Raw genomic sequence first — 57,249 nt, forward strand, 5'->3', positions numbered from 1 at the left:
CCCGTGTACCAGTGGCCGATGCTGGCGATTCTGGTTCAACAGGCAATGCCTTGCTGAATGTGTAATCAACCGCCGCTTTAATCAGACCCGCGATCGAAAGCTGGGCAACTATTCGAATTTGGCGGCTGGCTACTTTAGAGTCGTCACTTTGTTTGCTTAAATCCCCGGACTGCTCAACCTGAGCAAAAATGCTTGTTGAGGGTGGGTAGTAGCCAAATACATCAAGCGGGTACTCACAAGCATGAAAGCCACTTTCACAGGCTTTAACGTCGCCCTTGTGTGTGTATTCATTACCCACGGCAAACTGAAAGCCCCTGCATTTCCAGTCTTTGTCAAAGCCCTTGTAGCTGACGAGTGGTGCTGTATCAGCCATTGATCGCCTCCAGTTCGATGTTCTTGCGAGCGATTTCCTCGATGCGCGCTTCGACTTTGGCCAAGCTGCGGGTGTCCTTGATGTACTTGATTGCCTGGCGGCGACCCATTTGCTTGACCAACTGGCGGCGCTTCTTGCGCTCAGGAGTCGCGTGGTGTTGTTTGAAACCGAACATCATGCGGCGCAGGGCGTCTGTCATTGGATTAACCATTTGCTTTCTCCTGAACTGTTGGGGTGTGGCGGCAATCTTTTGGCATGAACTGCAGCCAGATTTCACCGGTTGGATCAACGCGACGCTGCGCCTGGCGAAGCTCGCAAAGGCGGGTTTGAGTCCGCTTCACGTGGTTCCAGTCGTCGGAAAAGTCAAATGACCAATCGAAGCTGCGCAGCTCGCGCATGTAGCGCTGCAGCTCTGCCTGCTGTTCTGGTGTGCCCAGGTTGGGTGGAGTTGGCATTTCGTTCCTCACATCGGTTGGTGTGAGGCAAATTATTAGGCATACCCTACATTTATGTCAATAGGTATGCCTAACTTTTTGTTTTGAGGAAGTTCAGCCCCCTAATTTTGGTGGGTGCCTATTGATTGATTGATTGATTGAATTGTTAAGACGGTTAAGATTGACGTGTTGATTTAAGCGGAAGGGGATACTTGTGGACACCGTTGATTTCTTAAGATTGGGATTTGTGCTTTACGTGCTGCTTATCTTGATCTGGTTTGGTCTGGCTGTTGTCAAGTTTCCGAGTTGGCTGCGTGATCCTAGTGACAAGGAGCTGCCAATGTTTGCTTTGAAGTTTTGTTTGGTGGGTTCTGCTGCAGTTGGATTGATTTTTGGATTTGTATCCTCTGTGTTGCATGACTTTAGTGGTGAGCTAGTTGGTGTTATCTGCGTGATACCAATGATGGGTCTGTACCCGTTTTTGATGTTTGTCCGCGATGCTGCGTTATCAAAAAGCACAACTGGTGTGCGTGAAACGCAGTGAACTTGGTATTTTATTTTCCATTTTTTACACTGGAATTTTATAGAGAAGTGCTTGTTAAAAATCTATTTTAAGATTTATGAAAAGTGGGGAGTATACGATGGAAGATCGTTTTAAAAGGTTTGTATGGTTAATATCAGTGTCAGCGATTTTAATTTTTGGGGTTAGTTCTATTTGGTCGTACTACCAAAGTCAAACATGGCAGGAGTTGGTAAGTGATTACCATACAAATTTAACTAATTCTATTTCGAAGTGTGAGCTTGATCCTTCAAGCTTCCACTGTAATGCTGCAAACACATATCAGGTTGGATTTGATTCCAGTGTTCGGTCTCGCGATTATTACCGAGATAATTTGTCTATTTCACTTATAGCGCTTATTTCAGTACCAGCGATATCTATTATTTTATTTTTTTCCATACGATGGGTTATAACTGGTAAAAAGCCTTTTTTTAGAAAGAAATAATATCTGAAGTTGTTAAAAACAAAAAACCGCCGAACGGCGGTTTTTTTAAGATTAAATTCTTTGGCAACTTAATAGCCGTCGACTGAAGACCCATCGTTTTCCGCCTTCATCCCACGATTTTTTGGTGATCACAAAGAACTGTGCATTTAGACCTACGGAAAGCTTTTGAATTTCAGTAATTAGTGAAAGCGGATACCGAACGGATATCTTTTGATTTGCTTCGTCCCGAACTTCGATCAGACCGGTGTCTTTTAGGCTGGCGACTTTACCTGTAATTTGTTCTTCGTATTCTTGACTTTGGGTAAGCGAACCAAGCCAGTCGTAAGCTCTGATGATGTTGGCTGAGGTACCGTCCCAGGTGGTACTGCCCTCGGGTGAGTTCCAAACGATAGTCGCAGTAAAACCAGAGTTTTGAATGGCGGCAAGTGTCGAGCGTAGCGCTTTGGCAGCATCGCCGCCAATCGACTCAATTTTGTTTAGAAACTCTTCATTTTCGGTTTCATTGAGCAGATTGAATGTGTTTTTTAACACATCAATCATTGGCGCTTCTCCGGTTGAGTCTTCAATCGTAGGTACCGAAAAATGAACCTCTGTCGAGCCAAAAGAAAGTGATCGAAGTTTTATGTTGCTCATAATATCGAGCTTCATTTTGGCGTCACTTTTCATTCGCAAGGATGAGCTACCGTACATAGCTAAAGAAGTAGCTTTTTTCACAGCTTCGACAAAAGGTTCAAAAATGCGAATAAACTCATCCAGGCGAATAGATCCATCTGCTTTTGGACCTTGTAAACGGACTGCCAAATGTTGACCAGAAATCTCTTCTTCTAGTCTGGCCAACTCATTTATCGATTCATTTTTCGCATCAAGCTGATTCTTTGCAATTATTTGAAGCAAATGATTTTCTGGATTAGCAGCAGCGACCTTTGCGCTTGCTTCTGCACATTGAGCGAGAAAGCTTGTGTGTTCTCTGATAGCGTCAATTGTCATACCATTACCTCTGCAAAGCCTTTAGGTGTTCGCCGGTCTCTGCAAAAACCAAACCACCCCATCCATTTGGCCTCATGTTCAATATTTTGGCCCTTGTGTAATGCTAAAACTTCGATGTGATATTGCTGCTTCATTGCTTGCCTATCGAGCAAGAAGTTTGCTGCCGGTATGTTATTTGGAATTAATTTAGATTTCGTCGAATCGATCAAAAAAACGACATCAACATCGTCAGGTTCTGGGCGCTTTGTCAGAAAGGAACCGTCAACCCAAAGATCTCCATGCACCCCTATTGATCTTAGTTGATCAATCCACCTACGCAAGTTTGTCATCAAAAGTGGTCTTCGGACGCTTCCTTGAAAGGGTGCTACGCAGTGCGCTTCAACCTGATCTTCTGTAAGTGTTACAAAACCACCTGCAGGGAAAATGGGCTGAATATCAAATTCGTCACATCTTATTTTCATGTTAACTCAAACATTGTTTTGGTGTGATGTACACAGTAGGAAAATTTATAAAGCACGACCATTCCAGGCCCAAACAACGCGGCCATGCACCTGGATTTCGTGGTCACCATTCAAAATGTCGACAGTTTTTACGGTTGGATTGTCGCTGCTCACTTCGAAGCTGCCATCCATGCGCTGCCGTACTCGCTTAATGAATAGCCGCTCGTGGGCGCTGAGTACGTACACTCCATCGATGTCGATCTTGGCCTTTGAAACATCCACCAGGAGCATGTCGCCGTCGCTGAAAGTGGGGTGCATGCTGTCGCCAGCACCGGTAATCACCCTAAGGTTTTGAGGTTTTGCTTTGACGTTATGTTCTAACCACATTTTGCTGACTGACAAGACATTGATTATCTGATCTCCGTCATACGCAAGGGTTTCGCCTCTACCCATAGACGCAACTGCAGTCAGCATCGGAATTTCGACTGTAGGAGCATGCATAAACGGATCCATAGCGATGACATTGCTCGTCAAGTTTGAATCCGAATGACTTAAAGGAAAAATGTGATCAACATCAATCACACGCATAGCTCCTCTACCGGTGGCCAACCAGTCAGGTTCCACATTCAAAAACCTAGCAGCTTTGATTAAATTGCTGGCCTCAATAGTTTTTGTTTTTCCCGAAAACCAATCATTTACGGAAGCCGTGCTTATCCCAACTGCATCAGCAATTGCTTTTTTTGTTCGCTTTGGCGGCCCTACACGTGCGCGCTCTAGTCTTTCTGCGAGTGATTTCATTAGGTAATCCTAACCTGTTTGTGATTAGGTATGCCTTGACAAAAAAGCTAGGCATACCTAACATTCGAGAGTGTTTAAACACTTAAGACGGCGATGAACCCTGGAAAAATTATTGATGAACTAGGTGGCACCAGTGTGGTTGCCGGTTTTTTTAGCATCAGACCACCTTCGGTATCTGAGTGGCGATCTAACGGGATACCCAAAGATCGACTGATTTGCCTTGCTCCGATGTGTGAAAGAAAGGGCATTGCTTCGCGCAAAGAACTTTTTCCGAATGAGTGGCATTTGATCTGGCCCGAACTCGTTGGGGTTGATTCGGTTCATCAGCCCACAGAGCAGGAAGGGGAGGTGGGTCATGTGTGACGGTGAACCTGTACTGTCTACTGAGCACGTCACCCATCTTTGTGGTGGCTGGAAGCCAAGCGATGCGGAAATTAATGCACTGCCTGGCGCTCCGTTTACGGCAACTGAGAGCGTGATTATTTCTATTGCCTGGCAAGGCGTTCGACTATCTCCAGAATCTGTTCTACCTGCGCTTGAGTTTTTGATTGCTCGCGAGAAAGAGCGAGTAAACCCGCATTCAGGTTGTGCAGGACAGGGTCTTTTTGGGGAGAAATCAGCGTGACATTCTCTTCGAAAAATTTCTGGCTGTTGTTCATGAGCGGCTCCTCTAAGTGCACGGTTCAGGTTGGGGAATCTGAAGTATGCCATGGGGCTGCTCACCCTCATTTTTCTCATTTTCTTTTGCCTTGGCGGTGTTTGCGATGAACACAGTTTCCTCCGCACTAGTTGATAAGGCACGCAAGAACCAAACGATGGTTTTGCAGAAACTTGCCTCATCTGGTCAGCAGCTTGCGGCTGATTGCACAGGCACATCGGTGTCGACCATATCCCGCTGGCAATCCAGTGAGGGCACAAGCATGGGCTTGGAGCAAATCTGCCTGTTACTTGCCGCCATTGGTTTGAAGGTGGTGCCCCAAGAAATGAAGTGTTACCCAGCCCACGAAGTCCAAGCCTTGTTCACCTTGGCAAAAGCACATTTGCAGCGCAGCGACAGCGTTGAATCAAGCCTTCAATTTGAGGATTAAAAATGCCAGCCAGTAAGAAGTTGGACATTTCAAAGCCGGCAACCTGGTTCCGTTTTTACGCGGAATTCGCAAATGACCCTAAAGTTCAGATGCTTTCTGAGATCGATCAGAGGCGTTACATCATGTGCCTTTGCCTACGTTGCAGTAACGGCGTTGTAACGTTACATGATGAAGAAGTAGCGTTTCAACTGCGCATAAATCTGGATGAATGGGCCAAAACCAAGGCGGTTTTGCTTGCACGTGGATTGATAGGTGAAGACAACACACCCACTGCCTGGGAGAAAAGGCAGTTTGCCTCAGACTCAAGCGCAGAGCGGGTTACAAGGCATCGTGAAAACAAGAAACGGTCATGTAACGTTACAGAAACAAAATGTAACGCCCCAGAGACAGAGACAGAGAAGAGAAGAGAAGAGAAAAACAACGACGTAAGTGACTTAGCAAAGAGCGAGGAACAAAAAACTGAATCGTCGTCGTCTCCCCCTCGATCGCATGAACAGGTTCGATGTTCAGAAATCGCAGTGCTGCTTCGCCAACGTGGCGCATCACTGACCCACGCAGACCCCCGAGTGATCGACTGGGCAAAGTCCGGTGTCACCGACACGCAGCTGCTGCAAGCACTCGACATTGCCAAAGCCCAGCGCGAGGAAAAAAACGACCCAAGCGCAATCAACGCAGGTTACCTCGATTCGATTTTGAACAGCCAAAAGCGCAAAGCCCGAACCAACGCACGTGGTCATGACCGACCACTGACCCAAGCCGAGAAGCGCAGCCAGGTAGCCCAATTCCAATTCCGAAATTTGCCGGAGAATCGCAATGCAAGCGAATCGAACATTATCGACATCACACCAGCCATCGAGTCTTAGCGAGCTTTCGGGCATGGCCAAGCTGTTCGCGATCATGGCTGCCATGTACGGCAAGCTGTGGTTCGATCAGTGGGCTGACACCCCTGCAGCGGTCATGGAGGAAGTTTGGAGAACCGAGCTGCAGGGCTTTTCGAAATCCGAAATCGAGGCGGGTGTGGCAGCATGCCGCAATCTGCCTTGGCCTCCCACATTGCCCCAGTTCCTGAAACTTTGCCGTCCCGAGATTGATGCTGAGTTCGCTTGGAAAGTCGCAGGTGAGGGCATGCGGGCAAGGCAGAACGGCGAAATGGGCAACTGGCCGGACCCATGCATTTACTGGGCAGCAAGCCGCTTTGGGCCATTCGAGGTTTTGAACGAACCACTGGCCAAGCACCGGGTTTCATGGGTTGCGGAACTCGACCGCGCACGAAACCAAAAAGCCAAAGGCCTGCTGCCTGAAATTCCACAACCACGCAAAGCATTGGTTGCACCAGGCAAGGCTGTTACCCCGCGGGAAGAAGCACGAAAGCGCATTCGGGAAATTCTTGAACTTACCCAGGGCAAGCGCGACAAGGTGAGTTTTCCGTATCAGTCGGCATTGACTGACATTCGCGACTTGATCGGGTAACAGCCATGGCCAGCGGATTGAGATTCAGCGAAGAACAGTTCCAGGCACTGCGTACGAGGTTGGCTGCGCAGAATGTTCCCAAAGCATCAGTTTCAAAACCCAGGGCAGGGAAAAAGCTAGCCCAGCCAGAGCACGACATTCAAGTTGCTTTTTTCAACTGGGTGGCTCATCACGAAGCAAGAATACCAAACCTTAACCTGATTCATGCAATACCAAACGGAGGTCACAGGCATGGGGCTGTGGCGGCCAAGATGAAAGCGGAGGGCGTAAAAAAGGGTGTTCTTGATGTTCAGTGGCCTGTAGCACGTGGTGCGTTTGTTGGGCTTGATATTGAGTTCAAAGCACCTGGCGCCAGCCCAAGCGCAGAACAGCGGGACCGCATTGATCAACTTCAAAAAGAAGGTTGGTTGTGTGTGGTTTGCTGGAGCTGGGAAGCGGCTGCACGAGTTGTCCTTGGGTATGCGGGACTACCCCGAATTCAATTTGATACTCACGGCATGACGGAGGTTTGAGACATGATCAAGTGCATGGTGGCCGTTAACGAGCGCGGCTGGCGGATTGGTCAAACCCATCACAGGGCCAAGGCCACCGATGCTGAAATCGATTTGATCCGCGAGCTTCACGAGGAACATGGCTGGGGTTACCGAAAGCTGTCAATGAAATTCAAGCTGAGCAAGCGCACCATTCGCGACATTTGCAGCTACCGAAAGCGAGCTCAATTTATCGTTGGCTGGCGCCCAAGTTACAAAAAGGACAAAGTCGATGACAAAGGGTAAGAAGCTCACGGCCAAGCAACAGGCTTTTGTTGATGAATACCTGAAGGACTTGAACGCAACACAGGCGTGTATTCGTGCCGGATATTCGGCAAAAACTGCTGATCGCATAGGCCCGGAGTTGCTTGGGAAAACTTGGGTAGCGGCTGCAATCCAACTTGGCATGGAAAAAAGGCAGAAACGCACCGGAATAACTCAAGACATGGTTTTGAATCGCTGGTGGGACATTGCCAATGCTGACCCCAATGAATTGGTCCAATATCGGCGCGATTGTTGCCGCCATTGCTACGGCGTTGACCACCGGTACCAGTGGATTGACCAGGATGAATTCAACGCTGCGGTTGACACAGCAAAGGCGCGAAAGGCCAAGGTTCTTCCCAGCGATGCGGGTGGATTTGGCTTTGTGTCCACCATGGAACCAAACTCAACGTGCCCCAAATGCAACGGTGAAGGCCATGGGCACATGCATGTATCCGATACCCGCAAGCTTTCACCGGCTGCGCTGGCGTTGTTCGCTGGCGTGAAGTCGGGCAAAGAGGGCTTGCAAGTGCTGATGCAAAGCCAGGAGCAGGCCTTGATCAACGTTGCCAGGCATTTGGGCATGTTCAATGACAAGCTGGAAGTGACAGTCAATGAAAGCCTTGCTGCCCGCTTGGCCAAGGCAAAGCAGCGGATTTCAAAGCAATGACCGAAGCTGTTGACCTGGAACAAGAGCTGATTGACCTGGCCGCAATGTGTGCTCACGACCCGGAAAAATGGGTGGATTTGGCGTATGACTGGGGCGAGGGTGAGCTTGAAAAACATTCTGGCCCGCGTGAATGGCAGCGAGAAGGCCTGCGTGAAATCGCAACAGCACTGCAAAACCCAGACACTCGGCACCAGCCCATTCAGATTGCCCGGGCTTCTGGCCACGGTATTGGCAAATCCGCATTCATTGGCATGATTACGAACTGGGCCATGTCCACACACCACGATACTCGCGTGGTGATTACGGCCAACACGGAAACGCAGCTGCGCACCAAGACCGCACCCGAGGTGTCAAAGTGGTTTCGCCTGGCGCTCACCTCGCATTGGTTCAAAACCCCGGCCATGTCCATCTACAGCGTGGATACAGAGCATGAAAAGAACTGGCGGGTTGACTTTACGCCATGGTCAGAGAACAACACCGAAGCCTTTGCCGGTTTGCACAACGAGGGCAAACGCATTGTATTGATATTCGATGAGGCCTCAGCCATTGCAGACAAAGTGTGGGAAGTGGCAGAAGGTGCATTGACCGACGAATACACCGAAATCCTCTGGATTGCATTTGGTAACCCCACTCGAAACACCGGGCGTTTCAGGGAGTGTTTCAGAAAGTTTCGCCACCGCTGGATGACCAAGCACATCGACAGCCGTACTGTGGAGGGCACCAACAAGGCCAAGCTGCAAGAAATGGTTGATGACTACGGCGAAGACTCCGATATCGTGAAGGTGCGCATTCGGGGCATGTTCCCCAGTGCGTCGCTCAAGCAGTTTATTCCCACGCACTTGGTCGACGCGGGCAAGGGCAAGCACCTGAAAATCAACCAGTACGACTTTGCGCCGGTGATCATTACCTGCGACCCGGCATGGGAAGGCGACGACGAGCTGGTGATTGCTATGCGCCAGGGTCTGTATTTCCAGATTCTTGAGGTGATACCCAAGAACGACAACGATGTGTTGATAGCCAACAAGATCGCAGCCTATGAAGACAAGTACCAGGCTGATGCGGTCAACATCGACGGTGGCTATGGAACAGGCATTGTCAGCGCCGGCAAAACCATGGGCCGCAACTGGTTCATCGTGTGGTTCAGTGGTGAAAGCCCTGATCCAGGCTATTTGAATATGCGCGCCTACATGTGGGGGCAAATTAAGGAATGGCTGGCTGCGGGTGGTGCTATTCCTGATGACGATGGCTTGTACGAAGACCTTATTGGGCCTGAAACAGTATCGAGGTTGGACGGCAAAATTCAGCTTGAGAGCAAAAAGGACATGAAGACTCGTGGCCTGATTTCACCCAACAAAGGCGATTCGCTTGGGTTGTCATTTGCACGCAAGGTAACCAAGAAGAAGGCCGATTTCGGCGGTGCGCTTAACTCAAAACCCAAAGAGCACAATCCCTACGAAGATTTCTGAACCCTCGTAAGGAAGCACCATGTGTGATCCAGTCACAGCAGGCATTGCGGCAGTTGGATCAATTGCCGCAATTTCGCAGATGCCCAAACCTCCTCAGCTACCTGAGCCTGAAAAGATTCAACAAGCCCAGCAGGCAAAGCGACCAAACGATCAACGCACCGGCCCACGTGCTGGCACCACTCAACAAGGCGGCATGCCTTCACCTCAAAGCACGCTGCTGACTGGCCCTGGTGGCGTTGACCCCAGCATGTTGCAGCTCGGCCGTTCCACTTTGTTGGGCCAGTAACCCATGGAAATGAAGTGGACCCCAAGGCAGCAGAAGCAATCGCGGCTTACTCAGCTCGACACGGAGTTTTCAAGCTGGATGACGGAGTATCGCGACATTGCCCGGTACCTCACACCGCGCCGTGGCCGCTTTATCCATACGGACCGTAACAAGGGCGGCAATCGTCAGCATTCCATTCTCGATTCCACGGGCACTTATGCGCTGCACATTCTGCAGGCTGGAATGATGTCGGGTGCCACTTCCCCCGCGCGGCCATGGTTTCGCCTGGCTATTCCCGACAAAGACCTGATGGACTACGGGCCGGTAAAGATTTGGCTCAACGATGTAACGCTGATCATGCGAGACATATTCGCTCGGTCAAACACTTACCGCACGTTGCCTGGTATGTATCGCGAGCTGGGCGCATTCGGTACCGCTGCGGATTTTGTGGACAACAACTTCGACAACGTGATTCACCACCACGCCATGACGATTGGTGAGTACCGAATCTCGACCGATGATCTTGGGTACGTGGACACCTTGTACCGCAAATTTGACATGACCGTTGCCCAGGTGGTGCGCAAGTTTGGCTATGAAAAATGCAGCATGCGTACCCGTAACCTTTGGGACAACTTCAATTACGACGCCTGGGTGACCATTGTTCACGCCACTGAACCACGCCGTGAGCGCAACCCGAAAAAGCGTGATGCAGTGAACATGCCTTTCTCCAGTTGCTATTTTGAAGAGGGCACGGAAGAGCAGGGAAAACCATTTCTCAGTGAATCGGGCTTTGAGGAATTCCCGTTCCTGGTACCACGCTGGGATGTGATTGGCGGGGACATCATGGGTTCCGGCCCTGGTTCTGAGGCATTGGGCGACTTGCAGCAATTGCAGCACGAGCAAATGCGCAAAGGCCAAGGCATTGACTTCCAAACCAGACCACCGATGCAGGCCAGCGGCCAAATGAAAGGCAATGAAGCCAACATGTTGCCTGGTGGTGTGACTTACTTTGAACAGGCCGGGCAGGGCGTGGGGCTTAGCCCTGCTTTCCAATCAAGTCTGCGCCTGGATTATTTGCTGCAGGACATTGAAGACGTTCGCAAAAGGATCAAGCAGTGCTTTCACAGCGACTTGTTCCTGATGCTGGCCAACGACAACCGCAGCAACATCACAGCGCGAGAAATTGCAGAGCGCCACGAAGAAAAGCTGACGATGTTGGGCCCGGTGCTGGAGCGCTTGCACGATGAAATGCTTTCCCCGTTGATCGACATTACCTTCTCGAAGATGGTACGCGCCAATATTTTGCCGCCACCACCCGAAGAGCTGCAGGGCATGGACTTGAATGTTGAGTTTGTCAGCATGTTGGCCCAGGCTATGCGCGCTGCTGGCATTGGCTCGATTGATCGTCTGCTGGGTACCGTGGGTGCCGTAATGCAGATGAAGCAGGACGCGATCGACAAAGTGGATACCGACACCTTGATCGACAAGTACGGCGACATGTTGGGCGTAGACCCGGATTTGATTGTGGCCAACGACGAGGTGGCCATCATTCGCCAGAACCGCGCACAAGCAGCCGCCCAGGCACAGCAAATGGCAGCAGCCCAGCAAATGGCCAAAACCGCCAAAACAATGAGTGAAACCAACACAGATGGCAACAATGCGTTGACGCAAGTGGCCGGACAAATGCAAGGAGCGTGACCATGATCGACATGAAGCTGGAACCCAAAAAAAGCGAGTCCATGCTGGGTAGCGATTGCATGCCTTGCAGCGATGACATGCCCAAGTACCCCTATGGGCTTGAAATCCACATGAACAATGAGTCGCTCGAAAAGCTGGGCATTGGCCCGGAGAACATGCCGACCATTGGGGCAAGCATTCAGATGATGGCCATGGTCAAGGTCACCTCAGTGAACCTGAGTGAACGGGCTGAAGACGGCAAGGATAAGAAGAACCTGTCTGTTGGCCTGCAAATTACAGCCCTTGAGCTGATGCCAGAAAAGACCAAAAGTGCCGCCCAGGTGCTGTACGGCGATCAATCCTAGACGGTGCGCTTAACTTTTGATGCCGCATTTAATGTGTGCGCATGGACAAAGAAAGCGAATTCCTGATGACCGATGAAGAGCTGCGAGAGCGCGACTTAACTGACGCGCAAAAGCAGCGAATCAAAAAGATTGAGGAAGACGACTTTCGTTGGCTGATGGCAGACAAACGCGGTCGTCGAATTATGTGGCGCTTGCTTGAGAGAACCCGGGTTTACCAATCCAGTTTTACAGGCAATTCACAAACATTCTTCCTCGAAGGCACAAGAAACGTAGGCCTGATGCTGATTAGCGACATCCAAAAACACTGCGCAGAGCAGTTTGTTGTGATGCTTAAGGAGCACATGAGTAATGAGCGATAACGGCCAAGCCACCACCGACGCCGCAAGCGAACAGGCTGCATCAGCAGCCGACACCACGTTGTTAAGCACTGAAACCCAAGACCAGTCCGGAGCACCGGCACAGACACCAGCAGCAGATGAAAACGGTGGGCAGCAGCAAGCCGATTCGAAGCCAGCCGGTGAAGGTGAAAAGCCAGGTGAAGCCAAAAAAGGTGAAGAAGGCAAACCCGATGGGGACAAGAAAGAACCCATTGAGTACGACCTGAAAGCACCCGAAGGCATGCAGTTGGATGCCGAGGCACTGGACGAGTTTAAGGGCATTGCCAAAGAACTTGGTTTGGAAAACGAGTCTGCCCAGAAGCTGACCGACCTTGGCACCAAATTGGCTGCCAAGTGGGAAGCCAAACAGGTGGAAACCATTCAAGCAGCGCAGGCCGAGTGGGCCGAGCAAAGCAAAACCGACAAGCGATTCGGCGGCGATGCATTGCAGGAAAACTTGGGAATTGCAAAGAAAGCCCTGGATACGTTCGCGACACCAGAGCTGAAGCAACTACTGGACAAGAGCGGATTGGGCAATCACCCCGAGGTGATCAACGCTTTCTACAACGTGGGTAAAGCAATTAGCGAGGATCGATTTGTAAATGGCGGTAAAGCGCCAAGCAACGCAAATCAACCTCTTATGCAACGTGCAGCAAATGCGCTGTACGGCGGAAACGGAAATTAACGGAGCAATTAAATGGCTACTCTTCCATCACAATCAGGTGCAGTGACACTACTCGACATGGCCAAGGCCATGGGGCCCGACAACAAAATTGCAGCGACTATTGAGTTGCTGGCTCAGACCAACGAAATGCTGTTGGACATGCCTTGGCTTGAAGGCAACCTGGTAACAGGTCACCAGTCAACCGTCCGCGTAGGCCTGCCAGCTGTTACATGGCGCAGGCTTTACAAAGGTACGCCACCTTCCAAGTCACAGCGCGCCAAGGTAGTAGATACTTGCGGCATGTTGCAGGCACGTTCTGAGGTCGACGTCGATTCTTTCATTGGCGGTGATGTTCAGCAGTTCCGTTTGTCGGAAGCCATGTCGTTCCTGGAATCCATGAACCAGACATTGCAAACTGCGGTGATCTATGAAAGTGAAACGCTAAACCAGGAACGAATTACCGGTTTTGCGCCCCGTTATTCAACACTGAACCCAGCCGTACAGTCCTCACAGAACGTGATTGATGCAGGTGGCACCGGTGATGACAACACATCGATTTACTTGGTGTGCTGGGGCGAGAACACCGTTCACGGTATTTACCCAAAGGGCAGCACTGCTGGTCTGAATCACAAAGACCTGGGCGAAATCGACGCATTTGACGAGGATCGCAACCGGTTCCGCGCATTTGCGGATTTGTGGGACTGGAAGTGTGGTCTTACAGTTCGCGATTGGCGCTATGTGGTGCGTATTGCCAACATTGATGTCTCTGATTTGTTGGCGCAAACCGGAACTCAGGCACCTACAGCGGCAACTGCGATCATCAAGCTGATGGTTAAAGCCATGGCTCGCATTCCAATGCAGGGCATGGGTAAGTGTGCGTTCTATGCACACCGCACTGTCAAGGAAATGCTTGGTGTAGCGGCACTGGACAAATCTTCTGGCGGTGTCTTGGCCATTCAGCCTGCAATCAACCAGTTCGGTACCGTGGCACCTGGCAGCGTGAACAACGGCACTTTGTCGTTCCTCGGCACACCGATTCGAACAGTCGATGCGCTGCTTACAACCGAAGCACGCGTTGTGGCCTAAGCGGCTACACCAACCAAACGGAGCATGAACCATGATTATCGATTCACAAAATGAGTTTTCGGTTGAACAGGCGGTTACTGCAACCGCGATCAGCACGAACGTGTACGACAACAACAGCGAAAGCGTGGCCAACGTTGGGCAGGCACTTGGGGTGGATGGCGACATTTACCTGGTGGTGCAGTGTGACGAAACCGCGACTGCTGCTGGTGCTGCAACCCTGACAGTGACGCTGGAATCAGCTGAGAACGAAGCCCTGAGCACAAACCCGGTTGTGCACTATTCGACTGGTGCGCTGGCCTTGGCAGCACTCGAAGCTGGTCAACGCCTGGTTGCTGTAAAGCTGCCCCAAGCGTTTGATTACAAGCGCTACATGGGTATTCGTTACACCGTGGCAACAGGCCCACTGACAGCGGGTAAGTTCTCCGCTTTCTTGGCACACAACGTCAACGCCAACAAGCCATACAAGTCTGGCTTCTCGGTTCAGTAAAGGAGGTTGAGTCATGTTGGTAATTGCAAAAGTTCGTGGCTACTTCGACGGCATTCGTGAACCAGGCGAAAAGTTCAATGTACCCGATGGCCGCAAGGCCAGCTGGTACACGCCAGTGGAATCACCCAAGGAAGCAAAAGAGCCAGCACCCAAAAGCAAGAAGGCTGCTGGTGAAGGTGATGCTGGCGGCGAAGGCGCTGGCAAGAAAGAAGGTGAGGGCGCTAGCGACCCAAAATGATTTGTTGAACTTGTCTCCTCAACAATATTTCAGGGCGCTTCATGCGCCCTTTTTTCTAAGGTGTAGCCATGGCCAGTGAAGTTGATATTTGCAATTTGAGTGTTTCCCACATTGGTGAGGAGGCCACCATTTCAAGCATCAGGCCGCCCGAGGGTGGCCCAATTGCTGAAACCTGCGCCCGGTTTTACCCAGTGGCGCGTGACATTTGCCTTGAGCAACACATGTGGAACTTCGCCACGCGCCGGCAAAACCTTTCTGAGGTGACGAACGATCGCAGCAACTGGCAATACGCCTACGCAAAGCCAAGTGATTGCGTTCGTGTGATTTCCATCCTGCCTGAATGTGCCACTTCGGAGCAGGAGGGCGACACGATGGACTATGTGATTGAGACTTTGGAGAACGGCAGCGAGGCGATTTTCACCAACGAGCCCAATGCGCACATCAAGTACATTCGCCGCGTAACTGACACCACCAAATTCACCCCGCTTTTTGTCAGTGCCGTGTCTTGGCTATTGGCCAGCTACATTGCCGGGCCGATCACCAAGAAGTCCAACCTGAAAACCTCGTGCTACCAAATCCACATCACTGAGCTGAACAAAGCCATTGCCATGGATTCAAATGCACGCCACCTGAAAACGCTCGAGAACCACCGGCCAGAGTGGATTCAGGCGCGCGGCAATGACACCAATTACTACGATCCATTTGGACGGAACCGCAAAGTATGAAGACATTGATTCGTTCATTTGCCGGCGGTGAGGTCACTTCTGAACTGGTAGCCAGAACAGACCTGGTGAAAGTGGTTACCGGGCTGGAAAAATGCCTGAACATGATTGTTTTGCCGCAAGGCCCGGTGCAGAACCGGCCGGGCTTTCCATTTGTTCGCAAGGCCAAGTATTTCAGCGATGTGAGCAAAAATGTACGCATGTTGCCCTTTGTGTTCAGCGACAACCAGGCGTTTTCAATGGAGGTGGGCGACCAATACATTCGGTTTCACCGCAATGGCGCAACCCTGTTGGTGTCTGGTGTGGCCGCTTACAACGGTGCAACACCGTATGAACCGGGCGACCTGGTTGTTCAAGGTGGAGTTAATTACTACTGCAAGGCTGAAACCACCGGCAATGCACCGCCCAATGCCACATTCTGGTACCCGCTCGATGGCGATATTTTCGAGGTACCCACGCCGTACCTAAGCGCCGATGTAATGGACCTGCATTTTGTGCAAGAAGCCGATGTGTTCACCATTACCCACCCGAGCTACCCGCCCAGCGAATTGCGGCGAATGGGTGCGACCGATTGGGTGTTAACGCCCATTCAGTTTGAGCCCACGGTGGTGGCGCCCACCGACCTGACTGTGGAAGTGACTGACGGTACCGGCACGATTCTGTATGCCTACACGCTGACCACTGTGAACGAAGACGGTGTTGAAGAAAGCTACCAGGCGGACCAGGCATTGAACCCGGCAACAGCCAAGGCAGTGACTTCATTGACTGCTGCAAGCCCGGGCGTCTTCGGTGTGGTAGGCCATGGCTTTGTTGAGAATGATCCAGTTTACCTGGATGGGTTGGTGGGGCCAGTGTCGCTGAACGACGAGTACTACCTGGTCAACAGTGCACCCACGGTTGACACACTAACTCTGAAAACCCGCAATGGCGTTGCGATTGATACATCTGCTTTGCCGGCGTATGTGAGTGGCGGAACCATCACCTTGGCTGCTGTGAAAAACGACCTTGCAGCCGCCGATGCAAAGAACACCATTCGCTGGACTGCTGCACCTGGTGCATTTCGTTACAACGTGTACAAAGACTTCAACGGGGTATGGGGCTACATTGGCCAGGCGCAGGGAACTTCGTTCATCGACGACAACATCACGCCTGACACCACCAAAACACCACCGATACCCAACAACCCATTTGTGGGTACCGGAAACTACCCCGCAGCAGTGGGTTACTTCGAGCAGCGCCGCGTGTTTGGTGGAACCACAAACAGGCCCCAGAACATCTGGATGACCAAAAGCGCCACGGAAAACAACCTGAGCAATTCCATTCCTACCCAGGATGATGATGCGATTGCCTTTAGGGTGCGTGCGCGCGAGTTGAACACCGTTCGACATGTTGTGCCGATCGGAGACTTGCTGCTGCTGACCTCTGGCGCCGAATTCAGGGTGATCAGCCAAAACAGCGACGCACTGACCCCGAATACCATTTCAGCCCGGCCCCAGTCGTACGAAGGTGCAAACAACGTGCAACCCATTTTGACTGGCAGCAAGGTTTTGTTTGCCCAGGCTCGGGGTGGTCGTGTTCGGGAAATGGCCTATGAGTGGGAATCAAGCGGCTACAGCTCGGACGACATCAGCGTGTTGGCCCCGCATTTGTTTGACGACTACACCATCACCGACATGACCTATGCCAAGGCACCCAACAAGATTGGTTGGTTTGTGCGTAGTGATGGGCGATTGCTTGGGCTCACCTACTTGCCTGAGCAGCAGGTGGTGGCCTGGCATCAACACAGCACGCGCAAAGGCAAATTCCGTTCGGTATGCGCAATACCCGAAGGCAATGACGATATTTTGTATGCCGCTGTTGATCGTTACATCAATGGCCAGTGGGTGAAATACATTGAGTGTTCAGCTTCGCGCCGCTTTCAAGACCCAGAAGATTGCTTCTTCGTTGACTCTGGCCTTACCTATGATGGCAGCGTAAATGCTGTACTGACTCTGGATGCCGATGCACAAACTCAAGGTGCAACCGGCGTGCCGTTCTCTGCTTCCGCTGCGGTCTTTGTTGCTGGCGATGTGGGCAGGCGCATTTCCTACCGGTACCAGCTGGTCGACAGTGAAGGCGAAGGCGGTGATTTTCTTACAGCTCAGGCCACAATCACCGGCTTTGTAGATGCAAGCAATGTGACTTGCACAATCAATCGGCCTTTCCCAGCCGACTTGGCCACGATCGATGCCAATGAATGGGCACTGACCGTGACCACCATTTCCGGGCTTGATCATCTTGAAGGTGAAACGGTTTCTATCCTGGGCGACGGTGGTGTTCGCCCAGTGCGGGTGGTGACGGGTGGATCAATCACGCTGGATCAGCCAGCCGCCAAGGTACAGGTGGGGCTTGGGTACTTCTCCGACATTCAAACCTTGCCGTTGTCCATCGAGATTCAAGCCTTCGGACAGGGCTCAGTGAAAAACATCAGCAAATTGTATGTGCGCGTGCACCGTTCTCGCGGCATTTTTGTTGGCCCAGCGTTTGACCGATTGACTGAAGACAAGCCAAGGACCAATGAGCCGTATGGCGCTGCCCCGCGCCTTAAAACCACGCAAATACCGATTGTCATTCACGGCCAGTGGAAGCTGGACACTCCTATTTGTATTCGCCAGGCAGACCCATTGCCTTTGACTGTGCTTGGAATTGTTCCGGAGGTGGACATTGGCGGGTAAAAAGCTGCATTGCCTATTTGGCATTAAAGACGATCTTCATGAGTTTGCCGAAGCTGCGATCAACACCTTGCCGTTGTGTGCCATGAATGCGCCACTGACCTGGTGCCAAGACTTTGGCAGCGTTCAGGCCGGGATTCTGCACCGCGATGACAACTTTCAAATTGAACTGATTGTGGTGCAGCCCAATGTGTGGATTCCCGAGCACGTGCACCCAGGCACAGACACCATCGAATACCCCATCAGTGGCCATGTTCGATTCGTGATCAATGGACAGGCACTCTTCGATGGCTATGACGATGATAGGTTTCTGAGTTTTTCCAAAGGCAAGGGCGTTCGCATCAACCAGGGCGATGTGCATGCTGGCCAAACGCTGCCCATGGGTGCAATGTTCCTTTCTATCCAACGGTGGGACACCAAGCAGCCTGACCACATTGGGAATAACTGGGTGGGTGCGGGTGTATCTGATACACACCACAAAATTATTGAGGGGCTGCGATGAACCAAGGCCAGTTTGTGGCGCCAACGCCAGAGCACATCCAATATATTGCTGAGCACATGCGCGAGGCTGACCGGCAAGAGGTGTTTGCCATGCGAGGCGAGGATGCCGACCTGCACTATGTGTTGGCCAACGCAGTAAAACGATCAACCTGGTGCGTGTGTGGCCTTGCTGCCGATGGAACACCAGTTTCCCTGGTGGGTGTGGCGCCGGTTTCGTTAATCGGTGGTGTGGGGGCCCCGTGGTTATTGGGCACAGACCGGGTGCGGGAATTCAGCGGTGCGCTTATCCGTTATGGCCGCGATTACATTCAGTCCATGACTTCGCAGTATCCACAATTGATCAATTATGTGGATGCGCGAAACACGGCAAGTATTCGCTGGCTCAAGCGGCTGGGCTTCACCATTCATGATGCCGAACCCATTGGCCACCAAGGCTTGCCGTTTCACAAATTCACGATGGGGTAATTATGTGTGAACCAGCCTCCGCGGCAACTCTGGCCTCTGCCTCACAAGGTTTGATGATCGCCGGTACCGTAGCAGGTGCCTATGGCGCTTACAACCAAAGCAAGGCCAGCAAAGCCAGCCTGGAATACCAGGCTTCAGTTGCACGAAACAATGCCGAGTACAGCGAAAGCCAGGCGCGTGATGCCATTCGCCGTGGCCAAGTGGCCGAGAACGATGTTCGCCGCCGCACTGCACAGCTTCGAGGGTCGCAACGTGCGCGCCTGGCTGCCAACGGGATTGACCTTGGCGAAGGCAGCGCGCTGAATATTTTGTTGGACACCGACTATTTCGGTGAGCTGGATGCCTTGAATGTACGGGACAACAGCAACCGAGAAGCTGCTGCGTTGCGCACACAAGGCTCGAACCAGATTGGCAACGCCAACCTGCTGGATGCACGCGCGGGCATGGAAAGCCCTATTGGCGCAGCGCTGCCCACTTTGTTGACTGGTGCTGGTGCAGTGGCCAATTCTTGGTACCGCAATAAATCCCCAATCACCCCCAACTATTCTTTGCCGACCCAGCCAAGCCTTGGTTTCAAAGTGAGGTAAGACATGCCCACCGTACCCAAGTATCAGCAGCAAACCGAGCTGCGTGGTTTACCCAGCGTTCAACAACAAAGCATTGCTTCGCCCGAGTTGCTGGGCGCTGGTGCCCGCCAGACACAAGAGGCTGGCAACGCCTTGTTGCGTGCCGGCGCAGGGCTGAGCAACATTGCAGCCGACATGCAGCAGCGTGAAGACGCTGACATGGTGTTTCAGGCCGAGGCCGCTTTTCGTGAAAGCCTGATTGGCTTTGAGCAAGAGGCGCTGACACGCACTGGCAACAAAGCCTGGGGAATTACCAAGGATGTGGACAAGTGGTTTCAGGACAACGTGGCGAAGTATTCCGAAGGCCTTACCAACGATCGTCAAAGGGCAATATTTAATCAAACTGCAACCAAGATGAAGTTACCGAGCATTGAGCGGTTCTCATCATTTGAGAATCAGCAACGGGTAAAGTCGCTTGAGCAATCCACCAATGCCACTCTTGAAACCCTGATCAACAGCGCGGCCACCACTGCGCAGATGATGAACAGTGAAGAGTTTTCAACTGCTGGTACCACGCAAACTGGGCCAGATGGTAAACCGGTACCCGGGCCACTGAGCGCACTGCAAAGCATGAAGCAAGACGGTTTGCGCCGCCTGGAATTCTATGCTGCTGACACTGGCGAGGATTCAAGCGTAACCAACCTAAAAAAGCAGCTTTACACCAGCAAGTTTCACAAGCAGGTCATTCAGGCGCGCATTGATGCCGACCCCAGCAGCGCCAAGGCTTATTACGAGGCCAACAAGGAAGAGATTGCCGGTGCTGAACGACTGAACCTTGAGGAATTGGTGCGCACTGGCGAAATGAAGGTGAAGGCCCAGTCGTTTGCCGATGCAGCTTTGAACGATGGTTTGACTGAGGTGGACGCCATTCGACAGGCGCGAGAATCGTTTCAAGGCCAAGACGAAGAGTTTGTTGTGGCCGAGATCAAAACCCGCTTTGGTGAACTGAGCCAGGCACGGGAAAGCGATCAACGCCAGGCAGCTGACGAAGCCTACGATGTGTTTTCCAGAACTGGCAGATTGTCATCAATTCCAGCCAGTGTGTTGAACCGCATGGACGGTAAAACGCGACTGGCCTTGCGCAAAGAAGCTCAAAGTATGGCCGAGGGAAGGGCGATCAAGACCGACGACAACGTGTATTACAGTTTGCATCAGGAAGCGATCAATAATCCGGCCGTATTTGCAAAGCGTGATTTGCGCCAGGTGTTCGACAAGCTGAGCCCTTCGGATCGACAGGAAATGATCAAGCTGCAGGGCAAGGTTCAACAGCCAGATGAACTGAAGGACTTGCGCACATACGACCAGCAATTGACCTTGCGGTACCGCGATCTTGGTTGGGACAACAAAGACACCAAACAAAAAGCCCAGTTTGAACGTGCGGCAAACGATGCGATTGTTGCCGAGCAGGTGGCCAATGGCAAGAAGCTGACATTTGATGAGCGTGAAAAGGTGCTCGATCGATTGCTTATTCAGGGTGGCGGTACCTGGTATTCAGCCAGCAAGCGCTTGTTTGAAGTGCAGGGCACAGAGGATGAAGCAGCCTTTGTTCGTGGTTTGGAGCCAGAAAAAAAGACATCCGCCCTGATTCAATCTATTCCGGCAATAGAGCGTCAGCAAATTGAGCAGGCTCTCAGGGCTGACGGTCGACCAGTCACAGAGCAGGCCATTCTTAACCTGTACACAGAAGTGAACCGCTGATGGACAACAAATACCTGGATTACCTGCAATCAAACCCGCAGGCAGCTGAGCCAGCACCAACGGTGAACCAGCCAACAGCAAACCCGTACTCGGAGTATTTGCAAAGCGAAAAGCGTAAGGCCTTGCGATCGAGCATGGTGAGTGCCATGGACGTGGAACCTGATGCTGCTGGCAAAGCACGAAGGCTTGCCCAGCAGTCGGGCATTCCTGCAGCGGTCGTAGAACGGAACCTGCCCGATGTTGAGCGACAAGTTCAGCTGCAACAGTTTGACGGGCTGGTGACCGAAAGCCCACGCTTGGCCAACGAACTGCAGAACCCCGAATTTGCCAAGATTGCCCGCGACGATTTGGACGTGCTCAAACGCATGGAGTCCAAGCTGTATGGTGGGATGAAGCCGATTGAGCGCGGCTTTTTTGGTGCCATCACCGAGCCTGTACAACGAGGCTTCGCTCGAGCGCGTGGTTCAATTTCGATTATTGCCAGCGAGCTGGGCCTGTACGATGGGGCCCCGGAAGAACTTGCAGTGAACCTGGCGCAACGCAATCGAGAGGTTGAACGTTTCCCGATGCCGGCCAATGTGGCAGATGGCTTGACGGAAATTACTCAGTATTCTCGACTGGGAGAAACGGCAAAGGCCGCTGGGGCAATTATCCGCAACCCACAATCTGTGCTGGAAGTGACGCTCGAATCCTTGGGTGCTAGTTCGCCCGGAATTGCTGCTTTTGCACTAGGGTCAGCATTTGGACCTGTTGGCGGTGCTGTAGGCGCAGGAACGGGAAGCTTCGCCGTGGAATATGCAAACACCATTAACGAGGTGGTGACAGAAAGCGGTGGCAGCACAACCGATGCCTTTTCAATTGGCCGCGCGATGGCCAACCCAGAAGTGATGGAGGCAGCGCGCGAGAAGGCATTAAAGCGAGGCATTCCAATTGCATTGTTTGATGCACTTACCGCGGGTGTGGCGGGTCGATTGCTGGCTGGCGCCACTTCGTCAACCGGATCAGTTGCAGCACGCACGGCTGGTGAATTGGGTATTCAGGCGACTGGTGGCGCAGCTGGTGAAGCAACTGCACAGGGTTTGACTGGTGAATTCAATCCCGGCGAAATTCTGCTTGAGGCATTTGCCGAAATTCCAACGGCCATTATTGAGGTGCCAGCCAATTACCGGGATGCGCGCGGTGCAGCCAGAATGCGCGACACGATCGCAGCGGCTGAGAAGGTGCAACAACAGATTCAAGCGCAAGTTAACCAGGCACAGGGCGCAGAGCAAAATGCCCAAGTACTGCGTGACATGGCAGCGGACAGCAGCGCCAGTAAGGCCCGAGAGCGCGACCCAAAGGCGTTTGAGCAGTACATCGACCGTGTTGTTGAAGACGGCCCAGTTCAGGACCTGTACATCGATGCCCAAACACTGGTGAACAAGTTGAACCAGTCTGGTATCAGCGTGGCTGAATTGAGCCAGGCCTCCCCAAGTGTTGCCGCACAGTTGCCCGAGGCCTTGGCTGCCGGCGGCGATATTGTGATTCCCGTATCGGAATACATGGCGAGGGTGGCGGGTACCGGGCTGGATGAAGCGCTGATTCCTTCCTTGCGCACCGATGTAAGCGCCATGAGCGAGGAACAGGCTCAGGTGTTTTACCAGGAGCAAACGCAGGTTTTCCAGCAGGAAGCTGAGCGTGTAATTGGCCAACAAGCGCAGACCGACGCTTTTATGGAGAGTGCTGACCAGGTAGAGGGGCAGTTACTCGAGCAACTGAACAAGGCCGGTCGCTTTCAGCCTCGTTCAAACGAACTGAAAGCCAGCTTTGCCAAGTCGTTTTATTCCACCTTGGCCGATACCTTGGGTGTAACCCCGACCGAGGCTTTTGAGCGGTACCCATTGCAGATTCGGGCAGACTTTCTGCCTGATTTGGCAGGTGGCGGGCGGTTTGATCAGGCAAAAGCTGATGAACCAGTAATGGACTTTGAGCAGGCGCGTGAATATTTCAAAGCCAATTTGCAGGGTAAAGAAATTGATAGGCCAGGCCTGGGTAAGGTAAGAATTACCGGAAAGGGATGGAAAAAGTTTAAGGGTGGGGTGAAGGCCGATCCCTCAAAAACAGATTTATTGCAGTTTATTCCCGATGTTATTCAGTCCGGTGAATACATCGGACGCTTTCCTTTGGATAAGGTGCGTAGCGATGACATTGTGGCGTTTCATCACATTCAGAAGACCGTACAACTTCGCGGCAACGACGTTCGAGTAGGTGTGACGCTGGGTGAGGATCAGTTCGGCAATTTGTTTTACAACATCAACCGTGATCCAGATGCGCTGCTTCAAAAGAAAAAGGGCTCTGATGTTACCGGGGAAATAGCCCCGGGTTCAGAACCCTCGGAGGGTGCGAACACCCTGAGTCAAAGTGTATTGGATGATGGGTCTGAGGTCAATATTGAGATTTTGGAGCAAGGAGAACGCGGCTCAATCGCCTTTGGCAACGACATAACCCAAACGCCTTCAGTGCTTACACTGGCCGCTGGTTCAGACCTCAGCACCTTTTTCCATGAAAGTGGCCACTTCTTCCTTGAGGTGTATTCCGACTTGGCCAGCAGGCCAGATGCACCAGCTCGAGTGCAAAGCGACATGGCCGCGATTCTGGACTGGATGGGTGTAAAAGGTTCGCCCGAGCTTACGCCCTTGCAACAGTGGCGGGCAATGAGCATTGATGAACGCCGCCCCATGCATGAAAAGTTTGCCCGTGGGTTTGAGGCTTATTTAATCAAAGGCGAGGCACCCAGCCTTGAACTGCGCGACGCTTTCCGCACCTTCAGTGCCTGGATCAAGAATGTGTACAAGAACCTGTTGGCTCAGTTCCGTGGCAATACTGACCGCGCATTGGACACCAACCTGAGCCCGGAAATTCGCCAGGTGATGGACCGTATGCTGGCCACTGATGCGCAAATTCAACAGGCCGAGTTTGCCCGCTCGATGTTCCCCACCGTCCAAACCGCTGAAGAAGCAGGCATGAACCAGGAGCAGTGGGAGGCATACCAGGCGAAAGGCAAAGACGCGACCGCCACCGCTGTTGAGCAGTTGCAGCGCAAGAGCCTGGCCGACATGAAGTGGTTTGCTAATGCCAAGGGTAAGGCGATCAAGGAAATTCAAGCCAGAGCGCGAGATATTCGAAAACAAATGATGGCTGATGTTACGGCTGAAGTGATGGCTCGACCAATTTATCAAGCCTGGCAGTTTCTCAAATCAAAATCAGATGGACCAGATACCCCGGCTGGTAAGTTTTCGGTGGAAGCGCTTTCTGAAATGTATGGCGGCAAGGGCGATTCTGGGTTTGATAAATATGCCCTGCTGGATTGGCAGCGCTTAACCTCAGAAAGAATGACTTCAGCGAAAGAGGGCATTCATCCTGATTATGTTGCTGATATGTTTGGTTTTTCTTCTGGCGATGATTTGGTTCGGATGTTGATTAAAGCTGAAAAACCATCCGAGGTAATTGAACGTTTAACTGACGAACGCCTTTTGCAAGAGTATTCCGAGCTGGCCACCGCTGAGCAAATTGAGCGTGCAGCGGAAGAAGCAATTCACAATGACGCCCGCGCCCGCTTTGTGGCCACAGAGCTTGAGGCACTGAATCAAATCAATAACCAGCGCGAGAGAACCCCGCGCGGTGGTTCGGTAAACCTGATTTTGAAGGCCGCTAAACAGTTTGCCAGAGATATAGTGGGGCGCAAAAAGCTGAAGGATATTCGCCCAAGCCAGTTTGCCAATGCCGAGTCGAAGGCAGGGCGCGAAGCCATGGCAGCACAGAAGGCGGGAGATTATGCCGCGCTGGCACAGGCCAAGCGAAATCAGGTATTGAACGGCGCTGTAACCAAAGAAGCCGTGGCGGCACTGGATGAAATAGCGAAAATCAGGAAGTTTTTCACTTTTGTAACCAAAGGCAACAATAAAACTTTGGTTGAAAAAGGACGAAACCCAGACATCGTAAATGCAGCTAGGGCAATTCTTTCGGCTTACGGGTTGGCTCCTCGACTCAAGAATAGCGCACAGGAGTACATGGAGGTTCTGAAGCGTGAAGACCCGCGGATGTTTGAGTCATTAAATCCATCTGTGGAAAGAGCGATTGCAGATGCAAAGCCGCTCAATGAGCTGACCCTTGATGAGCTGCGCGTTTTAAACCAAGAAATCGATTCAATGTGGAACGCTGCCAAGCGCATGCGTGAAATAGAAATTGATGGAAAGAAAGTTAATCTTGATGACATTGCCGCAGCTGTAGGTGATCGAATCAACGAGATAGGCGTTCCAAGTGAAGTGCCCGGTGAAAAAAGTGCACTTACTGACCAAGACCGTGCGCGAAAGGGTTTGCAGTTTGCCGGAGCCCTGCTTAGGCGCGTTGAGCAATGGGCGGAAGCAAAAGACGGCAAGTTTGGTGGCCCGTTCTTGCGTTACATTTTCCAGCCAGTTAAAGAAGCGGCAGACCGGTACCGTACAGACAGGATGAAATACAGAAAGCAATATGCGGAACTGGTCAAGGAAGTGGCACCGAACATCCAGAAAGGTAAAATTGAAGCACCTGAGCTTGGGTATACCTTCGGAGCCGGGAAAAACGGTGTTGGCACGGCGGAATTACTGCATGCGATATTGCACACGGGCAATGAATCAAATAAACGAAAGTTGCTACTTGGCAGGAAGTGGGCAACACAAAACCCTGACGGCTCTCTTGATACATCGCGGTGGGATAACTTCATTAACAGAATGCATGCCGATGGGCTGCTAAAAAAAGAGCATTACGATTTTGCACAGGGCGTATGGGATTTACTTGAGGAAATGAAGCCACTTGCCCAAAAGGCCCATCGCGATGTCTATGGTCGGTATTTTGATGAAGTGACGGCTGATGGTTTTGACACTCCGTTTGGGGTTTATAAGGGTGGCTATGTGCCCGCGCAAGCAGACCCGGAGATTGTTCCTGATGCGGCTTTGCGCAAACTGGCCGAGGCAGAAAACGAGAACATGGCCTTTTCATTTCCATCGACATCCAAAGGTTTTACCAAGTCACGGACTGAGTACAACAGGCCGCTCGTTTTAGACCTTAGAACACTTGCCCAGCACATAGACAAAGTTTTGCTGTTTTCCCACATGGAAGCCCCGGTGCGAGATGTTCAGCGGCTTTTAATGAGGAAGGAGGTAAGCTACGGCTTAAACAGGATGGACCCAGCGGCCTACGAGGGTATGCTGATACCCTGGTTGAACCGGTCAGCACGGCAACAGGTTGAAACGCCTATTGTTGGTGACGGTCGGGTTTCTCGTGTTCTTTCTGTCGTGAGAAATCGGGCCGGTATGCAGCTGATGTTTGGAAATATATCGAACACGCTTCAACAAATTACAGGCTTTGTCAGTATTTTTGGAGCAGGCATAAAGCCTTCATACATCAAGCGCGCAACCGCTCAATACATTTCGAATCCACGAAAAACCAGCGAATTGGTGGCTGAAGCCTCAATTGCGATGCGTGATCGTATGCAAAACGAAATAGCAGCGATAAATGATTCAATGAGCCAAATTCTTTTGAATCCAACGCTGTATCAAAATGCTCAAGCTTGGTCGCAAAAGCACGCTTATTTTCTTCAAGCGGCGTTTGATAACGTGATAAGCCCAATCGTTTGGCTTGGGGCATACAACCAAGCTCTATCTGAAAAAATGAGCGATCAAGACGCTGTGCGTTTTGCAGATGGAGTTGTTCGAAAAACTCAAGGGTCAAACCAAGCTGAGGATGTGAGCAGAATTGAAACTGGCCCGGCATATGCCAGGATGTCCACTCAGTTTTTTGGCCATTTCAATATGGTGGCGAACACCACTGTTACTGGGCTGCAGCAGGTGGCGAGCGATGTCGGCTTGGTTAAGGGGGCTGGCCGAGCCTTGGGTATCGTTTTTTTTGGTGTTCTAGCTCCCGCCTGGATTGCAGAGGCAATTGCAATAGCGTTTCGTGGCGGCCCAGAAGATGAGGATGATGACGGTTACTTAGATGACTGGTTGTCTCAAGCTATTGGCATGGGCACTTTAAAAACTTTGCTGGCTGGTATTCCATTTGTTGGCCAATTAGCCAATGCCGGTATCAATCGTTTCAACGGTAACCCGATGGATGATCGGGTGGGCGCCTCACCAGCGGTGAGCCTGCTTGAGTCTTCAGTTGGAGCACCTTCTACAGTTTATAAAGCCATGGTTGAAGATGGAAGTAAGGCTCGTGCTGTGAAAGATGTTGCTACAGCCGTGGGTATTGTTACTGGTTTGCCAGCCATGGCCGCATCTAGACCAATAAGTTACCTTGTTGGAGTGGCAGATGGGCAAATAGAGCCTACCAGCCCGGTCGATGCTGTGCGCGGCCTTGTGACGGGGACACCAAGCAAAGAAAGCCGTCAATAAATTAAAGGCTGGGTTGCCTGGGAAGAAGGTGAAGCACCGGCCACTTCAATTCTGCTTGGCCCACCCTCACGAGATTGATGGGGTGCGCTTAACCCCGGCGATGCACGTGAAAATTCGTGCATCGCCAAGGGGTACCGCACATGACAGTTCAAAGCACAGATCGCAAAGCAGGGCCGTTTTTCGGCGGCACCATTCTCCCGTTCGAATTCAAAGTTTTCTCAAAAGAAGACATTCAGGTTATTTGGACCAGTGCCGCTGGTGTTGAAAGCATCTTGGTACTGGACAGCGAATACTCTGTAACCCTGAACCCAGATCAAGACAACACACCAGGCGGTTCGGTCACATTGAACACCGCAATTTCCGGTGGGGCAAATACTGTAATTATTGGTGACCTTATTTATGATCAAGGCACCGATATTCGAAACCAATCAGGTTTTGAACCCGAGACTATTGAAGACGCGCTGGATCGCGTGACGATTCTGGTACAACAGCTGCTTGAAATGGCAAAACGAACATTGCGCATTCCAGCATCTTCCAGTTCATCGATCAGCACTCAACTTCCCCAGCCTACCGCAGGAAACGTGCTGGGCTGGAACGGCGAAGCCAATCAACTGGTAAATCTATCCCCGCAAGACATTGCCACCACGGTGGCTTTTGGTACCGCTTTTGTGGACCAGTTCGAAGGCGACGATGTTGAAACCGAGTTTTCACTAAGCGCAAACCCAGCGCTGCTGGCCAACATGGATGTGCAGGTTGATGGCGTTTCACTGCGCAACGGGATTGATTTTGTGCTGCTGGCCGGCGCTGTAATCAAGTTTACAACCCCACCTGCTGCGCCCAGCGTGCCAGGAGAGCCCAATATTCAAGTTCGTGGAACCGTGGCAGTTCCACAAGGGTTTGATACCGCTGATGTGGTTGTTACGCAGTTGCCGGAGTCGGGTTTATGGACGACTGTGCAGGGGTTTATTAACCGGATTGTGTCGAGCATTGGGGCTTCGATTGTTGGATTTATTCAGAATGGCGTATACGCTATACAGCGGAGTGTTCAAGATAAACTTCGAGAATATGTGAGTGTTTCAGATTACGCCAGCTTTCAAGACGCAATTAACACCGGAAGGCATGTCACTATTCCAGATGGGGTTATGGTCACGGTTTCCGAGGCTTTGACCGGATTAGTTCCTGGACAAGTGATTAAGGTTCAAGGAGTCGTCTTAGCTCAAGTCGCAAAGTGGCTGGTTATTGATGGTGCAGATTATACAAAGGTAGTTGGCTTTGGTGGCGAGGTTCGTTTTGACTCAGCCGTTATCAACAACCGTGACGGAGTAAGTAGCATTGGCGCTGGTATTCACATCACCAATTCTTCTTACGTTGAAGTGTCCGGCCTAAAAGTCACGGCACTCAACAGCGACCGCACACTGACTTCGTTCGTTGTAGGCACCAAAAGTTCAGTGGGTTCTGTCGTCAGAGACAACGTGCTGACTAATATCGGTATTGGCGTGATTGCTGGATGGACTGACGATGTAACTCAGCAAGACTTGAACGACGTTCCAACAAGTAAATGGACGATTAAGAAAAACACATTCAACAATTGCGGTCGCGCGGCTTATGCAAACATCATGATCCGCTCAAAGAACAATTCGTTCTCTCGAACAGACCCTTACGCTTACACAGCGCACCGAATCATTGGCAATAAAACCAACGGGCTTGGCGGCGGCGGCGCATCGGACATTGCCATTGAATACTGGTCAAATGGTGGCGTGATTCGGGACAACGTGCTAATTGGCAATGATGTTGATACGTTTTCACATATTGCTATTTCATGCGCCAAGGCCTACGACAAAACAATTACAGGTAACGAAATTCGCGGCGCTTGGAATTACCAGGGCATTGAGCTTGCAACTTGCGACTCTTGCATTGTTTCAAACAACAAAATATATGGCTTGACCAACGCAGACGCGAACTGTGCGGCTGTAGGTGTTTCTGTGGCTGTTGTTGGTGATCCAGCATCTAATTCGAACATCATTCAAGGTAATGCTTTCGTAGATTGTAAGGTAGGTGTTTTAACTGGTGGCGCATCAACTGCCGTGCCTTATGCTGCAAAAACGGTGATTACTGGAAACAGTTTTGAAGGCACTACCCAAAGGTCGGTCTATAACTTCGGGCAAAACACGCTTATTTCTGGGAACTCATTTAAAGGAGCAACTCCTGTTGAGGTGCTCTATGGCTCTGTAGATGTTGTTGGAAACTACATCACGACAACTTCACCATTTGCTCTTTATGCACTTGCAACAGCAGGTGAGGTGAACGTAAAAAACAACAAATTTGAAGGCTGGGGAACATCTGGTCAAAATGGAGCGATTTACTTTACTCATGCCGCTAGCGGGCAAATTGTTGGCAACAAGTTTCTTTCTGATGGCCGCTCTCAAAGCGGATGGTCATTTGGGATGGTCGCGTTGGTTAAGCCCAGCGCAGCCGGGTCGGCAAACGATACGCCGCACTTTGTTGGGAATGATAATTTCTATAGTGGCGTTTTGGCTCAATTACCTTCTGCGGTTGGTGCATACGGCCCATTTAACACGGGAATTGGACGATCCTACTATTCAGACATGTTTGTTTCAGGGGTGCCGAATAAAGTTATATTTGGTGGTTCAGCCCCCACAGCCGGAACTTGGGCGGTCGGTGATCGGTGTATGAACACTGCGCCCGCTGCAAGCGGAAACATTGGGTGGGTTTGTGTAACAGCGGGAACTCCTGGAACATGGAAAACGTTTGGAGCTATTTCTGCGTAAAGTTTTAATGATTTGATTGATAAAGCAATAGTTTTTTTCCAACGGTGCACATACCAACCATCACATTTCCTACCATGAGCCTCACTGATTAATCGGTGGGGCCTTTTTCATGGTGCGCTTAAAACCGCTCCACCTTATTAGCATTGTTCCAGTTACACACAACCTGAGACCCTGCAATGAAAGTTGAAGATACCGCTGTTTTTTTCTCAAACAGAACAACCGAGGCCGGTGCAATCACCGGCGTAGTGGGGTGGATGGCCTCAGTCAATTGGATTGGTTGGGCTGGTGTGTTCATCGCGCTGCTTGGCCTGTTTGCAAATCTGTATTACCAACGTCGCCGTGATCGTCGTGAACAGGCTGAAAGCGAAGCCCGCTTGGAAGCACTTCGCAGGCAGCGTAACCCATGATTACCTTTCGGCAAAAAGTAGGCGGAGCTGTACTGGCTGCCTCTGCCACGCTGGTTGGTACCGTGGCCATGTGGGAGGGCACTGAGTATGTGCCTTACCGCGACATTGTTGGGGTGCTCACCGTGTGCCAGGGATACACCGGCCCCGGCATTGTGCCTGGCAAGGTGTACACCAAGGCTGAGTGCGACCAGCTGCTGGTGCAGGAATTGACCCACCATGGCCAAGGCGTGCTGAAGTGCACCAAAGTGCCGCTCAACCAAAACCAATACGATGCACTGGTTTCGTTTACTTACAACGTTGGGGTGGGTGCGTACTGTGGCAGCACACTGGTTCGAAAGCTGAACCAGGGCGATTACACCGGAGCTTGCAATGAGCTTCGCCGCTGGGTGTATGCCGGTGGCAAACGTGTTCAGGGGTTGGCCAACCGGCGAGAGTCGGAAAGGGCGCTTTGCTTGAAGCCCATGCCCACGCCCGATATCCCAGTTGAGGTGGCCACATCATGAAGCTGCCCAGTGCATTTACGGCTGTGGTGTTCATGGTCATACCCGTGGCGCTTTTGCTGCTGGGCTTTTACGCCGGCGTAAAGATGGAGGGTGGTACCGCAGCCAAGGAAAAGCTCAAGCTCCAGGAGCAGCACACCGAGCAGCTGGCCAAGGCCTTTGAAGACTACCAGGCCAAGATCGAGGCCCAACGCAAACGTGATAAGGAAGTGATTGATGGATACATTGCCGAATTGGCTCAAGTTGACAGCCGGTACCGTGAGCTTACTCGCACTGACCGCCTGCGCCTCCCTAGGTCAGTCTGTGATCCAGACCCCGTGCCCACCAACTCCCCAGGTGAATCCCGCCTTGCTGAAGGAGTTGCCCCCACCGTTGTACTTCCAGAACGAGTTGAAGCGGATCTTCGACAGCTCGCACGAACAGCCGATGAAGTGACGGCTCAGTGTCGGGCAATCTTGCAAGGTCAAGATGGGTAGTTTTGATGCGATAATAACGCAAGTGAAATTCAAGTGACTTTCAAGTGAATTAGGGTACAAAACAGGCCCTTTTTGGGTAGCGGGGCCAGTTTAAATGTTAATAAAAACAACGACTTATAAGTGCGGTAATGGCTACGAACCAAGGGGTCGTGGGTTCGAATCCTGCCAGCCGCACCAAATTAAAAAAACCCTCGCTCAAAAGGCGAGGGTTTTTTGTTATTCAGGCTCTAAAAAAAACAAATGTTCTCAATACCCGTCGTCGTTGTTGCCATTTTCTTTATCGGCGCAGGCATTCTGCATTTTGTGCTGCTGGATTTTTTCTCCAGCATCGTGCCTCCGTATTTCAGCAATCCGGAAGCACTTGTCAAAATCAGCGGTGTTTTCGAAATTCTGGGCGGCATTGGCATTTTGATTGAACGCACCCGCCAGTGGGCTGCGTATGGGTTGATTGCGCTTTGTGTGGCTGTGCTACCCGCCAATATTCACATGGCCATGCACCCGGATCAATTTGCCGATATTCCCGTGGTTCTTCTGTATTTGCGCTTGCCCTTGCAGGCTTTGGTGATCTGGGTCATCTGGAAGGCCGGTCAAAGCAGGCACTTCCAAAAATAGAATAACGATTACAGTTCTCTGCGGTACACTTTAAAAAAATACAACGCAGAGGAGACGAAAACAATGTTGAAGCCAGGTCTGATGATGAAGCAGGAGATGCTGCTTTCTTCAATTTTGGTGCATGCCGAACGTTTTTACGGCTGGCAAGAAGTAGTGAGCCGCAGGGTTGAAGGTGACTTGCACCGAATCACTTTCAAGGCCATGGCAGCACGTGCCAGGCAACTTGCCAATGCATTGCATGCCTTGAACATTCAGCAGGGCGAGAACATTGCCACGATTGCGTGGAACAGTCATCGCCACATCGAAGTTTATTATGCCGTGGCGGGCATGGGGGCGATTACTCACACTTTGAACCCCAGATACACGCCTCAGCAGTTGATTTACATTATCAACCACGCACAAGACTCCACCATCTTTTTCGACCTCACCTTTGCGCCCCTGATCAAGGCGATCGCTCCGCATTGCCCCAGCGTTAAAAACTGGATTTTGTTGATTGATGAAAACAAAATGCCCGCAGAACCGCCCGTGGCCGGTTTGTTGAATTACGAAACCTTGCTCAAGGCGCAAAACGATGACTATGTGTGGCCTGAATTTGATGAAAATTCAGCTTGCACCCTGTGTTACACCTCCGGCACCACGGGCAATCCAAAAGGCATTCTGTATTCGCACCGGTCCACCATGTTGCACGCCATGATGTCCAATTGCGCGGATGCAATTGCGTTGACCCGAAAGGACACTTTATTGCCCGTTGTGCCCATGTTTCATGTGAATGCTTGGGGCTTGCCCTATGCCGCGTTGATGACAGGCTGCAAACTGGTCATGCCTGGTCCGCAACTGGATGGCCCTTCTATTTACAGTTTGCTGGAAAGCGAGAAGGTAACCGTGGCCGCGGGCGTACCGACCATTTGGCTGGGTTTGATCAATCACATGAAGCAAAACGGACTGACGTTCAGTACCTTGAAACGCTCGCTGGTGGGTGGCTCGGCCGTGCCCGTCAGTTTGATCAAAGAATTTGACGAAATGGGTGTGGAGCTGATGCAGGGTTGGGGCAGCACAGAAATGTCGCCCTTGGGTACAGTTTCCAAACTGAGCGGTGATGAGCGCAGTTTGCCCAAACAGGAGCAATACGAGATTGTCGCCAAGCAAGGGCGCACCATTTTTGGCGTGGACATGAAATTGCTGGCTGAAGATGGCACTGAATTGCCCTGGGATTTTGAGCAAAGCGGCGAGTTGCATGTGCGTGGCCACTGGGTATTGCACGAGTACTACGGTGGTGATGGTGCAAAAGCCTTCAGCCACGATGCCACGGGGAAACGCTGGTTTGCCACTGGAGACGTGGCCCGCATGGCGCCGGACGGCTTGATGCAAATTACTGATCGCACCAAAGACGTGATCAAATCGGGCGGGGAGTGGATCAGTTCAATTGATCTTGAAAACATTGCCATGTCTCACCCGGCGGTGCTTCAGTCTGCGGTGATCGCCATTCCCCATGAAAAGTGGAACGAGCGCCCCCTGCTGATTGTTGTGAAAAGGCCTGGTGCAGAAGTCAGCAAACAAGACATTCTGAATTTCTATGAAGGCCGTATTACCAAAATGCACATTCCCGACGATGTTGAGTTTGTAGACGCCATGCCGATTGGCGCAACAGGCAAGGTGCAAAAGTCGGAGTTGCGAGAGAAATTCAAAGGCTTGCGATTTGTGTAAGTGCGACAGAATGTATAAGGAAAGTTAAATTGTGAAATTTTCATCATTTAATGGTTTAACTTTTCAATCATTGCTTTATCCTTGCCCTTTAACAATCAAGATGGGGCAGTCCAAGCATGTTGCGTTTGTTAATTTCCCTGTGTTTGCTGATGAGCAGCCTGCAGGCCCAAGCACAGCAACCGGTCTACAGGTTCTCGCCAGTTAATCAATGGGACATTCCCAAAACAGCGGCCTACTGGAACCCGATTATTCAATATGTCAGCCAGCAAAGTGGTGTTCAGCTTGAACTCAAAATCGGCAGAACTTCTGCCGATACCACTGCCTACGTATTGGCTCAAGAAGTCGAGTTTGTGTTTTCAAATCATCTGTTCAGCCCAGAGCGTGACAAGTTGGGCTGGAAGGTTTTTGGGCGACGCACCGGGCCTGCCTTGCAGGGTCAGATCGCGGTACTCGACAATTCTCCAATTCGAACGCTTGAAGAGCTGAGCAAGCAAGACATGGTTTTTGCTGGCCCGGAGGCTTTCGTTGGCTACCGGGTGCCACAGGCTGAATTGATGAATCGCGGAATCGAGGTGAATGCAGTATTTGCGGGCAACCAGAACGCGGCATTTGCTCAATTGTTGGCAGGCAAAGCAAAAGCAGTGGGCAGCAATTCGGCTTTGATCGATGGTTTCACAGAAAAGCAGGGCACCAAATTCCGGGTGCTTTGGACGTCGGAGTCTTACCTGGATTTGGCTTTGATGGCTTCTGGCAAGGTGAGCACAAAAGATGTACGTGCCGTCACCAACGCTTTTATCAATATGCACAAAAGCAAAGCAGGTGCATTGATTCTCGAGCAGGCCTCCGCGTCGGTGGGTATGGATCCGAACAGCCACTTCCTGCCTGCCTATGACAAGGATTATGAAAGTTATCGCCGTTTTTATGCCACTGCACCCATGGCGGTGCGTTAATGCCAGTGTGACCTTGCGATGAAGCGAATTCGTCTATTGCCATCATCGCTGATTGGTCGCGTGTTTTTGTTATACACCGTGGCTTTGCTTTTGTTCGTTACCATCAGTTTTGTAGCGTTCTCTCGTTTTCAATACCACAGTACGCTGGAAGAGGCTCAAGACTCGGCCAACATGATGATCGAAGTTGTTGCTCAAACCGTGTCAGACAGCGCGGTAATCGGCGATTACGACACCATTCAGCGCACATTGAACAAGGCAATTGCAGGCTCCCGGTTTGCATCTGCCAAGTTTATTGATTTGACGGGGGGCATTATTCGAAGTGAAAATTCTGCCATTCTAAAAAGCACTGCCCCCGCTTGGTTGCGGGACAAAGTGGCCGAGCAACTTTACGACGTGAACCGGGCCATTAACGCTGGTGGTTATGACTACGGCGTGCTGCGCTTTACCTTTGCCGTCGATGCGATTGCTGAAGGTTTTTGGGGCTTGATTCGTGTGGCCATGCTCAGTGCTGTTGGTGGTTTGATTGGTGGCATGTTGATTATTTGGTTTCCCTTGAAACGTTGGTTGGGTGCACTTGAACGCGTTGAAACCTTTGACGTCGTGCCGTCCAGTGACATTGGCGATGACTCAGAATTGTTGATTGAGAATTTGCCCACCGAGTTTCGACCTGCCTTCGAGAAGTTGAAGCGAACCACAGAACACTTGGACGGTGAGTCCAAAGCCAAAGAAGTTGCAGAAAGTGCCAACCGCGCCAAAAGCGAATTTCTCGCCAATATGAGTCATGAAATTCGAACTCCGCTCAATGGCATTATCGGCATGACCGAACTGGCGCTGGAAACCAAACTGACCAAGGTTCAACGAGAGTTTTTGCAGGTGGCCAACGACTCGGCCAACACCTTGTTGTTGATCGTGAATGAAATACTGGACTTCTCGAAAATTGAAGCAGGCATGATGACCATTGACACGGTGGTGTTCGATCCAAAGCGAATATTTGAACAGGCATTGGGCCCCATGATTCCACGGGCCAAATCAAAATGCCTGGAGTTGCAGTGCACTTTCTCAGAGGGTTTCCCAAAAGAATTTGCTGGCGACCCGGTACGCCTTTTGCAAATCATCAACAATATGGTGGGCAATGCGATCAAATTCACAGAGCGCGGTGGCGTATACATTCAAGTGCAGGCAGGCAAAGATATGCACGGGGCTCAATTGCTGAAATGCTCAATTCGCGACACCGGCATTGGCGTACCGTTTGAAAAGGTCAGTGCAATTTTCAAGCCTTTTGAGCAGGCCGACTCGTCGATAACTCGAAATTTTGGAGGCACGGGCCTTGGGCTGACCATTACCCGAAGATTGGTGGAGTTGATGCGTGGCGAAGTGTGGCTAGAGAGTCAGGTGGGTGTGGGCAGCACCTTCCATTTCTCTCTGCCAGAAATGCGTTAATGGGTGGCAATTAGCGACTGGCTTTGGGGCCCCACAATTCCTCAAGGCGTTTGTCCCGTCCACAGCCGTTGCGGTAATAGCCGTAGCGAATAGGGTTTTTAATGTAGTAGTCCTGGTGGTATTCCTCAGCGGGATAAAATTTCACCACCGGCGCAACTTCCGTGTAAATGGTTTTGAATTTGCCAGTGGCCTGCAGTTTGGCTTTGCTGGCTTCAGCAACTTTTTTCTGTTCCTCATTCAGGTAATAAAACCCGCTTCGGTATTGGGTGCCACCATCGCAAAACTGGCGGTTTTTCACGGTGGGGTCGATGGTTTTCCAGAAGTACTCGACCAATTGGCTGTAGCTTACTTTGGTGTCGTCGTAAGTCACTTCAACCACTTCGGTGTGGTCCGTGCGGCCGGCACTTACTACCTTGTAATCCGGGTCTTTGTATTGCCCACCGGCGTAGCCTGAAATTGTTTTCAACACGCCAGGCACTTTGTCAAAGTCAGCCTCGGTGCACCAAAAGCAGCCGCCTCCAAACACCGCGGTTTTTGTTTCAGCCTGTGCGCCTGTCGCAGCAAGCAAGCCCAAGGCTACGGTCAAGGTTGTTTTGAGTTTCATATATGTCATTTTTTTACGCCTTGCGCACTGTGGGTAATGTTTGGCCTTCGGGAACGAACGCCAATGCCAAGCCGTTGTTGCAGTATCGCTTGCCGGTCGGGGCAGGGCCGTCGTCAAACACATGGCCCTGGTGGCCGCCACAATTGCTGCAGTGGTATTCGGTGCGCGGCAAAATCAGTTTGTAATCGGTTTTGGTATTCAATGCGCCTTTGTTGGCATCATAAAAACTGGGCCAACCAGTGCCACTGTCGTATTTGAATTGGGAAGGAAACAGCGGCAGGTTGCAGGCCGCGCACACATACGTGCCTTTGCGTTTCTCGTCGTTCAAGGGGCTGGAGAATGGGCGTTCAGTGGCCTCTTTGAACAGCACGTTGTACTGGTCTTTCTTGATGATTTTCAGCCATTCGGCTTCCGACTTATTCAGCTTGTTCATACTTGCAACCGAGCTCATGGGTTTTGTGAAAAACAGACCTGCGCCAATTGCGGCCAAACCTGCGATAACTGTACGACGTTGCATGGTGGTGTTTCCTTGTTTATCAATTACTCAATCAATATTCAGCTGCACTGGCTCAAGGCTTTTGGTGCATTCAATGCTTGAAGAACGGTATTGGATTCATTGTTCTCAACAATAACGCCCAGTCCTACATTACTCTGGTTCCAGTCGGCTGGCAGTGTGTGCCTGAACACCTGTATTCTGGATCCGGGGGATACCTTTTTCGCATCGCTCAAGTGTCGAACCACCCGATCATGCTTCAATAACTCTCCCCGATTTTCTCCTGCTTTCACTTGTTGGCTTAAATTGTCTTCGTAAAAGGCAACAAACACGCGCCCACCGGAATAACGCTCATCAAGCCATTCGGTTTTTACCTGGATTTCGACCTGATTGGCAGCCTTTCGTTCAAGCGAAACTTGCAGGCCCACGGGGGCTTTGTCTTGTTGCATCGCCGACAATCTCTGAGGTATAAGCCCTGCCTGGCCCCAGCGGCGAACTTCCCGGTTCGAGAATACATACTGCGGTGTGTAAATTTGACTTACATTTCCAGCCCGTTTGTGGGCGTATTGCCGCTCGGTGAATTGCTTTTTGGAGTAGGGGTCTTCCCAGCCAATGTAATTCCAGTAATCCACATGGAATGAAAGCGCCAAAATACTGCTTGATCGTTCCGGGGTAGTGAGTTGGCTGCTTAGCCAACGGTCGGCAGGCGGGCAACTGCTACAGCCTTCGGAGGTGTAAAGCTCGGCGACAATCATGCGCTCAGCGGGACTTGTCCATTTGCAAGTGCCTTGCTGGCCCCAAACAGGCGCAGAGCCAAGCCCGAGAAGAGCCAAGGCACCAGTGCCTGCCATGAAGTTCAAGCAATTTGTCATACAACCCTCCGCCTGCCGCGTTTTGTTCAGGAAGGTATTCGCCGGATTTCACCGAAAGGTTACATCGCGATGCTTAGCAAATTCTGCGATTGTTAACAAGTGTGGCAAGTCCTGTGGCTACTCCGACTAAGTGACCCGTGGGTAATTTACTTACCCTGTTAGAGTTAACCTGCCTCGAAAAACCAAGTGTTGAGGCCAATTTCATAAAAACAGGAGAATGGGATGAAACTAAAAGCCTTGCTCGCGTCAGCCTTGCTGACCACTACTTTTGCTGTGCACGCACAAGACAAACCTGTGGTGCAGTTCATTGCCACAGGCGGCACCATTGCAATGAAAATTGACCCGGTGAAAAACGCCCCCGTGCCAGCCATTTCAGGTGAAGACCTGTTGGCTACAGTGCCGGATGTGGGCAAATACGCCAACATTCAGGTCAAAAGCTTGTCCAATGTGCCTTCTGACTACATGGACCCGCCACGTTGGGTGCAATTGACCAAGGAAGTGAATGCAGCCTTGGTTCGTCCTGAAGTTGCTGGTGTGATTGTTTCTCATGGCACCGATACGCTTGAAGAAACAGCATTTTGGTTGGACCTCACCGTGCGTTCAGAGAAACCGGTGGTGTTGATCGGTGCACAGCGAAATGCCTCGTCGTCTGATTTTGACGGTCCTCGCAATTTGCTGAATGCAGTGCGCATCGCCGTGGATGCACAGTCCAAAAACAAGGGCGTAATGCTGGCCATGAATAATCAGATCAACGCTGCGCGTTACGTGACCAAAACCCACACTCAGAATGTTGAAACCTTCCAAAGCGGTGCGTTTGGTTTGATTGGTGAGGTTTATCCAGACCGTGTCATGTACGCCACCACACCGCTGCGTCGCCAAACATTTCAGCTGGTCGATGGTCCCATGCCTGAAGTAGAAATTGTCGCCATGTATGGCGGTGCCACGGGTGCGGCTTTGCGCAATGCGGTTGATCGTGGTGTGAAGGGCATTGTGGTTCAGGCGTTGGGTATGGGCAATATGAACGTGCCCATGTTTGAAGCCGTTCAATATGCCTTGTCGAAGAATGTACCCGTGGTGATCTCTACCCGAGTTCACCAAGGCCGCGTGATGGCGAACTACGGTTTTGTGGGCGGTGGCAAAACCACATTTGACGCGGGTGCAATTATGGCCGACGACTTGTCGCCTCAAAAAGCACGTATTTTGCTGATGCTGGCGATGCAATCGGGCATTAACAAAAAGGCTGACTTGCAGCCCTTGTTTGACCGATAAGTTGTACCAATCCGTTCAGGCGATGTGAGCCACTGGAAATGTCATCTGAAACTGGGTGATTTCCAGTGCTGTGACCACATCGCCAATGTCTATATCAGGAAAGGCATTGCCCAGGTTTTGCAACACATGCACGTTTGCAAAACGGGCTTTGCCCTTCGCACTTGGGCTGTATAAAAATTCCTGACCTTGCCATCGTTGACCCAGGGTTTTCATGAAACCTGGCACCAAACCCGTGTTGATCGGAAAAGAAAAGCCCTTGCCCCGATACGCCAGGTCAAATTGAGGCACGCCATCTTGATGCAGACTGATTTCCTGCAGACTTTCCGGGCCCTGTGCAACATCGAAGTTGCACAGGTTTTTCGGAATGCCCCAATTGATTCGACCATTTTTCACACTGCTCGCGCTGCTCACCACAATGTTGCTGATGGTCAACAGGCGTTTGCTCCCCAGCTTCTCGCTGAATTGCGCCGTGCCAGGAATGTACAGCAGCTCTTTGTAAGGGCCTGCATTGGAGTGCGTGTAGTCCACATACATCAACACGCTGACCGGGCACTTTAAGGAGTCGCGAATGTCCAGTGGGATACGCGCATCAGCCATCAGCTTTTCAGCTTTGCTGCGCATGACCACAATCAGGCCTTTACCGGTGAGTGTCCAAGGTGCAGGCACTTCTTCAAGACCTGCAAACTCGTCAATGGTTGAGTCAATTGAAGTCAAGCTTTAGCCCATCTTGAAAATATTCATCTTGTGCCCGTCAGGCGTGCGAAAGTAAGCGGCATAAAAGCCGGGCATGCGTTCACCCGGTGCGCCTTCACAGGTACAGCCCAGTGTTTTTGCATGTTCATAAAATGCGTCAACTTGGGCTCGGTCCTTGGCGGTCAGTGCCACCATGGTGCCATTGCCCACTGTGGAAGGCTGGCCGTTTGCCGGCTTTAGCAGACCAATGAAGGGGTTGGCCATGCTGGTGCCCCAGAAAATACCATGCGGCAATTCCAGAATACGTTTGGCACCCAGGGGCGCAAACAGCTTGTCAAAATATTCGCCGCTTTGGGGCAGATCGTTGGTGCCCAAGGTAATGTATCCAATCATCGTACTTCTCCGTGGATTCGCTGGTTTCAAGTATTGGCGGGCAGGAATTGCCCGTAACCCATTTCTTTGCCGAGCTCGGGCACAACGGCCTCGTTCTCGACTGCTATCTTGCCATTAATTAACACATGTTTTACGACACCCGGGTTGCGGTTCACCAAACGTTGCAAGCCGAAATTTTCCATGTCGCCCCAGGTCACCTGTTCAAGGTTCTGGTTCAACGCTTCCGGGTTTAACACCACCAAATCTGCGCGGTCACCCACCCGAATTTTTCCGGCTTCAATGCCTAGCCAATCGGCTTGTTCACCAGTCAATCGCCACACCGCATGTTCCATGCTCATGATGGGTTTGCCTTCTTCAATGGTTTCCTTGACCAGTTTCAGGAAGCGCAGGGGCAGGTTATAAAAGGCCATGTTGCGAATGTGCGCACCCGCATCACTGAAGGTGATCAAGGTGTGTTTGTCCTGCACCAGTTCGCGGATAACTTCGCGCTTGTGGTTACCCACTGTGGTGTACCAGCGCAACTGGCGACCAAACTGCACTACCAAATCGAGGAACAAATCGACCACATGCACTTTGCGGGCGCGGGCCACTTCATCAAAGTTTTTGCCCACCAAATTCGCGTCTGGGCATTCAAGAATAATGGCATCCCCGAAATCACGCTGCCACACGCGCGGGCTTAGTTTTTGCCCGTAAAACTTGCGGAACTGGCGGCGGTAATCTTCGTTTTGCAGCAGGCTGTTGCGCTCTACCTGGGTTCGCAGGTCCAGTGCCATTTCCCCGGCACCAAATTCTTCAAAAAACACCACATCAATGCCATCGGCGTATACGGTGAAAGGGGTGGGCAATAGTTGCCAACGGAAGGCCCCGCCAAGCCAGTTCACCACGCGACTTGAAATTTGTGCCATGGGTCGAACGGTTTTGTTGCCTTTTAAATCGATGAGCGCAATCAGCGTGGTTTTCAGTGGTTTGCGAATCCAGCCCAGGGTTTCAATCAAGTATTCAAAAATTTGCAGTGGGTTGGCTGCATTGGGTGCTCCTTGATGCACGCGGCGGTATTTGCGCAAAATTTTATTCAGGCGGCGAAGCTCGCTCCAGCGGGCATAGGTGCTGGGCAGGCTTTTCGACCAAGCGCGATCGCCATCAATTTTGTCCCACTTCAGGCACATGGTTGAAAGGCCCAAAAACCCGGCCTCCATGGCCTCGGTCAGCGTGGCTTCCATTCGCTGCATTTGTGCCTCAGAGGGCTTTATTTTGCGGTCAGTCGAATCCAACAAACCCATGGTGCCCACGCGCAAATCGCTGTGGCCCAAAAATGAGATCAGATTGGGGCCAAGGGGCTGCTTTTGCACAAACTCAACCCATTGACGTGGCGTGCTCCATGTTTTTCTCTCTTGAAGAATTGGCAGTACCTTTTCACGGGGTACGGTTTCTACACGTGTAAATATGTCGGATGCGTCTTCGGCTTCGCTGCAAATCATGCTGAGTGAACAACTGCCCACCAGCACGGTGGTGACGCCGTGACGAACTGATTCGGACAAGCTTGGTGCGACGATCATTTCGGCGTCGTAGTGGGTGTGGGTATCCAGAAAGCCGGGTGTGATCCAGTGACCGTAGGCATCAATCACTTTGGGCGTGCCTTGATATTGCAAAGGCGTTTCACTGACTGCGGCGATGCGCCCGTCTTTAATGCCAATGTCGCGCAGGGCAGAAGGGCCGCCTGTGCCGTCAAAATATCGTCCACCCGTGATGACCACGTCGAAGGTCGAAGCTGTCATGTCTGTCTCCAATTCTCATTTTTTTCAAATGTAACAAGAAATCTTGTCGAATTGGAAAAAACTTTTATCTCCGGTCGTAAATCACCTCCTTGCTGCCCGTGGGCAGGCTGATGAAATCACCATCTTCCCCGATGCGGAAGGGCCCTTTGAACACATCGGGTGCCTTGCCCAGGAATATTTCCCGTAAGGGTGGCAGTGGCAAGGGCGGCACAATGTGGCTCAGCACCACATGGCCCACCTCGGCTTCTTGAGCCAATACAGCCACATCCAGTGGGGTGGCGTGGTAGTTGGGAATATCCGAGAAGATTTTGGCCAGTTTGCTCCGGTTGTTGTTGATCGCGGTTTCCTGGAGGCGAGCCACCAATTCCGGACTCAGGGCTTCATGCACCAGCAGATCGGCATTGCGGGCTGCGTCTTTCACCTGCACGTCACTGGTGGTGTCGCCGCTCAGAACGACGGTTCGGCCTTTGTAATTTATTCGATAACCCACTGCCGGGTTGATGGGCTGATGATTCACGGCAAATGCTTCGATCAGCAAATCAGGCTGTTGTACCACGGTGGTGTAACTACCTTTTTGCACAGCAAACTGGTTCACATCCGCACCTGCCAGCTCTGGCGGCATGGTCGCAACGCCGTGGTGTGCTGTTCGGTAACCCGTGTCTTGCCGGTATGCAGTCTCAAACCCATTCATGACTTCTGCAATTCCGCTGGGGCCATGCACTGTCAGTTTTTGCCCCTGGGTGTGTTGTGCCCAGCGCGTCATCAGTACTTCCCCCAGACCATCGATGTGATCCGAATGAAAATGCGTAATAAACACGCCCTTGAGTTGACCTGTGGAGAAACCCATCGTCGCAATTTGTTTGGCGGCTGCACTGCCGGCATCGAATAAGAACATGTCCTTGCCTGCAATCACCAAGGTGCAGGGGGCAGCACGATCCGGGTCGGGGAAGGGTGAGCCCGTGCCGCACAAGCCAACATGCAAGCCGTCATCGAGCCCGGTCATTGGGTTTTGCATTCGTTCGCTGGCCACTTTTTCGACCATGGCCAGGGTAATTTCATGACGCTGAATGTAAGCCACTGTGCCACCAGCGAGGATCAAAGCGACAGCAGCAATCAAGAGTTTTTTGCGCATGGTTTTTCCTTGTTATGGCTTGCGACTCTCAACCCAAATCGGAGAGCTCCAGGCACGTTCCTGTTGGGTGATGAACCGGAAGTCTCCGCGGAAATTGCCTGGCTCACCTTCAATGCGGCAACAACCTTCATACCCGGCAAAACCACTTTGTGCCGAAAACAAACCGTTGCCGGGTTGCAGCGCCTCGCATTGCACACCTTTGGCTGTGCACATTTTGGTGGTCCAGCGGCATGAGTTGTTTTCAAGTGCCCGAGCGTAGTAGCTGGCGCCTGTGCTTGCGTTGTACTGGGTGTCATGGAACACCGCACACATTTGTTCGGGGCCCTGTTGCTGAATGCTGCAATCTGAGTTGGGCTGTGGCGCTTTGGTATTCTCAGCGAGTGTTAATACCCGTTGCTTCAAATCACCGCTTGAATCAGCCCAAGTCTTGATCAGTTCGAGCCGCTGCAGAGGTACACCGGCTTCCTCACCGCCTGGGTCTTGAATGGCGTAGGCCACAATGTAAGGGCCGCCGTTTTTGACTTCCAGCGTGCCGCCCATGAGTACGCCTTGTACCAAACCTTCCTCGATTGGACTGACACCAGCTGCCAATTGTTCGCAGATATTGCCGGGGAAAGGCTTGCTCGAAGCCAGTGTGCGTATCCGCATACGCGAGCCCGAGGTGGCGAATGTTTCTCTGCGTTTGAGCGCTGCAAAAATTTCCTTGCGTGTGTTTTCTCGCGCCCAAACACCTGCCAGCCCGCCAGGGGTGAAGTTCGAAGCCACAGGGTTGAATACGCGCTCTTCACAGTTGTTCGGGTCTGCGGCCGATTCGGTGCTGAATGGCAGTTTGAACCCGGTGATGGAGTCGGTAGGAAGGGGCCGTTGTTTGCACTCCCAGTTGCCCAAGGCTTCATGGGGTTCATCGTCCAGCACACCGCCATGGCCCGAGTTTTTCGAAAATTTGGTTTTGTCGGTGTTGCCTGCGATGCCGTTGTGCGTATCGCTTGAGCCAATAAAACCATATTGATAAGGGTTCACCCCCAGCTTGCGTGCAATTGCACTGCCTTCCGGCAACACATTACGGGCGTAATCCAGTGGGGCGGTACAATCGGCGGGCGTTGATCCACCGATGTCGCTGCCTGTGCATTGGCTCGCTGCGTGAATGCTCTTTCCTGTGCCTTGCAAGCGGTTTACCTGGCAAAACAGCGGGTCGTTGGCAGTGCCCTTGCATACTTTGGCGCATTCTGCGGGGTCGTCTGAATTGCCTTTGCACAGGGTTTTCCATTCTTCGAATCCGCAACCCGATTCCTCACCGCCAGTCAGTCCTTTGTTAAACCCGGTGATGCATTCGCTAGCACCCTTGTGCTGAACAATTTCGAACAAACGGTCGAGGGTGTTTCGCAGGGTCGCATCCGCCGCGGTCAAGGTCATGTTGTTGCGCGCCAAGGGCAGGCCTGTGTCTGCCTGACGCGGACGTGCAAATCGACCGTCGCTTTGGTTGGTGCTGTGAGGAATCGTGACCACATCGCAGCCTTCCACATCCAGGCACTCCGTTTTCAGTCGATCGAACAGATTCCACTCGTCGTTGGTGTTGTCGGTGGTGGGAATGGGCGGGATGGAGCTGATTACATCGCTGGGCACCGTGGTGCCCTCGAAAATTACGTTTCGATGCAACACCTGACCGCCCTTGTTGGAGGAGAACTCATAGCCGTTGAAGGTCGTGAATTTGCAAGGTTGGTTTTCCGCGTTGGCCACAGCCTGTATTTCTTCCCAGGTTCGGGTGCTGGGCACCCGGCTACCTGCACTGGTCACCAGTTGCAGGTACAAAGGCACATTTCCGGTGATGAAGACAGAGACGTTGTCACGAATCACCTGGCCCAGCACGCTGCAGGCGGGGTTGGTACCTGCCGGAACGTTCCCCTGCAGTTCGCAGATATTGGAAAAGGTACCCAGTTGTTCGGCATGTTCGGTTACCGCAGCGAAATCAAGTGGCCGACCAATGTTGATTTGTCGCATGGGTGTATCCGGATCCTCCCCGGACGGCAGAAAGGCGTTTTCACCTTTGGCGAATTGGTATGCCTCTCGTGGACCATTGATTGAATTGAAAAAATAAGCGTCAAACGACAGTTTGGTGTGAATGTGTAAATCACCGAAGAAGGCCTGCTTACGCACACTGCTGCCAAGGCATTCCACATCGTCCGGACGTTCTGCCGGGGCTACTGTAGTGGGAGCAGTGGTTTGTGCCACTGTGTTGTCATTTGAATTCAGACAGCCTGACAAGCTGAGTGCGAGAAGGGCGGGCATCAACAAGTGCGCTGGCAATAATTTGCGCACAACTGTGCAATATTCATACATAGCTGTGAATCCTTTCAATCGTCCAGTACAGGGCTGCGCCGCCGATGCAAAGGGTCAGGGAGTATTGGGCCAAGCGCGTGTAATTGGGTAGATGAGTTTTCTCAAGCAATGTGAAAGCGGTCGCAAGCACCGTGACAATCCACAACTGACCAATTTCAATGCCCAAGTTGAAAAGCAGCAAGGTGCTCAGCAGTGCATCTTGGGGAAACCCGCGTTCTTCCATGGACAGGGCGAAACCCGAGCCGTGCAACAAACCAAAAGCCACAATCAACAGCAGGTGAGACCAATTCGATGATCGTGCTGGCTCGGAACGTACCAGTTCCCAGGCAAGCCACAACACGCTCAATGCAATCCAGGCCTCAATCGCGCGGGTGGGTACTGCAATCCATCCCAACACCAGCATCGCCAGGGTCAGGCTGTGTCCTAAAGTAAACAGCGTGAATTGCCCTATCAATTGCCTCACGCTCTGCTTTCGTTTTTTCCACAACAGGTAAAGCCCGGTCACAAAAAGGACGTGGTCCAGCCCAAACACAATGTGTTCAATCCCGACACTCAAGTACTCCAGCGGCGGAGTTTTATGAGCATCGTTTCCCAATGCGACACTGGCCTTTTTTGGCGTGAGCACCGCATGGATTCTGTCGCTTTGCTGAGGGGTGGCAAGTACAATCAGGTCGGGTGCGAGTCGGGTAAATCCATTTGCCAGAATTTCATGCTCGGCAAGTGATTTGCTGCAGAAAAAATTGCCTCGCTGGATCAATTCGGTATTGCCTTCCCACTCTGTACTGACGTCACGCAATTCACAGGCCGGTTCAAACTTGAAATCAATTGGTGGGATCTTGTCGTCCGATCCCACTGTGCGTTTGAAAACAAATTGACCTGTACTTGGGGTGCCTTCATGCACAATCAATGCAGAAGTACCCATCTCATGTGCGTGGCCATTTTCCCCTGAACCCAGTAAACCGATGCAGAGCGCCCATGCAAAAAGAAGCCTGTTCATGGAGCTTCCTTGATGGTGTAGGTGGCCCGCAGTGCCGCCAAACCGGCTTCATTCACAGCCTCCCGTTGCGCTGCGATCAGGTCAGACCGAAGCTGAGTACCTGCTTCTTCAAGCGTCATGGTACGTCCCGCTTTTTTTTCATTCACCTTGAAAAGGTGGACCCCAAGTGGCGATTGCACAGGTTGTGACCACTCGCCAAGGGGTAAGTCGAAAATGGCGTTGCCGGTCGCCAACCCAAATTCTTTGGTGATCCGTTCCCGGCTCAGTAACCCGGAACCTGTTAGCAGGGGAAAGGGGTCAGAGACGATTTGCTGGCCCGCAAGCAACTCGTTCCGAGCAAGGCCAGCCTGATAGATCGCTTCGTCACCTCGCTTGCCGCGGCTAAAAAAATGGTGATCAAGCAGGATGGTTTGTTCAGTTTGATAGCGTTGTGCGTTTTGATCCAGCCAGGTTTGAAGCTGCGCCTGCGTGGGCGGCGCAATCGGAGTCATGTCCTCCAGCAGGAAGCGCATTTTTTGCACCACGCGTCGCTTCACAATCAAGTCGTCTTTTTCCAGGCCCAGCTTCACACCTTCCCGATACAGAATTTCTTCATCAATGTAGGTGGCCATGGCTTGTTCGTAGCTTGCAGTACCCATGGCCTGAGCGCCGCTTTGCAGGACCTGCTCGCGTACGAAAGCACGCTGTGCCTCGGTCACCACCAGTTCATTGCTGGCTGCCTGTTCATCGCTGCGCCATTCCAAAACGCCGATCAGAATGGCCACTGCGATGAATCCCAGGACGGAATAGGAGGGTTTCATTGTTTGTTTATTTCATATAACGCCATACACCCGTGGGCATATTGGCCAGGAGGGGTTTCAAAAGCTTCCAGGGATAGCCTGGCACCACGCCCACGCTGCGGCGTTTCTCAATGTGATTGGCCATTTCCCGGGCTGCCTGTTCAGCTGAGACCAAAAATGGAAACTTGTCCATGTCATCGACAATTTCAGTCTTTACAAAGCCAGGAAGAATTTTGGTGAAATCGATTTTGTATTTTTTCAGTTCAATCGCTGCGGCATCCAGGTACATCGAGAACCCGGCTTTGGTTGCACAATAGGCCGCTTGCTTTGGAATGGGTGTCAGGGAGGCCAGCGAAGAAATACCCACCACATGACCGCCTCCAGCTTTTTTAAACCACTCTACTGCAGCATTCACAGTGGCAATCGCACCCAGCAAATTGGTTTGCATTAATCCCAATTCATCACTTAACTGGTTCTTGCCCACGCCAGTCAACTTGTTCACACCCGCATTAACAACGACGATGTCCACTTGGTTCAAGTGACTGAATACCGTGTGAAGAGCGGGTCCAACAGCGCTGGTGTTGTTGACGTCAAGTTCAATGATTTCGACCTGTAAATTCTGGCAGCCGGGCATCAAAGCGATCTCGGCACGCAGCGCTTCAAGCTTGTCCAGCCGACGTGCGGCCAGGCCAAGGTGATAACCACGCTGCGCAAACTCGATTGCCAGGGCTTTTCCAATACCCGATGAGGCACCTGTAATAACGACCGTTTTATTCAAGCTGCTTTCTCCATGGTTTGAGGTGGCAATGCAGTCACCGCCACGGTCAATGCCCGGCGTTCCACGCGGGGAAGGTTAAGGTTCAGGATGTGTTCGGCGTTGTGTTGCTTAAGCCAGGTGCGAACATCGTGTTTGTCGCTGTCGGCCATGTGGGTGTAGCAATCCAGCGCACGTTGCATCATCCAGATCATGTAGGGAAGTGCACCGCGCTTGAAGGGTTTGCCACCCATGGTGGTCGTCACTTCGCCGATGCGTCGTGGCAGGCGTTGATTCAAGCCGTTTTGCCGGGCGTACTGGGTGGCCATTTCGCCAATCTGTGCCACCATGGGTATGAATTCATCAAAGATCGATTTGAAAATCGGGTTCAAAGTGACTGGAACTTCATCGTGGCCCAACAGGGGTTTGTCGGCATGCACCGCTGGGTTTTTCATGCGTTCCAGCCAGGCATTCAAATGCATTCTGGGTTCAATCAATTCGCGTTTGGGCCAGGGGTCACGGCCAAGGTGACCGTACATGGTGCCCACCAAACCGAAGTCGCCCAAGCTTGGGCGCTCGCCCAATAAAAATGGAAACTGCTCGAAATGCCGGTTCAATGCGTCGAGCATGTGCACAGTCCATTCATTCATGGTGTCGTATTGCTCGGGCACTATCCCAACGAATGGCAACATGCCACGCAGCATTTTTGCCGGGCGTTGCGCCGCTTTGTTTTGTAAAAAACGAGGAGCCCATGGCAACAAGGCTTTACCCGCATCATGTTCAAACAAGGCGAAATTCTCCGGGTAATTCCAGCGCGTGTGCATCGCGATTGGCACCCACCATTCATCGCCCCAAGCCTCCAGCAACATGGAGGCAAATTCTTGCACCGGGGTATTGGGTGTCACCGGGTTGTTGTGGTGCAGCGACTCAATGTAGTCAATGATCTCGCTCGTGTCTTGTATCCACTCACCGGATGGTGTTTTTAGAACGGGCATGACCGCAGCACCGGTCTTTTTCTTGATGGTTCGGGTCAGCGTGAACAGGTTGACCGCATTGAGCACATGATCAACTTGTTTGTAGCGCAAATAGCATAGCGCCTTGCCCGTGAAATAGGACAAATGCCAGCCATACAAAGTGTAGGTTTGTCTCATGTGACCCTTGTTTGCGGGTTTCGAATAATTAATTAGAACATTAATATTTACACTATGTCAATTTCTTTGAATGTGTGGCACACTGTCAGGCATTGAGACCTTGCTGCACATTGGAATGAACACACGCGTAACCCAGGAAAAGAGGCCTTACCTTGGCAAAGACGATCGCAGAAAGTCGCTGCTGAATGCTGCTGCAGAGCTGGTGGAAGAGGCGGGGTGGGGTGTGTTGAACATGAGTGCGCTGGCTGAGCGGGCTGGCGTAAGCCGGCAGTTGGTGTATCAACACTTTCCGAATCTGGAAAGTTTGCTGGGTGCGACTGCGTGGGCTATTTTCACAGATACGATGCAAGGTACCGCGCTTGCAATTACCAGCAATCCCGATGACATCAAGCTGGCCATACGTGCTGCGGTGTTTGTTTCTCTGGACATGCCAGTGGGCAAGGGCGATGCGCTGTGGCAATTGATTGCCGGTTCAGGTTTGAATTCGCCTGAGCTTGAAACCATTCGTTTGGGAATTCGAGGCGTCATTTTGAAGTTGTGGGTTCCAACCATGCGCAAAGCCAAAGGTCTGGATCAGGCAGCGGCCACTGGCCTCGTCTGGATGGTTATTCTCTCCTTTTGGGGAATTCGCCAGTTGATTCGCGATGGCGTGGTGTCTCAAGACCAAGGCATTGCGCAGTTTGATGCCCTCCTTGACCGCCTGATTTAATCGCTCGTTTTGTAACAGAGCACTTATTTCAACAGTTGCTCAACGCTGCGCTGAAGAACTTTCTTGGCTGCGTTCACGCTGAGCTTTTGATCTCGACGAAGTCGCAACCAGGTTTCAATACTCATTACCAAATCAAATGCCTCAAACAGGGCTTTGTCTTTAACTATCTCGCCAGGTAAAAACGCCTTGAGCAGGTGGCGTTGTAGCTCAACAGTGCTGGCTTGCCTGTCCCGCAGGTATTTGGATTCATGCAAGTGCACCAGGCTCGCAGCTTGTAGCGGAGCCAGCTTTTCAAACATGTCGGCGCGTCGCTCAATCGCATGCATCAGTTTTTCGTGCAGATTGCTGCCCATGACCGGTGTGACCAACACAGGGGCAACAATTGCATCCACCTCATTGGTCATTTCCCTGTACAGGGTTTCCATGTCTTTGAAATGCCTGAACACTGTTCGCAGGCCTACCCCGGCTCGTGCTGAAACCATTTCCGCTGTGGGCGCTGGATGGCCCTCTCTAATCAGTTCAATCAGTGCCTGAACAATCTGTTTTCTATTGGCTTGTCCGCGTGTAGTGCGACCGTCTACTTTCACCATGTTCTACTTGTCATTGTTGTGGGTGTGCTTATGGGCAAGCCCTTGATTCTTGCCTCTATCGGGCATGTTACAGGTTTGCTCAAGGCTGTGCCCAGTTCGGGAAAACACGCGTTTATTTCTTGCTGGATTGAGAGCTCCAGTGCCTGATATCGATTTCTCAAGCGCTGGTAACGCCAGGCACGGTAACGTTGTGTGGGTATTTTGAACTGTGCACCTTGGCTGCTGAATTTGAATTGGCGAGCGCCTTGTTCAATGGCCAATTCATTGGCTTGCATATAGGGTAAAAATTCTGCACAAACGATGTTCAGCAAGGGCGTTAGTTCTCCGGGCAACTGCCCCGCAAATGGCGTGCTGTTGTAGTCAGCCAGTGTTGTATTCCACAGACGCGCAACCCACTCATGCACGGCCGGGGCGCGAGTCCGCATGATTCTCGCTGGTGTGGGGTCGCAGAAAAAATGCCGGAACATGCTGCCATACAGCCCATAGTCAGCCAATGTTGGGCGTTGGCCGAGAACGAATGGTTGTTTTTCAAGCACTGTCTCAAGAGCATCCAGTGTTTCCAGGTAATGTGCTTCAACGCGTTTCGCAGTGCTTTTCCGCACGCCATCAAGCCACAAAAAGTGCAGCCGCTGTCGATTTAAAATGGCCCAGCGTCGCATGAAAAAGGGCAGCGGTACGTCACGCATCATGCCATCTGCAAGGCGGTGGCTCATCAGCCTTGCGTCTTGCGCGTGGGCCCAGCGGTAATACAATGCTGGGCGCCAAAGCCATTCGTCACCGAAATCTTCCAGCAGTTGCGCAATAAAGCAAAGCGTGGGGTGTTCCGGCAATACGGATGTTTCTGGTTTCAAGGCTTCCAGAAATTCAATGATCAATGTGGTGTCGCTCAGCCATTGACCATCGAGCCATTCCACCTGGGGCATTTGCGCCACCCCGGTGGCTTTGCCACAACGTTTGAAATCGCCAGTGTCCATTTCAATCAGTTCGTAAGGAATTTGTTTGCCGCGCAAGTACGCTTCAAGCTTTCCCGTGAAATAAGAAAGATCCAGACCATGAACTTTCAAAACTTTTGGCATTGCCATGTGTTCGACTCCTTGAGATTCGAATTTCTTTTGTATATAGTGACACAAATAGTGTCACTAGTTAAGAGCTAGAACAAAAGACACATTCAATTCAAATAGGGGACAAGCATGACGCAGCAAAATGATGATCAAAACGATGGCAGCAATTCAGAAGGCTTGTCCCCCAAACGTTTGAAACGGCGCGCATTCCTGTCGGGCCTTGCTGTGGGTGCAGCCACTGTGGGCGTGGCTGCCACTGGTGCGCATGTGGCCAACACCAAAGCACGTGCATTGATGACACCCAAAGCCCTGCCTGAAGGCGAGGCTGCACAGGTGGCTCTGTCCTTTCAGGATTCCCGGCCCGCCACTGCCAGCAAAGTAAAGGCGAAAGAGGGTGCGCCCAATGTGGTCGTCATTTTGCTGGACGACTGTGGTTTTTCCGACCTGGGGTGCTATGGCAGTGAAATAAAAACACCCTCCATCGATACCTTGGCAAAAACCGGTTTGCAGTACACCAACTTTCGCACCTGCTCCATGTGTTCGCCCACGCGGGCCTCCTTCCTCACAGGCCTGAATCATCATTCCGCGGGCATGGGTTGGTTGGCCGACATTGATGCTGGTTACCCGGGTTATCGAGGTGATTTAACGCACGAGGCGGCCACTTTGGCTGAGGTGTTGCAAGCGGCAGGGTGGTCCACTTTTCTGAGTGGAAAGTGGCATTTGAACAATGCGCACACCACAGGTGCAAACGGGCCTTACGACAATTGGCCCACGCAACGCGGTTTTGACCGGGCTTATTGGTTTCAGGGGCATTCCACCGATTATTTCAAACCCTCGGAATTGTTCGACGGCATCGCGCCGGTTGAACCGCCCGACACGCCTGATTACTTTGTATGTGATGACCTCACCGACCGTGCCATTACCTACATTCGTACCCAGCAGGCACTTGAGCCAGGGCGGCCTTTCTACCTGCATTTGGCTTATCCAGGGCCCCATTCGCCTTTGCAGGCGCGGGCCCGTGAAAGGGATGCCTACCAAGGCCAGTATGACAAAGGCTGGGATGTGATTCGCGCCGAACGACTCGCGCGCCAGAAAGCCTTGGGAGTCATGCCGGATACGGTTGAACTGCCGCCACTTTCGTTTGGTTCGGACAGCTGGGACAAGTTGCCAGAGGCGCACAAAAAAATTACAGCCCGCTACATGGAGGTGTATGCCGGCCTGATGAGCAATATGGACAACAATATTGCGCGTTTGATGAACAGCCTCGAAGAACTGGGTGTTCGTGAAAACACAATTGTGGTGCTGTTCTCTGACAATGGCGGCTCTCCGGAAGGAACACCGACCGGCACGCCGAATGTGTTTGCGCCTGCATTCGGGCGTCCAATCCCTGTGGAGGAAGCTGCGCAGCTGTATGACGTGCTGGGCGAGGAGGGCACCTATCCTCACTACCCAATGGGCTGGGCCAGTGCATCAAATACTCCCTTCAAAATGTACAAGCAGTATGCGCACCTGGGTGGTGTGGCCGACCCCCTGATTGTGAGTTGGCCCAAAGGTATTGCTGCGCAAGGCGAATTGCGCGACAACTTTGTACATGTGGTGGATTTGTTCCCCACCTTGCTGGAGGCCACTGGGGTTGAACGCCCGACCGTGTACAAAGGGCAAGCTCAAAAACCCATTGAAGGCCAAAGTGTATTGCCAACATTCAGCAAACCTGAAAGCCCAACCCGCAGCGAGCAGTATTTTGAGTTGGGTGGCCACCGTGCTTACATGGAGAACAATTGGCGCGCTGTGGCACGCCACACGCGTGGAAAACCTTTCGAAGACGATGTGTGGGAACTGTACGATTTAAGCAAAGACCCCGCTGAGGGCACAGACCTGGCGAACCAGTTTCCAGAGGTCGTAGAACGCCTGAAAAACAAATGGTTACAAGCGGCGCAACAGTACAATGTGTTGCCACTCGATGACCGCAATTTGGTACTTCGTCTGGTGCAAGACAGGCAAGAAAAAGGATTGCGAGCGCGTTGGGATTTTTACCCGCCTGTTGAGCGTTTGGCGCGGGATGTAGCGCCAATCGTGTGTGGCCTGTCGCACACCATTGAGCTTGAATGTGAACGCAGCAATGTTGCGGGCGATGGCGTGCTGCTGGCCCAAGGGGCCAAATATGCAGGTTGGGTGCTTTACATTCAAGATGGCAAGCTGTGTTATGAACAAAGCCTGGTGCCGTACGTGGAACGAATAGAATCCAGTTCGGTTTTGCCTGAGGGCAAGTTGAAAATCAGGTATCAGCAGCGCATGACTGGCCGCCCATTTGATGGCGAGGGCGCTTTGTTTGTCAACGGTCAACAGGTGGCCAAGCATACCTTCAAGCGCGTGCTGTTTTCGACCAGTTACGATGGTTTTACTGTGGGTTCTGATCTGGGCAACCAGGTATCAACCCGCTACAAAGGCCCCAATCCTTTTCAAGGCAAGTTGGGCAAGGTGACAATTGATGTGGACACCAGTAAAGTCAATCCGGTCGAAATGTTGCGCTTCTTAAGCCAAATGGGATTGAATGTCTAGGCACTGCAAAATGCTCTCGGGTGGCGAGTTTCGAATGGGCTCGAATCGCCACTATCCCGAGGAACGCCCCGAGCGCGCAGCTCGGGTGTGTGAATTTGCAATTGATGTTTTTCCTGTGCGCAATTCAGATTTTGCAGAATTTGTGGAGGCCACACGGTACCTCACCCTGGCCGAACGCCGGGGGCATTCCCACGTGTTTCAAATGACCGAGGGCCCTGTGCCTTTGAACAATTCTGACCTGTGGTGGAAAGCGGTGCCGGGTGCGTGTTGGCACGACCCAAGCCCTGGCACTGAATTGCCTGGCGATTTCAACGAGCACCCTGTGGTGCATGTGGCCCTTGACGATGCAAAGGCCTTTGCTGCGTGGGCGGGTGGGCGCTTGCCCACAGAAGCTGAATGGGAGTTTGCGGCGCGCGGCGGTTTGCGCAATGCCCAATTTGCCTGGGGCGATGAATTTGCACCAGATGGCCAGCGCATGGCACAGGTGTGGCAAGGCGCATTTCCATGGTATTACGCCCCCGGTGGTAAACCCGGCACGGTTCGGGTTGGGCAATTCCCTGCCAATGGCCACGGCTTGCACGACATGATAGGCAATGTGTGGGAATGGACCCAATCAGGATTCATCGAGCCCGCCACCTGTTGTTCATGCAGCCCACAGCAAGATTCAAACACTCTGTTTGCCCTGAAAGGCGGCTCGCACCTGTGCGCTGCGGAATATTGCTTGCGTTACCGGCCAGCTGCGCGCATCGGAGTTGCAGGGGCCAGCAGCACCTCTCACATTGGTTTTCGTTGCGTTTACGACGCATCACCCAAGTAAGCTGGGAATCTTTTTCAGGAGCAGGTTCGGCGAATTTGGACAGGTGGATAAAAGATGAGAGCTCTGCTTTTTGGGTCAATAATGTTGGTCAGGAAAGGAAAAATCATGAGTCGCAGACCACGCAGAAACCACTGGCCTGAGTTTAAAGCCGAGGTGGCGCTAGAGGCAGTTCTAGGCGAACAACCACTTGCCGAGCTTGCCCAGAAATACGATGACCACGCCACCTAAATTGCCCAGTGGAAAGCTGAATTGCTGCAAGCTGCTTCCACAGCATTTGGTGCCACTAAACCCGCCGAATCCACAGTCGTTGTGAAAGTTTTGCATGCAAGAATTGGCGAGCTGACATCGGAGAATGATTTTTTAGAAAGTGCGCTCATCAAGGTGGGTTTGCTGAGCTCAAAGCGATGATTGATACAAACTACGAATTTTCGATGAGCGAACAGGCCAAGATTCTTCGCATCGCCCGATCTGAGTGCTGTGCATATCACCTACCTTCCGATGAAACGCGGCTTTCTGTAACTGCTGTGCCTAGTCATCTATTGGTGCAGCAGGAAAGTGCTCAGTTGGAGGCTGTCGAACACCATGCATCTTGATTTCTGTGTCGAAGCGGTTCGAGAAGCGATCACCAAATACTGCAAGCACGAGATCGTCAAACCCGATCAGGGCACTCAATTCACCAGTTTGGAGTTCACTGAAATGCTAAAGGGCCACGATATTCAAATCAGCATGGATGGCAAAGGTTGTTGGCGCGACAACGTGGTGATTGAGCGATTCTGGCGCACAGTGAAATACGAGGAGGTTTACCTTCGGGCCTACGAAACAACCTCGGAGGCAAGAAAATATTTGCACGAGTACAGTGCGTTTTACAATACCGGTCGAGGCCACCAGGCTTTGGAGTACAAAACCTCAGGCGAGGTGTATTTCATCAACAAAGTGCGGCATTGGTCGCTTAACCCGCAGGACTGGATCTTTATTATAAATCCACGAAAACTGTCCGACTAAACAAGACCTGCTCCGTTCTACTTTCAAGCCCGTTTTAATACTTGCATATCAAATTATGGACATTTGGTTGGTCAACCAATATAATTCCAATCATTATCAAATGATGTTCCGATCAAATAGTATAAGCAGCCTAAGGAGTTCAGCATGAAAGCCGTACCTATCCGACCTCGCAAGGTTTCCTTTGACGTTTCGGCAGTGCAGCGTCACTGGAATGGTGGTGATCCAGTGCTAACTAGGTTTTTCGATGCTTTGTCGGTGCATTTTCCCGAGGGCGAGCGCTTTTTTATCCAATCAGTGCGCCACTTTCAGGATCAGGTGAACGAATCTCGTCTTCGAGAGGATATTCGTCACTTTATTCGTCAGGAAGGGCAACATGGCATCATTCACGATCGCTTTAACGATGTAATGGCCGGGCAAGGGATAGATGTCGAGCGGGTCACCACAAATCTGCGGCGTTTTATTCGAACTTCTCAAAAGTACCTTCCGAAAAAATATCAGTTGGCGATGACCGCTGCATTCGAGCATTTCACCGCCACGCTGGGTGAGGCCATGCTACGGGAAGACACTGACA

Annotated in this window: 57 protein-coding genes and 1 pseudogene (1 of these 58 only partly in view); 37 read left to right on the forward strand and 21 right to left on the reverse strand. The window is 51.7% G+C overall.

What is annotated here, in order from left to right; genetic code table 11:
* The 3 genes from B4C79_RS14130 to B4C79_RS14140 form a co-directional block, all read right to left on the reverse strand.
* Positions 1-373 (reverse strand): DUF7666 domain-containing protein (locus tag B4C79_RS14130; protein ID WP_422655546.1); only part of this gene is annotated, 373 nt, incomplete at its 3' end.
* The gene (locus B4C79_RS14135; RefSeq protein WP_291751887.1) at positions 366-584 is read right to left on the reverse strand and encodes a hypothetical protein; all 219 of its coding nucleotides are present in this window, start codon (positions 582-584) and stop codon (positions 366-368) included. The genes B4C79_RS14135 and B4C79_RS14130, both read right to left, overlap by 8 nt.
* Positions 577-828 (reverse strand): hypothetical protein, encoded by a 252-nt coding sequence (locus tag B4C79_RS14140; protein WP_291751890.1) that lies wholly within the window; start codon positions 826-828, stop codon positions 577-579. Before B4C79_RS14140 ends, B4C79_RS14135 begins: the two co-directional genes overlap by 8 nt.
* A 193-nt stretch (positions 829-1,021) precedes the next feature.
* Between B4C79_RS14140 and B4C79_RS14145 the strand changes: the two genes are divergently transcribed.
* A complete protein-coding gene (locus B4C79_RS14145; protein ID WP_291751892.1) occupies positions 1,022-1,351 on the forward strand; it encodes a hypothetical protein in 330 nt (109 codons plus the stop codon).
* A 511-nt stretch (positions 1,352-1,862) separates the two neighbouring features.
* Here B4C79_RS14145 and B4C79_RS14150 read toward each other — a convergent pair.
* From B4C79_RS14150 to B4C79_RS14165, 4 genes are all read right to left on the reverse strand, one after another.
* The gene (locus B4C79_RS14150; RefSeq protein WP_291751894.1) at positions 1,863-2,798 is read right to left on the reverse strand and encodes a hypothetical protein; all 936 of its coding nucleotides are present in this window, start codon (positions 2,796-2,798) and stop codon (positions 1,863-1,865) included.
* A complete protein-coding gene (locus tag B4C79_RS14155; protein WP_291751896.1) occupies positions 2,795-3,259 on the reverse strand; it encodes a DUF6932 family protein in 465 nt (154 codons plus the stop codon). The genes B4C79_RS14150 and B4C79_RS14155 overlap by 4 nt, the downstream gene beginning before the upstream one ends.
* Before the next feature lie 45 nt (positions 3,260-3,304).
* Positions 3,305-4,036: a LexA family transcriptional regulator gene (locus B4C79_RS14160; RefSeq protein WP_291751898.1), complete on the reverse strand. Its 732-nt coding sequence runs from the start codon at positions 4,034-4,036 to the stop codon at positions 3,305-3,307.
* Between the two features lie 485 nt (positions 4,037-4,521).
* Positions 4,522-4,695 carry a hypothetical protein gene (locus B4C79_RS14165; RefSeq protein WP_291740475.1) on the reverse strand — a complete coding sequence of 58 codons (174 nt, stop codon included), beginning with the start codon at positions 4,693-4,695 and terminating at the stop codon, positions 4,522-4,524.
* A 105-nt stretch (positions 4,696-4,800) separates the two neighbouring features.
* On the opposite strand from B4C79_RS14165, the gene B4C79_RS14170 reads away from it, so the two are divergent.
* From B4C79_RS14170 to B4C79_RS14315, 30 genes are all read left to right on the forward strand, one after another.
* The gene (locus tag B4C79_RS14170) at positions 4,801-5,124 is read left to right on the forward strand and encodes a CII family transcriptional regulator (RefSeq protein ID WP_291740473.1); all 324 of its coding nucleotides are present in this window, start codon (positions 4,801-4,803) and stop codon (positions 5,122-5,124) included.
* Between the two features lie 518 nt (positions 5,125-5,642).
* Complete coding sequence (locus B4C79_RS14175) at positions 5,643-5,987, forward strand: hypothetical protein (RefSeq protein WP_291740471.1); 345 nt, start codon at positions 5,643-5,645, stop codon at positions 5,985-5,987.
* A 13-nt stretch (positions 5,988-6,000) separates the two neighbouring features.
* Complete coding sequence (locus B4C79_RS14180; RefSeq protein WP_291740470.1) at positions 6,001-6,594, forward strand: hypothetical protein; 594 nt, start codon at positions 6,001-6,003, stop codon at positions 6,592-6,594.
* Positions 6,595-6,599: 5 nt separating this feature from the next.
* Positions 6,600-7,106, forward strand: coding sequence for a VRR-NUC domain-containing protein (locus B4C79_RS14185; protein WP_291751901.1), 507 nt, complete (start codon positions 6,600-6,602; stop codon positions 7,104-7,106).
* Positions 7,107-7,109: 3 nt separating this feature from the next.
* The gene (locus B4C79_RS14190; RefSeq protein ID WP_291740466.1) at positions 7,110-7,370 is read left to right on the forward strand and encodes a hypothetical protein; all 261 of its coding nucleotides are present in this window, start codon (positions 7,110-7,112) and stop codon (positions 7,368-7,370) included.
* Entirely contained in the window at positions 7,357-8,055 is a 699-nt protein-coding gene (locus B4C79_RS14195; protein ID WP_291740464.1) for a terminase small subunit, read from the forward strand. The genes B4C79_RS14190 and B4C79_RS14195 overlap by 14 nt, the downstream gene beginning before the upstream one ends.
* Entirely contained in the window at positions 8,052-9,521 is a 1,470-nt protein-coding gene (locus tag B4C79_RS14200; RefSeq protein ID WP_291751903.1) for a terminase, read from the forward strand. The genes B4C79_RS14195 and B4C79_RS14200 overlap by 4 nt, the downstream gene beginning before the upstream one ends.
* A 19-nt stretch (positions 9,522-9,540) precedes the next feature.
* A complete protein-coding gene (locus tag B4C79_RS14205) occupies positions 9,541-9,807 on the forward strand; it encodes a hypothetical protein (protein WP_291751906.1) in 267 nt (88 codons plus the stop codon).
* Between the two features lie 3 nt (positions 9,808-9,810).
* Entirely contained in the window at positions 9,811-11,484 is a 1,674-nt protein-coding gene (locus tag B4C79_RS14210) for a portal protein (RefSeq protein WP_291751908.1), read from the forward strand.
* 2 nt (positions 11,485-11,486) lie between these two features.
* A complete protein-coding gene (gene gp10 / locus B4C79_RS14215; protein ID WP_291751911.1) occupies positions 11,487-11,828 on the forward strand; it encodes a capsid staple protein in 342 nt (113 codons plus the stop codon).
* Positions 11,829-11,869: 41 nt separating this feature from the next.
* Positions 11,870-12,187, forward strand: coding sequence for an endopeptidase (locus B4C79_RS14220; protein WP_291751913.1), 318 nt, complete (start codon positions 11,870-11,872; stop codon positions 12,185-12,187).
* Positions 12,177-12,890: a protease gene (locus B4C79_RS14225; protein ID WP_291742853.1), complete on the forward strand. Its 714-nt coding sequence runs from the start codon at positions 12,177-12,179 to the stop codon at positions 12,888-12,890. Before B4C79_RS14220 ends, B4C79_RS14225 begins: the two co-directional genes overlap by 11 nt.
* 12 nt (positions 12,891-12,902) lie before the next feature.
* Positions 12,903-13,955 carry a major capsid protein gene (locus B4C79_RS14230; protein WP_291742850.1) on the forward strand — a complete coding sequence of 351 codons (1,053 nt, stop codon included), beginning with the start codon at positions 12,903-12,905 and terminating at the stop codon, positions 13,953-13,955.
* A 31-nt stretch (positions 13,956-13,986) separates the two neighbouring features.
* Positions 13,987-14,442: a Bbp16 family capsid cement protein gene (locus B4C79_RS14235; RefSeq protein ID WP_291751916.1), complete on the forward strand. Its 456-nt coding sequence runs from the start codon at positions 13,987-13,989 to the stop codon at positions 14,440-14,442.
* Between the two features lie 13 nt (positions 14,443-14,455).
* A complete protein-coding gene (locus B4C79_RS14240; protein WP_291742848.1) occupies positions 14,456-14,680 on the forward strand; it encodes a hypothetical protein in 225 nt (74 codons plus the stop codon).
* A 68-nt stretch (positions 14,681-14,748) separates the two neighbouring features.
* Entirely contained in the window at positions 14,749-15,405 is a 657-nt protein-coding gene (locus B4C79_RS14245) for a hypothetical protein (protein ID WP_291742846.1), read from the forward strand.
* Positions 15,402-18,116 (forward strand): hypothetical protein, encoded by a 2,715-nt coding sequence (locus B4C79_RS14250; protein ID WP_291742843.1) that lies wholly within the window; start codon positions 15,402-15,404, stop codon positions 18,114-18,116. Before B4C79_RS14245 ends, B4C79_RS14250 begins: the two co-directional genes overlap by 4 nt.
* Positions 18,106-18,615, forward strand: a complete 510-nt coding sequence (locus B4C79_RS14255; RefSeq protein WP_291742840.1) for a hypothetical protein — start codon at positions 18,106-18,108, stop codon at positions 18,613-18,615. Before B4C79_RS14250 ends, B4C79_RS14255 begins: the two co-directional genes overlap by 11 nt.
* A complete protein-coding gene (locus B4C79_RS14260; RefSeq protein WP_291742837.1) occupies positions 18,612-19,079 on the forward strand; it encodes a phage protein Gp13 family protein in 468 nt (155 codons plus the stop codon). Before B4C79_RS14255 ends, B4C79_RS14260 begins: the two co-directional genes overlap by 4 nt.
* 2 nt (positions 19,080-19,081) lie before the next feature.
* A complete protein-coding gene (locus tag B4C79_RS14265) occupies positions 19,082-19,666 on the forward strand; it encodes a virion core protein, T7 gp14 family (RefSeq protein ID WP_291742834.1) in 585 nt (194 codons plus the stop codon).
* Between the two features lie 3 nt (positions 19,667-19,669).
* The gene (locus B4C79_RS14270; protein WP_291742832.1) at positions 19,670-21,403 is read left to right on the forward strand and encodes a hypothetical protein; all 1,734 of its coding nucleotides are present in this window, start codon (positions 19,670-19,672) and stop codon (positions 21,401-21,403) included.
* Entirely contained in the window at positions 21,403-27,813 is a 6,411-nt protein-coding gene (locus B4C79_RS14275; protein ID WP_291751918.1) for a hypothetical protein, read from the forward strand. Before B4C79_RS14270 ends, B4C79_RS14275 begins: the two co-directional genes overlap by 1 nt.
* Before the next feature lie 140 nt (positions 27,814-27,953).
* The gene (locus tag B4C79_RS14280; protein WP_291740531.1) at positions 27,954-30,602 is read left to right on the forward strand and encodes a hypothetical protein; all 2,649 of its coding nucleotides are present in this window, start codon (positions 27,954-27,956) and stop codon (positions 30,600-30,602) included.
* A 176-nt stretch (positions 30,603-30,778) separates the two neighbouring features.
* A complete protein-coding gene (locus tag B4C79_RS14285; RefSeq protein ID WP_291740529.1) occupies positions 30,779-31,009 on the forward strand; it encodes a holin in 231 nt (76 codons plus the stop codon).
* The gene (locus tag B4C79_RS14290) at positions 31,006-31,512 is read left to right on the forward strand and encodes a lysozyme (RefSeq protein WP_291740527.1); all 507 of its coding nucleotides are present in this window, start codon (positions 31,006-31,008) and stop codon (positions 31,510-31,512) included. The genes B4C79_RS14285 and B4C79_RS14290 overlap by 4 nt, the downstream gene beginning before the upstream one ends.
* A complete protein-coding gene (locus B4C79_RS14295) occupies positions 31,509-31,985 on the forward strand; it encodes a hypothetical protein (protein WP_291740524.1) in 477 nt (158 codons plus the stop codon). The genes B4C79_RS14290 and B4C79_RS14295 overlap by 4 nt, the downstream gene beginning before the upstream one ends.
* 240 nt (positions 31,986-32,225) lie before the next feature.
* Entirely contained in the window at positions 32,226-32,597 is a 372-nt protein-coding gene (locus B4C79_RS14300; protein ID WP_291740523.1) for a DoxX family protein, read from the forward strand.
* A gap of 63 nt (positions 32,598-32,660) precedes the next feature.
* Positions 32,661-34,301: a 3-(methylthio)propionyl-CoA ligase gene (locus B4C79_RS14305; protein ID WP_171099359.1), complete on the forward strand. Its 1,641-nt coding sequence runs from the start codon at positions 32,661-32,663 to the stop codon at positions 34,299-34,301.
* A 116-nt stretch (positions 34,302-34,417) separates the two neighbouring features.
* The gene (locus B4C79_RS14310) at positions 34,418-35,251 is read left to right on the forward strand and encodes a phosphate/phosphite/phosphonate ABC transporter substrate-binding protein (protein WP_291740521.1); all 834 of its coding nucleotides are present in this window, start codon (positions 34,418-34,420) and stop codon (positions 35,249-35,251) included.
* 18 nt (positions 35,252-35,269) lie between these two features.
* Positions 35,270-36,691, forward strand: a complete 1,422-nt coding sequence (locus B4C79_RS14315; protein WP_291740520.1) for an ATP-binding protein — start codon at positions 35,270-35,272, stop codon at positions 36,689-36,691.
* Between the two features lie 10 nt (positions 36,692-36,701).
* Here B4C79_RS14315 and msrA read toward each other — a convergent pair whose 3' ends face one another.
* The 3 genes from msrA to B4C79_RS14330 are packed head-to-tail and all read right to left on the reverse strand — an operon-like array spanning position 36,702 to position 38,660.
* Entirely contained in the window at positions 36,702-37,304 is a 603-nt protein-coding gene (msrA, locus tag B4C79_RS14320; RefSeq protein ID WP_291740519.1) for a peptide-methionine (S)-S-oxide reductase MsrA, read from the reverse strand.
* Positions 37,305-37,308: 4 nt separating this feature from the next.
* On the reverse strand, positions 37,309-37,812 hold the full coding sequence (msrB, locus tag B4C79_RS14325) for a peptide-methionine (R)-S-oxide reductase MsrB (protein ID WP_171099351.1): 504 nt from the start codon (positions 37,810-37,812) through the stop codon (positions 37,309-37,311).
* Between the two features lie 38 nt (positions 37,813-37,850).
* Entirely contained in the window at positions 37,851-38,660 is an 810-nt protein-coding gene (locus tag B4C79_RS14330; protein WP_171099349.1) for a DUF1223 domain-containing protein, read from the reverse strand.
* Between the two features lie 222 nt (positions 38,661-38,882).
* On the opposite strand from B4C79_RS14330, the gene B4C79_RS14335 reads away from it, so the two are divergent.
* A complete protein-coding gene (locus B4C79_RS14335) occupies positions 38,883-39,929 on the forward strand; it encodes an asparaginase (protein WP_291740514.1) in 1,047 nt (348 codons plus the stop codon).
* 15 nt (positions 39,930-39,944) lie between these two features.
* Here the strand turns inward: B4C79_RS14335 and B4C79_RS14340 are convergent, their stop codons facing one another.
* The 9 genes from B4C79_RS14340 to B4C79_RS14380 form a co-directional block, all read right to left on the reverse strand.
* Entirely contained in the window at positions 39,945-40,643 is a 699-nt protein-coding gene (locus B4C79_RS14340) for a hypothetical protein (protein ID WP_291740512.1), read from the reverse strand.
* A 3-nt stretch (positions 40,644-40,646) separates the two neighbouring features.
* Entirely contained in the window at positions 40,647-41,015 is a 369-nt protein-coding gene (locus B4C79_RS14345) for a VOC family protein (RefSeq protein WP_291740510.1), read from the reverse strand.
* Positions 41,016-41,041: 26 nt separating this feature from the next.
* Positions 41,042-42,790: an N-acyl-D-amino-acid deacylase family protein gene (locus tag B4C79_RS14350; protein ID WP_291740508.1), complete on the reverse strand. Its 1,749-nt coding sequence runs from the start codon at positions 42,788-42,790 to the stop codon at positions 41,042-41,044.
* 64 nt (positions 42,791-42,854) lie between these two features.
* A complete protein-coding gene (locus tag B4C79_RS14355) occupies positions 42,855-43,922 on the reverse strand; it encodes an MBL fold metallo-hydrolase (RefSeq protein ID WP_291740506.1) in 1,068 nt (355 codons plus the stop codon).
* A gap of 12 nt (positions 43,923-43,934) precedes the next feature.
* A complete protein-coding gene (locus tag B4C79_RS14360) occupies positions 43,935-46,208 on the reverse strand; it encodes a DUF3604 domain-containing protein (RefSeq protein WP_291762671.1) in 2,274 nt (757 codons plus the stop codon).
* A 43-nt stretch (positions 46,209-46,251) separates the two neighbouring features.
* A complete protein-coding gene (locus B4C79_RS14365) occupies positions 46,252-47,256 on the reverse strand; it encodes a HupE/UreJ family protein (RefSeq protein WP_291741154.1) in 1,005 nt (334 codons plus the stop codon).
* Complete coding sequence (locus B4C79_RS14370; RefSeq protein WP_291751924.1) at positions 47,253-48,056, reverse strand: peptidylprolyl isomerase; 804 nt, start codon at positions 48,054-48,056, stop codon at positions 47,253-47,255. Before B4C79_RS14370 ends, B4C79_RS14365 begins: the two co-directional genes overlap by 4 nt.
* A 7-nt stretch (positions 48,057-48,063) precedes the next feature.
* A complete protein-coding gene (locus tag B4C79_RS14375) occupies positions 48,064-48,813 on the reverse strand; it encodes an SDR family NAD(P)-dependent oxidoreductase (RefSeq protein WP_291715971.1) in 750 nt (249 codons plus the stop codon).
* A complete protein-coding gene (locus tag B4C79_RS14380; RefSeq protein WP_291739343.1) occupies positions 48,810-49,940 on the reverse strand; it encodes a glutathione S-transferase family protein in 1,131 nt (376 codons plus the stop codon). The genes B4C79_RS14375 and B4C79_RS14380 overlap by 4 nt, the downstream gene beginning before the upstream one ends.
* A 115-nt stretch (positions 49,941-50,055) precedes the next feature.
* Between B4C79_RS14380 and B4C79_RS14385 the strand changes: the two genes are divergently transcribed.
* A complete protein-coding gene (locus tag B4C79_RS14385) occupies positions 50,056-50,649 on the forward strand; it encodes a TetR/AcrR family transcriptional regulator (protein WP_168426997.1) in 594 nt (197 codons plus the stop codon).
* 23 nt (positions 50,650-50,672) lie between these two features.
* On the opposite strand, the gene B4C79_RS14390 is transcribed toward B4C79_RS14385, so the two are convergent.
* Positions 50,673-51,239: a TetR/AcrR family transcriptional regulator gene (locus B4C79_RS14390; RefSeq protein ID WP_105029262.1), complete on the reverse strand. Its 567-nt coding sequence runs from the start codon at positions 51,237-51,239 to the stop codon at positions 50,673-50,675.
* Positions 51,233-52,321: a glutathione S-transferase family protein gene (locus tag B4C79_RS14395; protein WP_105029261.1), complete on the reverse strand. Its 1,089-nt coding sequence runs from the start codon at positions 52,319-52,321 to the stop codon at positions 51,233-51,235. The genes B4C79_RS14390 and B4C79_RS14395 overlap by 7 nt, the downstream gene beginning before the upstream one ends.
* 108 nt (positions 52,322-52,429) lie before the next feature.
* Here B4C79_RS14395 and B4C79_RS14400 point away from each other — a divergent pair, with 108 nt between their 5' ends.
* The 4 genes and pseudogenes from B4C79_RS14400 to B4C79_RS14415 form a co-directional block, all read left to right on the forward strand.
* On the forward strand, positions 52,430-54,859 hold the full coding sequence (locus B4C79_RS14400; RefSeq protein WP_105029260.1) for an arylsulfatase: 2,430 nt from the start codon (positions 52,430-52,432) through the stop codon (positions 54,857-54,859).
* Positions 54,852-55,676 carry a formylglycine-generating enzyme family protein gene (locus tag B4C79_RS14405; protein ID WP_291751927.1) on the forward strand — a complete coding sequence of 275 codons (825 nt, stop codon included), beginning with the start codon at positions 54,852-54,854 and terminating at the stop codon, positions 55,674-55,676. The genes B4C79_RS14400 and B4C79_RS14405 overlap by 8 nt, the downstream gene beginning before the upstream one ends.
* A gap of 105 nt (positions 55,677-55,781) precedes the next feature.
* A pseudogene (locus tag B4C79_RS14410) lies at positions 55,782-56,678 on the forward strand (DDE-type integrase/transposase/recombinase).
* 144 nt (positions 56,679-56,822) lie between these two features.
* Positions 56,823-57,249: the start of a metal-dependent hydrolase gene (locus B4C79_RS14415; protein WP_105029258.1), read on the forward strand. 443 nt of this gene lie beyond the right edge of the window; only the first 427 of its 870 coding nucleotides appear in the window; it begins with the start codon at positions 56,823-56,825; the stop codon falls past the right edge of the window.

The organism is Limnobacter sp. UBA7229, assembly GCF_002473065.1.
Lineage (GTDB): Bacteria > Pseudomonadota > Gammaproteobacteria > Burkholderiales > Burkholderiaceae_B > Limnobacter > Limnobacter profundi.

Coding starts and splice junctions, on each gene's coding strand:
- B4C79_RS14135 (WP_291751887.1), bottom strand. CDS start 584: ATGGTTAATCCAATGACAGACGCCCTGCGCCGCATGATGTTCGGTTTC.
- B4C79_RS14140 (WP_291751890.1), bottom strand. CDS start 828: ATGCCAACTCCACCCAACCTGGGCACACCAGAACAGCAGGCAGAGCTG.
- B4C79_RS14150 (WP_291751894.1), bottom strand. CDS start 2,798: ATGACAATTGACGCTATCAGAGAACACACAAGCTTTCTCGCTCAATGT.
- B4C79_RS14155 (WP_291751896.1), bottom strand. CDS start 3,259: ATGAAAATAAGATGTGACGAATTTGATATTCAGCCCATTTTCCCTGCA.
- B4C79_RS14160 (WP_291751898.1), bottom strand. CDS start 4,036: ATGAAATCACTCGCAGAAAGACTAGAGCGCGCACGTGTAGGGCCGCCA.
- B4C79_RS14165 (WP_291740475.1), bottom strand. CDS start 4,695: ATGAACAACAGCCAGAAATTTTTCGAAGAGAATGTCACGCTGATTTCT.
- B4C79_RS14170 (WP_291740473.1), top strand. CDS start 4,801: ATGAACACAGTTTCCTCCGCACTAGTTGATAAGGCACGCAAGAACCAA.
- B4C79_RS14180 (WP_291740470.1), top strand. CDS start 6,001: ATGGCCAAGCTGTTCGCGATCATGGCTGCCATGTACGGCAAGCTGTGG.
- B4C79_RS14185 (WP_291751901.1), top strand. CDS start 6,600: ATGGCCAGCGGATTGAGATTCAGCGAAGAACAGTTCCAGGCACTGCGT.
- B4C79_RS14190 (WP_291740466.1), top strand. CDS start 7,110: ATGATCAAGTGCATGGTGGCCGTTAACGAGCGCGGCTGGCGGATTGGT.
- B4C79_RS14195 (WP_291740464.1), top strand. CDS start 7,357: ATGACAAAGGGTAAGAAGCTCACGGCCAAGCAACAGGCTTTTGTTGAT.
- B4C79_RS14200 (WP_291751903.1), top strand. CDS start 8,052: ATGACCGAAGCTGTTGACCTGGAACAAGAGCTGATTGACCTGGCCGCA.
- B4C79_RS14205 (WP_291751906.1), top strand. CDS start 9,541: ATGTGTGATCCAGTCACAGCAGGCATTGCGGCAGTTGGATCAATTGCC.
- B4C79_RS14210 (WP_291751908.1), top strand. CDS start 9,811: ATGGAAATGAAGTGGACCCCAAGGCAGCAGAAGCAATCGCGGCTTACT.
- gp10 (WP_291751911.1), top strand. CDS start 11,487: ATGATCGACATGAAGCTGGAACCCAAAAAAAGCGAGTCCATGCTGGGT.
- B4C79_RS14220 (WP_291751913.1), top strand. CDS start 11,870: ATGGACAAAGAAAGCGAATTCCTGATGACCGATGAAGAGCTGCGAGAG.
- B4C79_RS14225 (WP_291742853.1), top strand. CDS start 12,177: ATGAGCGATAACGGCCAAGCCACCACCGACGCCGCAAGCGAACAGGCT.
- B4C79_RS14230 (WP_291742850.1), top strand. CDS start 12,903: ATGGCTACTCTTCCATCACAATCAGGTGCAGTGACACTACTCGACATG.
- B4C79_RS14235 (WP_291751916.1), top strand. CDS start 13,987: ATGATTATCGATTCACAAAATGAGTTTTCGGTTGAACAGGCGGTTACT.
- B4C79_RS14240 (WP_291742848.1), top strand. CDS start 14,456: ATGTTGGTAATTGCAAAAGTTCGTGGCTACTTCGACGGCATTCGTGAA.
- B4C79_RS14245 (WP_291742846.1), top strand. CDS start 14,749: ATGGCCAGTGAAGTTGATATTTGCAATTTGAGTGTTTCCCACATTGGT.
- B4C79_RS14250 (WP_291742843.1), top strand. CDS start 15,402: ATGAAGACATTGATTCGTTCATTTGCCGGCGGTGAGGTCACTTCTGAA.
- B4C79_RS14260 (WP_291742837.1), top strand. CDS start 18,612: ATGAACCAAGGCCAGTTTGTGGCGCCAACGCCAGAGCACATCCAATAT.
- B4C79_RS14265 (WP_291742834.1), top strand. CDS start 19,082: ATGTGTGAACCAGCCTCCGCGGCAACTCTGGCCTCTGCCTCACAAGGT.
- B4C79_RS14270 (WP_291742832.1), top strand. CDS start 19,670: ATGCCCACCGTACCCAAGTATCAGCAGCAAACCGAGCTGCGTGGTTTA.
- B4C79_RS14275 (WP_291751918.1), top strand. CDS start 21,403: ATGGACAACAAATACCTGGATTACCTGCAATCAAACCCGCAGGCAGCT.
- B4C79_RS14280 (WP_291740531.1), top strand. CDS start 27,954: ATGACAGTTCAAAGCACAGATCGCAAAGCAGGGCCGTTTTTCGGCGGC.
- B4C79_RS14285 (WP_291740529.1), top strand. CDS start 30,779: ATGAAAGTTGAAGATACCGCTGTTTTTTTCTCAAACAGAACAACCGAG.
- B4C79_RS14290 (WP_291740527.1), top strand. CDS start 31,006: ATGATTACCTTTCGGCAAAAAGTAGGCGGAGCTGTACTGGCTGCCTCT.
- B4C79_RS14295 (WP_291740524.1), top strand. CDS start 31,509: ATGAAGCTGCCCAGTGCATTTACGGCTGTGGTGTTCATGGTCATACCC.
- B4C79_RS14300 (WP_291740523.1), top strand. CDS start 32,226: ATGTTCTCAATACCCGTCGTCGTTGTTGCCATTTTCTTTATCGGCGCA.
- B4C79_RS14305 (WP_171099359.1), top strand. CDS start 32,661: ATGTTGAAGCCAGGTCTGATGATGAAGCAGGAGATGCTGCTTTCTTCA.
- B4C79_RS14310 (WP_291740521.1), top strand. CDS start 34,418: ATGTTGCGTTTGTTAATTTCCCTGTGTTTGCTGATGAGCAGCCTGCAG.
- B4C79_RS14315 (WP_291740520.1), top strand. CDS start 35,270: ATGAAGCGAATTCGTCTATTGCCATCATCGCTGATTGGTCGCGTGTTT.
- msrA (WP_291740519.1), bottom strand. CDS start 37,304: ATGACATATATGAAACTCAAAACAACCTTGACCGTAGCCTTGGGCTTG.
- msrB (WP_171099351.1), bottom strand. CDS start 37,812: ATGCAACGTCGTACAGTTATCGCAGGTTTGGCCGCAATTGGCGCAGGT.
- B4C79_RS14330 (WP_171099349.1), bottom strand. CDS start 38,660: ATGACAAATTGCTTGAACTTCATGGCAGGCACTGGTGCCTTGGCTCTT.
- B4C79_RS14335 (WP_291740514.1), top strand. CDS start 38,883: ATGAAACTAAAAGCCTTGCTCGCGTCAGCCTTGCTGACCACTACTTTT.
- B4C79_RS14345 (WP_291740510.1), bottom strand. CDS start 41,015: ATGATTGGATACATTACCTTGGGCACCAACGATCTGCCCCAAAGCGGC.
- B4C79_RS14350 (WP_291740508.1), bottom strand. CDS start 42,790: ATGACAGCTTCGACCTTCGACGTGGTCATCACGGGTGGACGATATTTT.
- B4C79_RS14355 (WP_291740506.1), bottom strand. CDS start 43,922: ATGCGCAAAAAACTCTTGATTGCTGCTGTCGCTTTGATCCTCGCTGGT.
- B4C79_RS14360 (WP_291762671.1), bottom strand. CDS start 46,208: ATGCCCGCCCTTCTCGCACTCAGCTTGTCAGGCTGTCTGAATTCAAAT.
- B4C79_RS14365 (WP_291741154.1), bottom strand. CDS start 47,256: ATGAACAGGCTTCTTTTTGCATGGGCGCTCTGCATCGGTTTACTGGGT.
- B4C79_RS14370 (WP_291751924.1), bottom strand. CDS start 48,056: ATGAAACCCTCCTATTCCGTCCTGGGATTCATCGCAGTGGCCATTCTG.
- B4C79_RS14380 (WP_291739343.1), bottom strand. CDS start 49,940: ATGAGACAAACCTACACTTTGTATGGCTGGCATTTGTCCTATTTCACG.
- B4C79_RS14385 (WP_168426997.1), top strand. CDS start 50,056: ATGAACACACGCGTAACCCAGGAAAAGAGGCCTTACCTTGGCAAAGAC.
- B4C79_RS14390 (WP_105029262.1), bottom strand. CDS start 51,239: ATGGTGAAAGTAGACGGTCGCACTACACGCGGACAAGCCAATAGAAAA.
- B4C79_RS14395 (WP_105029261.1), bottom strand. CDS start 52,321: ATGGCAATGCCAAAAGTTTTGAAAGTTCATGGTCTGGATCTTTCTTAT.
- B4C79_RS14400 (WP_105029260.1), top strand. CDS start 52,430: ATGACGCAGCAAAATGATGATCAAAACGATGGCAGCAATTCAGAAGGC.
- B4C79_RS14405 (WP_291751927.1), top strand. CDS start 54,852: ATGTCTAGGCACTGCAAAATGCTCTCGGGTGGCGAGTTTCGAATGGGC.